A 54,610-nucleotide genomic window follows, 5' to 3' on the forward strand; every position below is an offset into this window, starting at 1 on the left:
ACGAAGCAGGCACAGCAAGGGGGAGCAAGCTCCCCCTTTAGTTTTTACCGGACACTAGTGACGCAGAGCGTGGGAACAATCAGGCAAAAAAAATCCCCGAACCAGTCGGGGATTTTTTATGTGCGATCAATCAGCCCGGGGGCGGATCAATCTTCGCGGTAGCGACGCAGCTTCAACTGCTTACCGGCAACGCGAGTGTCCTTCAGCTTGGTCAGCAGACGCTCCAGACCATCTTCCGGCAGCTCGACGAGGCTGAAGCTGTCACGCACCTGGATGCGACCGATGGCTTCACGCGCCAGACCACCTTCGTTGAGGATAGCGCCCAGCAGGTTCTTGGCAGCGATACCATCACGCGCACCCAGCGCGGTACGGCAACGAGCACGACCTTCGGCCAGCGGGATCGGAGCACGACGCTCGCGGTCACCACGGTCCGGACGATCACCGGAACGCTCTGGACGATCGCCACGCGGTGCATTGTTCGGCACCAGTGGGCGCTCTTTCTCGATGGCGGCCAGGGTCAGCGCTTGACCGTTGGTAGCCTTGCGCAGCAGGGCTGCGGCCAGGGCACGCGGGCTGCAACCGATGTCGGCAGTCAGACGATCCAGCAGATCACCGTGAGTCGATTCGGCATCGCCTACCAGCGGCGACAGGCTGTTGGTCAGTTTCTTGATGCGGGCATCGAGAACAGCTTGAGCGTCCGGCAGGCGAACTTCGGCAACTTTCTGACCGGTAACACGCTCGATCACTTGCAGCATGCGGCGCTCACGAGGAGTGACCAGCAGCAGCGCGCGACCTTCGCGACCGGCACGGCCGGTACGGCCGATACGGTGAACGTAGGATTCCGGGTCGTACGGCATATCAACGTTGAACACGTGAGTGATACGCGGAACGTCCAGGCCCCGAGCGGCAACGTCGGTCGCCACAACGATGTCCAGACGGCCATCCTTGAGGGATTCGATGACGCGCTCACGCTGGTTCTGAGCAATGTCACCGTTCAGCGCAGCGGCTTTGTAGCCTTTGGCTTCCAGGGCACTGGCCAGGTCCAGGGTCGCTTGCTTGGTGCGCACGAACATGATCAGGGCGTCGAAATCTTCCACTTCCAGCAAGCTGAGAACGGCAGAAGTCTTCTGGTCAGCGTGAACCAACAGGTGAGCCTGTTCGATCGCGGTAACGGTCTGAGTCTTGCTCTGGATCTTCACGTGCTTCGGATCGCGCAGGTGGCGTTCGGCGATGGCACGGATCGATTGCGGCAGGGTGGCCGAGAACAATACGGTCTGACGGGTTTCCGGCATGGCCTTGAAGATAACTTCCAGGTCGTCCATGAAGCCCAGTTTGAGCATTTCGTCCGCTTCGTCGAGAACCAGGTGGTTCACGGTAGTCAGGACTTTTTCGTCGCGACGCAGGTGGTCGCACAGACGACCCGGAGTGGCGACAACAATCTGTGCGCCATTACGGATTGCTTTCAATTGTGGGCCCATCGGCGCGCCGCCGTAGACAGCCACAACAGTTACGCCCGGCATTTGCTTGGCGTAGGTTTCGAAAGCGGTTGCAACTTGTAGCGCCAACTCACGAGTTGGGGCCAGGATCAGAGCTTGCGGCTCGCGCTTGGACGGATCAATGCGGTGCAGGATCGGCAGGGCAAAGGCAGCGGTTTTACCGGTACCGGTTTGCGCCTGGCCAATCATATCGTGACCGGCGAGAATGATCGGGATCGACTGCTGCTGAATGGCCGAAGGCTCTTCATAGCCGGTAGCGACTACTGCAGCGACAATATTAGGGTGAAGTTCAAGAGCGGCGAAGCCGCCGATTTCCTGGGTCATGGGTCTGCCTCTAAGTGCATCCGCAAAGACCCATGCTCCAAAGCTGCGCATGCCGTGTTGAGACTCAAGAGTCGCCCTGGCAGCTTTGTCGGCGGGGATTTGCGAAAACGAATGAATGAAAAGAATCGTCAAGGAAGAGTCCGCTGGGGACGTGCAGCCGAAGCTGGCTTCGGGGAATTGCGCTACCTAAACGCGGCCCGGTTAAAGGCCGGCGCGCACTATACCGGAATTCGGCCAAAAAGGGAGCTTTTTTTATCGGAAAAAACCGGCATACGCCGTTGTGTCACGGGCTTTGCGGATAATCGTACAACCGTCTATTTTGCAAAGGCCCGGCCCTGCTGACGATGGCGCTAAAACGGTTCACCCTTGCGACGCAGACCTTTGGTCTGACGCACCCTTCCCGCCCGAGGAAATGCTCCATGAATCAGCCCAGCCCCAGTCGTGTAACCCTTGAAAGACACGGTCATGTCCTGATGATCGGCCTGGATCGGGTGGCCAAGCGCAATGCCTTCGACCTCGACCTGCTCAATGCGCTCAGCCTGGCCTATGGCGAATTCGACGCCGACACTGAGGCGCGGGTCGCGGTGGTGTTCGGCCATGGCGAGCATTTCACTGCCGGGCTCGACCTGGTCAGCGCCGGCGCAGCCCTGGCCGAAGGCTGGCAGGCACCGCACGGCGGCTGCGATCCCTGGGGTGTGTTCGGCGGCCCCCGCGTCAGCAAACCGGTGATTGTCGCGGCGCAAGGCTACTGCCTGACCGTGGGCATCGAATTGATGCTGGCCGCCGACATCAATCTGTGCGCCAGCAATACCCGTTTTGCCCAGAAGGAAGTGCAGCGCGGGATCTTCCCGTTCGGCGGCGCCACCTTGCGCCTGCATCAGGTCGCCGGCTGGGGCAATGCCATGCGCTGGCTGCTCACCGGCGATGAATTCGACGCACATGACGCCTTGCATCTGGGCCTGGTGCAGGAAGTCATGGCCAGCGAGGACTTGCTGCCACGGGCGATCGAGTTGGCTGAGAGGATCGCCCGGCAGGCGCCGCTGGGGGTTCAGGCGACGTTGATGTCTGCGCGCCAGGCGCGCTATGAGGGTGAAACTGCTGCGGCCCAGGCATTGCCGGCGCTGGTGAAGAAATTGCTCAACAGCGAGGACGCCAAGGAGGGTGTGCGGTCGATGATCGAGAAGCGGCCGGGCGTCTTCAAAGGCTGCTGACAGATCGGCTTTTGTGGCGAGGAGCTTGCTCCCGCTGGGCTGCGAAGCGGCCCCAACAATCCTTGTACATCAATACAGATTTTGTGAGTGCTGCGCACTCAAGCGGGAGCAAGCTCCCTCGCCACAGATGACCTCATCGTATTAAGTCGCCGGCCGAATATCCTTGATCAACGATCGCAACGAATACCCCAATCGCGGCGCCAGGCCTTCCGCGCGGGCGATCAGCCCTTCCATGTCCAGCTCCTGATCCAGCTCCGATGGCACGATCAGAATCACGTTGCCCTCCTTCACCGGCAGTTCCCAGTAATGCCGGTGATAGAGACCGCGCAACAACGCTGCGCCCAACGGCTTGCCGTCGTCGGTGGCCCACTGGTTGATCACCAGCCAGCCACCCGGATTCAAGCGTTTCTGACAGTTTTCCAGAAAGCTCCAGGCCAGATGCCCGACACCCGGCCCGACATCGGTATACAGGTCGACGAAAATCAGATCGGCCGGTTCAGCCGTATCGAGCAACTCCAGCGCATCGCCGACGCGGATGTACAGCCGCGGATCGTCATCCAGCCCCAGGTATTCGATGGCCAGGCGCGGTACGTCAGGGCGCAGCTCGATGGCTTCGACATCTTCCAGTGGCAGGAACTTCAAGCAAGCCTGGGTCAGTGTCCCGGCGCCAAGGCCGAGGAACAGCGCGCTTTCCGGCTGCTCGTGGCACAGCGCACCAATCAGCATCGCGCGGGTGTAATCGTACTCGAGCCAGCTCGGGTCGGCGGTGAACACGCAGCTCTGTTCGATGGCGTCACCGAACTCCAGGAAACGGTAATCGGCCACTTCCAGCACGCGAATCACGCCGAACTCATCCTGTACCTCGGCGAGCAGATGCTCGACGCGCTCCTCAGTCATTTCGTCTCCCGATCGTTACCGGCCCCGGCAACGCGATAAACCGCAACATAAAGCGGCAAAGGCGCAATTGTCCGCGAAGCGACGGGAACAGGTCACGCACTAATTGCTGATAACATAACCGTCCGAGCGTAAAACACTAGAGACTGCGATGAGCCAACCCTGGAGCCCTGACAGCTGGCGCGCCCTGCCGATCCAGCAACAACCTCAATACCCCGACGCGGCGCATTTGCTGCACGTCGAGCAAACCCTGGCGAGCTATCCGCCACTGGTGTTTGCCGGTGAAGCGCGGGAGTTGCGCCGTCAGTTTGCCGAAGTCACCCAGGGCCGGGCGTTTCTGTTGCAGGGCGGCGACTGCGCCGAAAGCTTCGCCGAATTCTCCGCCGCGAAAATTCGCGACACCTTTAAAGTGTTGCTGCAAATGGCGATCGTCATGACTTTCGCCGCCGGTTGCCCGGTGGTCAAAGTCGGACGCATGGCCGGTCAGTTCGCCAAACCCCGTTCGGCCAACGATGAAACCATCAACGGCGTGACGCTGCCGGCCTACCGTGGCGACATCGTCAACGGCATCGGTTTCGACGAAAAAAGCCGCGTGCCGGACCCGGACCGCCTGCTGCAGTCCTACCACCAGTCCACCGCGACCCTGAACCTGCTGCGCGCCTTTGCCCAGGGCGGCTTTGCCGACCTGCATCAGGTACACAAATGGAACCTGGACTTCATCGCCAACTCGGCACTGGCCGAGAAATACAGCCACCTGGCCGATCGCATCGATGAAACCCTGGCCTTCATGCGCGCCTGCGGCATGGACAGCTCGCCGCAACTGCGCGAAACCAGCTTCTTCACCGCCCACGAAGCGCTGCTGCTGAACTACGAAGAAGCCTTCGTGCGTCGCGACAGCCTGACCAACGACTACTACGACTGCTCGGCCCACATGCTGTGGATCGGTGACCGTACCCGTCAACTGGACGGCGCTCACGTCGAATTCCTGCGTGGGGTGCATAACCCGATCGGGGTCAAGGTCGGCCCGAGCATGAACCCTGAAGACCTGATTCGCCTGATCGATGTGCTCAACCCGGACAATGACCCGGGTCGCCTGAACCTGATTGCGCGGATGGGCGCGAACAAGGTTGGTGATCACCTGCCGCAGCTGATCCGCGCGGTGCAACGCGAAGGCAAGCAGGTGCTTTGGAGCTCCGACCCGATGCACGGCAACACCATCAAGGCCAGCAGCGGCTACAAGACCCGCGACTTCGCACAGATCCTGGGCGAGGTGAAACAGTTCTTCCAGGTTCACGAAGCGGAAGGCAGTTATGCCGGCGGCATCCACATCGAAATGACCGGGCAGAACGTCACCGAATGCATTGGCGGCGCGCGGCCGATTACCGAAGATGGGTTGTCGGATCGTTACCACACCCATTGCGACCCGCGGATGAATGCCGATCAGTCGCTGGAACTGGCGTTTTTGATTGCCGAGACCCTGAAGCAAGTCCGCCGTTAAATCGCGTTAAGCCCTTCGCGGGCAAGCCTCGCTCCTACAGGTTTTGGGTCGTTCACATTTCCGGTGGACGACATAAAACCTGTAGGAGCGAGGCTTGCCCGCGAAGGCGTCAGCTCAATCACCACCCATTTGAGCCAACGCCCCCCGCAACCGCGCCGCACTCGCCCGCGGGCAATTCAGCTGAACCCGCTCAAGCCCCAACCAATTGGCCATCCGCCGCAGATTGACCGCCAAAGCCCGCATCCCTTCATCATCCAGCCCCGGCTCTTCCTCATGCACGGCATGCACCGCCAACCGGCCCGACGCTCGTTCGGCTCGCAAATCGACCCGCGCAGCAATCCGCTCATTGTGCAAAAACGGCAGGACGTAATAGCCGTAGACCCGCTTGTGCTGCGGCGTATAAATCTCCAACCGATAACGGAAATCGAACAAGCGCTCGGTACGGCTGCGCTCCCAGATCAGCGAATCGAATGGTGAAAGCAGCGCACTGGCCTCGACCTTGCGCGGCACCTTCGACTCAGCCAGGCAATAGGCCGGTTGCCGCCAGCCTTCAACCTCACAGACCAGCAGCTCACCGCCCTCGACCAGTTCCGCCAAACGCGGCCGGCTGTCTGCCGGGTTCAAGCGAAAATAGTCCCGCAAGTCCTTTTCCGTGCCGACGCCCAACGCCGTGGCCGCATGCAGCAACAACCCGCGCTGGGCCTCGGCTTCACTGAGCAAGGGCTGCTGAAGAATCGCCGAAGGAATCACCCGCTCCGGCAAATCATAAAGCCGTTCGAACCCGCGCCGACCGGCCACGGTCACTTCACCGGCGGCGAACAACCATTCCAGTGCATGCTTTTCGGCGCTCCAGTCCCACCACGGCCCTGCCCGTTCCTCACGGGTCGACAGGCTGCCTGCCCCCAGCGCACCGAGTTCCTGGACCGACGCTAAAACGCGGCGAATCGTGTCCTGCTGCTCACGACCGAAACGCGCCAGTTGCTGGTAAATGTCTTCGCCGCGGGCTGCGCGCTGCATGCGCCAGCGCATCAAGGGGTACATCGACAACGGCAATAACGACGCTTCGTGGCCCCAATACTCGAATAACGTGCGCCGACGGCCCTGACTCCAGGCAGCCTGATCGAGCAAGTCGGTTGAGTAATTGCCAAGACGGGAAAACAAGGGAAGGTAGTGCGAACGCACCAACGCATTGACCGAATCGATCTGCAGAATTCCGAGCCGTTCGATCAGCCGATTGAGCTGAACCGGTTTGATCGCCGCCGGCGGCTGGCGCCCATTGAACCCTTGGGCGGCCAGCGCCAGACGCCGAGCCTGTTTGAGGGAAAAGGACAGTGTGGCGGGCATGAGCATCTCCTTGTCTGCTCGCAACCTACCTCACCCGAAAGCGGTTTGTGTAGCGATGGCATCATCATTTATGCATCGGATCATCCCAGAACGGTCTTACTGCCTCATGCTCCACATCTGCGCGGCTCACGCCGATATCCTTCAGTGCTTCGTCGCTCAAGCTCGCCAGTAATTCACGTTCACGGTGAAGTTCGTACCAGCGACTAAACTTGTGCAGCAGATCGGATACCGCGTGGATTGAGAATTTTTCTTCCGTTACATGCTCGTTGTGACCTTTCATCGTGTAGCCCTCCTTTAGGGATGGATCCAGTCTCGCTCCAGCGCTAAGATCAATCCAACGAATGTTTCTGATGGCATACATCTCGGAGATTGATGAATGTCCGCCTACCCCAGTATCGACACCGATGTACTGCGCACCTTCGTCGCGATCGCCGATCAGGGCGGCTTTACCCGCGCCGGGGAAATGGTCAACCGCACCCAGTCGGCGGTGAGCATGCAGATGAAACGCCTGGAAGAGGACGTGTTGCAGCGCCAGCTGTTCGAACGCGACGGGCGCCAGGTCAAGCTGACCGCCGAAGGCCAGGTGTTGTTGGGCTATGCGCGACGCATCCTCAAACTTCACAGCGAAGTCTTCAATACCCTGCGCGAGCCGCACATGGTCGGTACGGTGCGCATCGGCACGCCCGACGATTACGTGATGCGCTTTCTGCCGGGCATTCTGTCGCGCTTCGCGCAGTTCTACCCGCTGATCCAGATCGAGGTTCATTGCGAATCGACCCGGCAACTGTTGCAGCGCCAGGACCTGGACCTGTCCATCGTCACCCGCGAGCCGGGTAACGAGATCGGCCAGTTGTTGCGCAAGGAGCGTTTTGTCTGGGCCGAAGCCCAATGCTTCAACGCCCACGAGCAGACGCCGCTGCCGCTGGCGATGTTCAACAGTGATTGTTTCTGCCGTGTCTGGGCGTGTAATGCGCTGGACGCCATGGGCCGCGATTACCGCATTGCCTATAACAGCTCCAGCCTGTCGGCATTGATGGCGGTGGTCAGCGCGGGGCTTGCGATCACCGCGCAACTGGAAAGCCTGATCACACCAGACATGCGCATCCTCGGCGCCGACCAGGACCTTCCCCTGCTGCCGGAAGCCAGCATCATGCTGATCCGCAACCTGAACAACCCTTCGCCGATCACCGAATGCCTGGCCGAGCACATCGTCGAAGGCTTCAAACTTTAAAGGCGAGCATCACCGCGCAGCACACCAGAAACCCACAGAACAGCCCGCGCAACAGCCGCTCCGGCAGTGCGTGGGCGATTCTCACGCCCCAACTGATGCTCATCAATCCACCGACCGCCAACGGTATACCGATCGCCCAGTGCACCTGATGGTGCACCGCATAAGTCGCCAACGTGACGCCCGTGCTCGGCAATGCCAGCGCCAGCGACAAGCCCTGGGCAACCACTTGGCTGGTGCCAAACAGACTGGTCAACACCGGCGTTGCCACCACCGCCCCACCCACGCCAAACAACCCGCCCATGGTCCCGGAAGCCGCGCCGAGCACCCCCAGCCACGGCCATGAATAATGCATCTGCGAAGACGCCGGCGCGGTGGCGGTGAACATTCGCATCAAGTTGTAGGCCGACAGCGCGACCAGGAACGCAACGAAGCCCACCCGCATGGTTTGCGCATCAACGCCCACCGCCCAGATCGAACCGATCCAGGCGAAGCAAAATCCCATCGAAGCCAATGGCAGCGCATGACGCAATTCGATGCGATTGCGCTGGTGATAGCGCCATAGCGCCAGCATCACGTTCGGCACCACCATCACCAGCGCCGTGCCTTGGGCGACCTGCTGATCGAGACCGCACCACACGCCCAGCAGCGGAATCGCCACCAACCCGCCACCAATGCCGAAGAGTCCGCCGAGGGTGCCCAGGGCGGCGCCAAAAACCAGGTACATCACGAACTCAATCACAGGCGATTTTCCTCTTGTCAGGCCGTTCATCCTACGCAGTCGGCTCTGGCAGGGAAACGCACAGCAACGCACAATGGCTGTGCCAAATTCGCACAAGCGTTGATGAAGCCATGAACCCCAATCAATTGACCGAACAACTCGGGCTGTTTCTGGATGTGCTGGAAACCGGCAGTTTTTCCGCTGCATCCCGCCGTCATCCCCTGACGCCATCGGCCGTGGCGCGACGCATCGACAGCCTGGAAAGTGCCGTCGGCAGCCAGCTGTTCCTTCGCAGCACCCACGCGGTGCGGGCTACTCCGGCAGGCTTGGCCTTTGCCGAGCGCGCGCGGCGGATCGTCGCGGAGCTGCGGCTGGCGCGGGCGGAAGCGGTGTCCCTGAGCAATGCGCCGGAAGGCTTGATTCGGGTCGATGCGCCGGCAGCGTTCGGACGACGCCATCTGGCACCGGTGATTGCCGACTTCCTGACCCTTTACCCCGGCCTCGACGTGCAATTGCACTTGATCGACAGCTTTGTCGACATGCAGGGTTCGAACCTGGGCAAGGTCGACCTGGTACTGCGTGCCGGGCAAATGGCCGATACCCGACTGGTGGCCACGCCGTTGGCGAGCATGGTGCGCATCGCTTGCGCCAGCCCCGATTACCTGCAACGCCGTGGCCTGCCGACCGAGCCGGCGCAATTGGTCGACCACGACGGTCTGGATTGGGATGGCCTGGCTCCGCCGTTCGCCTGGCGCTTCGAGCGGGATGGGCAGATGCATTTGCACCGGCCTGCGCGAATCCGCATGAGCGCCAACAATGCCGAGGCGCTGGTCTGCGGCGCACTGGCCGGGTTGGGCGTCGCGCATTTGCCGACGTGGCTGGCCAGCGAATATCTATTACGCGGCGAGCTGCTGCCGCTGTTCTGCGAAAACGGTCTGCCAAAACCGGAAAGCACCGGCATTTATGCGTTACGCCTGGAGCAGCAGCCCAGCTCGCGCAGCCGCTTGTTGCTGGAATACCTGAAGACCCGTTTCAGCCCCATCCCACCGTGGGATCTGGCGCTGCAAACCAATCTGGACCGCCACTAGTCCATAATTATCTGGCGCATTAAAGATTCGCCCGCTAGATTCATGACGATCACTGATCAAGGCTTTGAAATGAACACCGAGCGCAACACCCCGGACAACTGCGATAACCTGCTGCTGGACAATCAGGTCTGCTTCGCCCTGCATTCCACTTCCTTGCTGATGACCAAGGTCTACAAGCCGCTGCTGCAAGCGCTGGGCCTGACGTATCCGCAGTACCTTGCAATGATGGTGTTGTGGGAAAAGGACGGGGTGACGGTCGGTGAAATCAGCAGCCGACTGCTGACCGATCCCGGCTCCCTCACCCCGCTGCTCAAGCGCCTGGAAGCCGAGGGCCTGCTGAGCCGCACCCGCAGCCGCGAAGATGAACGGGTGGTGATTGTCGAACTCACCGAGCAAGGCCATGCGTTGCGAGACAAAGCGCGCGATATTCCGCAGTGCATCCTCGGCGCCAGCGGGCAGACGCTGGAACATTTGAAAAAGCTGCAAGCGGATCTCCAGGAGCTGCGCAGCCACCTGCAAGACAGCCTTTAGACCGCGTTATCGTTCTTCGCGGGCAAGCCTCGCTCCTACGGGTTTTGTGTCGTTTACAAATTTGTTATCGACTGAAAACCCGTAGGAGCGAGGCTTGCCCGCGAAGTCGCCCTCCCCGTCGCAAAAAATTCACTTCGCATAAATCCCGCACGAAAGCCTCTATCTCCAGCATCTCCCTCCTGATCGAATCTCCAGGTGGTGGGCTGGATCAATTTTTTTCAAAAATTTATCTTGCGTACTAAATATTAGCTAGCTAAATTCATCTCGCACTTACTTAGCGCACAAACATTTAGCGCAAAACACACAATCCAGAACGAGGCTCACACCATGCAAACTCTCTACACCGCAATCGCAACCTCCACCGGCGGCCGTGACGGTCGTTCGATCTCCAGCGACAACGTCCTCGACGTCAAACTCGCGACCCCGAAAGAACTCGGTGGCGCTGGCGGTGCGGCAACCAACCCTGAACAACTGTTCGCCGCCGGTTATTCCGCCTGCTTCATTGGCGCGCTGAAATTCGTCGCCAGCCAGACCAAACGCAAAATCCCGGATGACGCCTCGATCACCGCCCATGTCGGCATCGGTCAGATCCCTGGCGGTTTCGGTCTGGACATCGACCTGCACATCAGCCTGCCTGGCCTTGAACAAGCCGATGCGCAAAGCCTGGTCGACGCCGCCCACCAGGTCTGCCCGTACTCCAACGCCACCCGTGGCAACGTCGATGTACGCCTGCACGTTGCCGTCTGACTCCAAGGACGAAACAGCGCCCACAAAAAAGCCCGACTCAATGGTCGGGCTTTTTCATTCCTCAAGCAGTGCTTATTTAGCACGGCCTTTGTAGGAACCGCCTTCGCGGGTATCGATCTCGATCATGTCGCCGATTTCGATGAAGTCAGCAACCGACAGCTCGGTACCGTTCTTCAGTTTGGCAGGCTTCATCACCTTGCCGGAAGTGTCACCGCGAGCGGAACCTTCGGTGTAGTCAACCTGACGCACGATAGTGGTCGGCAGTTCTACGGAAACCAGACGCTCTTCGAAGAAGATCGCTTCGCAAACATCAGTCATGCCTTCTTCAACGAAAGGCAGAACGGCTTCGATGTCTTCAGCGTTCAGCTCGTACATGGTGTAGTCAGTGGTGTCCATGAACGTGTAGGAGTCGCCGCTGATGAAGGACAGGGTCGCTTCTTTGCGGTCGAGGATTACGTCGTCCAGCTTGTCGTCAGCGCTGTAAACGGTTTCGGTCTTGTAACCGGTCAGCAGGTTTTTCAGCTTGGTCTTCATGATCGCGCTGTTACGACCCGACTTGGTGAATTCAGCTTTCTGAACCAGCCAAGGATCGTTGTCGATACGGATTACCATACCGGGTTTCAGTTCTTTACCAGTTTTCATTGCGAATATCCGAATTTGGATGGGATTTACAAAAATCTAGGCCGCGTATCATATCCAATTTAGGTAAAACTGTACCAGCGCTGCGGCAAGATCTGCCTGCAAGGCTTGTTCCAGACACCACGCCTCGGCATGTTTTTCCAGTTCCGGCCAATGTTTGCGGGTTGATTTCCAGTGCTCGCCCATTGTCTCACCTGCATTCCACGCCCGCCATAGACCGCTGATCGCCTCGCCAGCAGGTTTGGACAGGCCTTGGATGTACAGGGTCAGGAAGGCGTCGAGCTTGTCCAGGTGGATATCTTCGTCCTGCCGATAGATGTGCCAGAGCAGTGGCCGGCCTGCCCATTGCGCGCGAACAAAGGAATCTTCGCCGCGCACGGCGTTGAAATCGCAGCTCCACAGCAGCAGGTCATATTGATCCTGTCGGACGAACGGCAGCACTTGCACGGTCAGGACGCCGCGCACATGCACCGCGCCGGCCGTCAGCCCGCCCACTCTGAGCCAACGTTCGACGTCGCCGAGAATCCGCCCCTCGGGCACCAGCAGGTGAGTGGGCGTCGAGTCGGCAGCCATGGCGTCGAGCCAACTGGCCAGCCCGGTATTTTCGTAGGCGAACAGCGAGATCAGCTGTGCATTCGGGGCGCGTTCAACCCCCAGGCCTTGCAGGAATTCTCGCTGAGCCTCGGGGCTTTGCTGAAACTGCCGACGCCGCTCGAGCAATCCGCTCTCACGCAGCAAGCCACCGGTGCCCTTGCGAAAGCCCGGGAAGAAAAAGAACTTCTGCACGTTCTTGTACTTCACCGACGGCAAGCCGTGACAACCGACGACCCAGTCTTCGGCGCTCAGATAATCGAGGTTCATCCACAGCGGCGGCTTTTCCCGTTCGGCCATGGCCTCCATATAAGCACTCGGCAACTGGCAGGCGAACGCGGCGATAACGACATCTGCAGCGTCGGTGGGTTGCCAGTCCGCTGACCACTGTCGCACCTCGACACCCTGCTGCCACTGCTGCGCGGCGTGGATGTCGATTTCTGGACACAACCGCTCGAAGGCCCGCAGGTCATCGACCCACAAGCGCACCGTCACTGAATGTTCGGCCACCAGTTGGCGGGCCAGACGCCAGGTCACACCGATGTCGCCGAAATTGTCGACCACGGTGCAAAAAATATCCCAGCGGGTTTTCATTTCAGACATTCCAGGTTCCCGTTGGCAAAAGCGCCGATTGTCCGCATAAATTACCCCGCGCAGAAGAGCCGACGACGATTAATCTTCGTGCGACAATCGCCACTCGCCCGCGACCACCCGCCAGGAGGCAGTCATGCCCTACCGTCCCCACCCGCGCCGCTCCATGCCGATCCAGCTCAATGCGCTGCAACTGACCGGCAGCATCGCCCTCGGTTTGTGGCTGGGATTTATCGCGATCGCACTGACCTGTTGGCTCGCCTGGCGCCTGTTGTTCAACGAGCAATTGGCACCCTTGGCCCAAGCGGTGGAACAACTGGCCAAACCGCCGGTGATTGAGCAACCCGCACCACAGAACCCGATGTTCGAACAGTACGAGGAACACCTGCGCAGGAACGACCAGCAACAAATGGTGGAACAGGCCAGAAGCAGTAAACACAATCTGGCCAATCCAAAATGTCAGTTCTGGCTGCAACAAGACCAGACCGCGCCGAGCGAAAAAAGCCGCGCCAACGTCCTGCAATTCTGCGATTGATCATGAAGCTCTCTATGCACAAGCCGACCGTCCACCAACTGATTATCGACAAGCTGCGGATTGATCTCGACATCGCCGAGCGTGCCGCGCAAACCGCTTACGAAACCGCGACCCACGAAGAAAACATAGCCGAAAACAAGTACGACACCCTGGGGCTGGAGGCGTCTTATCTGGCGGCCGGGCAGGCCAGGCGAGTGGAGGAAATCAGGCTGTCATTGACCCTTTGCCAGAACCTGACACTGCGGCCTTATGACGAGCGGCGCGGCATCGAGGTCGGCGCCCTGCTCGGCCTGGAAGACGAAAAGGGTCGCGAACAATGGCTGTTCCTGGCCCCCGACGCAGCCGGGTTGAAGGTTGATCTGGTGGGGCAACTGATTACCGTCATCACCCCTCGCTCGCCGCTGGGCAAAAGCCTGCTGGGCAAGTTCGAAGGGGATGAAGTGGAGATTCTGGTGGCGGGCGCTCGGCAACAGTTTGCTGTCACCGAGGTGGTCTAGCGTCTGTTGACGCTTAATGGACCGGCAGTTCGACGCCGTCGAACAGCTCTTCCAGTTCCTGCTTGTTGTGGCACTGAATGGCCTTGGCCATCACTTCGCGGGTCAGGTGCGGAGCGAACTTTTCGATGAAGTCGCACATGAAGCCACGCAGGAAAGTGCCGCGACGGAAACCGATTTTGGTAATGCTGGATTCAAACAACTCGCTGGCATCGAGCACCACCAGGTCGCTATCGAGCTTGGTATCGACCGCCATTTTCGCCACGATGCCGACGCCCAGCCCCAGACGAACATAAGTCTTGATCACGTCGGCGTCGGCGGCAGTGAACACCACTTTCGGTGTCAGGCCACGATGGCTGAAGGCTTCGTCGAGTTTCGAACGGCCGGTGAAACCGAACACGTACGTCACGATCGGGTATTCGGCCAGGGCTTCGAGGGTCAGCTTCGACAGCTTGGTCAACGGATGGCCTTGAGGCACGACCACGCAGCGGTTCCAGCGATAGCACGGCATCATCACCAGGTCACCGAACAGCTCCAGGGCTTCGGTGGCGATGGCGAAATCGACGGTGCCGTCCGCGGCCATCTCGGCGATCTGCATCGGCGAACCCTGGTGCATGTGCAGGGCAACGTCCGGGTATTGCTTGATGAAATTGCTGATCACCGGCGGCAATGCATAACGCGCCTGGGTGTGGGTGGTGGCGATCGACAGGGTGCCTTTTTTCTCGTTGGAGAATTCCTGGGCGATCTGTTTGATGCTTTCAACTTTGCGCAGGATCTCACCAGCGGTGGTGATGATGCGCTCGCCGGCCGGGGTAACGCGGGTCAGATGCTTGCCGCTGCGGGCGAAAACCTCGACCCCCAATTCGTCTTCCAGCAGACGAATCTGTTTGCTGATGCCCGGTTGCGAGGTGTAGAGGCTTTGGGCTGTAGCAGAAACGTTGAGGTCGTGGTGCGCCACTTCCCAGATGTAGCGCAATTGTTGAAGCTTCATATGAATCCCTCAAAGCAGGTAGACGCCACGGGCATCAGCGACGGTATATAACTATATTAATGGTTCGACCAATAAATCTAGAACTTTTTGTCAAAATGCCATTATTCGTGTTCTAGCGATCCTCTTTGCGGCGACGCTCCACCAGCGGCACCAGATAGACCGGCACCCTGGCCAGTTGCAACACGCGCGCAGCGGTTCGGCCCAACGGCGTTTCCGCGCCAGCACCATGGCTGTGACTTCCTACGATCAGCAAATCGACAGAGAGTTTCTGTGCCTGGTCGAGAATCACCTGCGACGGATCGCCCTGCAGCACTCGCACTGCCTGAATCCGCTGCAAATCCTGCTCTCCTTCATCCCCCAGCTCTTCACGAAAGTTGTCGAGCACCCGTTGCTGAATATTGGCGATCACATTGTTCAGACCCTGACTGTGAAATTCGTTCAAGGCCTTCTCGTCGAGATAGCTCTGCAACACGGATTCGGCAAACAGCCCCATGGGCTCTACCGCGTGTACCACATACAAGTCGGCATTGAATGTTCGAGCCAGTTCCAAGGCATGCTGCATCACCAATGGTGCGTACAGACCCAAGTCAGTGGCATACAGCATCGAACGAATCATATGACCTCCTCGAATGCCAACATGGCGGAGATTGATTCAGCTTAGCAGTGCCGTGGCGAGTGCGGCGCCCGGCGCAACGCATTGAACCGCCGGGCTTTAAACCGACGGCTCGTTACTGATGCCATGGGGCACGTGCCCGGTGGCGACCACTTCACGGGCCAGCTCGCAATGGCCTGCCTGATCGTCGAAAAATACGTCGGCGGCAAAGGCTTCGAGAAAAGCCGATTTGGTCAGGCCGCCAAGAAACAGCGATTCGTCCAGACGAATGTCCCATTCGCGCAAGGTGCGGATCACCCGTTCATGAGCCGGCGCCGATCGCGCGGTCACCAGCGCGGTGCGGATCGGACAGGCATCATCGGGGAACTCGCGCTGCAACAGATTGAGCGCCGCGAGGAAGCCCTTGAACGGCCCGCCACGCAAAGGCTCGCGGGCCGCCTCACGCTCGCTCGCCTGAAACGCCGCCAGGCCTCCCGACTGATAGACCCGCTCCGACTCGTCGGAAAACAGCACCGCGTCACCGTCGAAAGCAATGCGCAATTCGTCGCTGGCGGCGCGACTGGCACCGCCTGACAGAATAGTCGCTGCGGCGAATCCGGCATCCAGCGCATTGCGCACGTCTTCGGCATGGGTCGAAAGAAACAGGTCGCAACCAAAAGCCTTGAGGTACGGATAAGGACTGCGCCCGCCGACGAATGCCGCACGCGAGATCGACAGGCCATAGTGATGAATCGAGTTGAAAACCCGCAGGCCGGTGTCGGCGCTGTTGCGCGACACCAGGATCACCTCGACCCGGGCGCGGCCGAGACGGGTGTTCAGGTTCAGGAGTTTTTCCACCAACGGGAATGCATCGCCGGGCTCGAGAATTTCGTCTTCGTGTTCGATCTGGTACTGCCGATAAGCCTCGACGCCGCTCGACAGATAGACCTTGTGGCTCTCGCTCAAATCGAACAGCGCTCGCGAAGAAATTGCCAGCACCAGTTTGTCGTCTATGACATTTGCCATGCCCTTCCCCCTTCTTTTGACCGACTCAGTGGTTACGTCGGTCGATAAAACTCAAGCTGCGATACAAGGCCTCGATTCGCGGCAACTCACATCCCGCCGCCTTCGCCGCTGCCAGTGGCCGAGTGTAGATGGCGTCCAGTTCCAGCGGCCGCTTGTGCAGAAAATCGTGATGCATGCTCGGCCAGTAGTCGGGCATTTTCTCGGTCATCATGAACAGATAATCGGCGTAACCCGGCGGCATGTCATGACCACAGGCCTTGGCCCCCTGAACAACTTCGGCCATCAAGGCCTGAATCAGCGCGCGGCTGTCGGCATCCGCCATCAACGGCGTGGTGCTGGCCCCAAGCAGCACCGACAGGCCGTTGTAGGGAATATTCCAGACCAGCTTCTGCCAGCGCGCCTGCTGCAGATTCGGCATGGCCTGGGCGTCGATACCGGCAGTGCGGAACAACCCGGCGCCCTCCTCGACGATGTTCATGCGTGCCTGTGCATCGGCGGCAGGGCCACTGTGGTAGCCGACATTCACCGCCCCCAGCGCTTGATGGGTGATGACCCCGGGGCCGACGCGATGGACGCAGATCAGACAAAGCCCGCCCAGCAGGTGCAGTGAATCGGGGAGCAACTCGCGCAGACGGTCTTCGACGTCCAGGCCATTTTGCAGCAACAGCACTTTGGCATCAGGTGCCGCGGCTTGAATAATGGCCGGTGCCAGGTCCTCGTTACTGGTGGTTTTGGCGCCCACCAGCAGCCAGTCACAGGGCGGCATGTCGGCAGCCGACGAATAGGCCTGGACCGGGTTCAAGGTCAGCGGGCCCAACGACGCATGGTCGAGATGCAAGCCGCGTTCGGCCACCGCGGAAAACTCGCTGCGCAACAGAAAATGCACATCGAAACCGGCACGCGCCAGCATCAGCCCGTAGAAACCACCGATCGCGCCGGTCCCGATAATGCCGATTGTCGGCTTGGCGACTGTGCCTGTCATGGCAACTCCTCTGCTGGTCGATTCAGCGCCTGATCCACAGCCTCGTTGAGCGCTGTGCGGGTCAGGCGCGACTGTAGCGCCCCGAAATACTCACCGTCGCGCACCACAAACAGTGCCGGCAAATGAAAGACCCGATAACGCTCGACCACCCCGCCATTGCTCCCGGCATCGATCCAGCACAGCCGATCGACCGCCAGTTCGAGCCTGGGCAACTGCTCACGGGCAAAACGGCAACTGGCGCAGCCGACGCTGGTAAAAATCACCAGTGAAATGCCGCTCATCGCCAGCAACCGTTGGTCGGCGTCGAAATCGGTCAGTTCCGATTCGACCACTATACTGGGAGAAACAGTGTCAAGTGGCCGACACAGGGAGTCCGTGTTCATGAGACGTTATCTTCCTCATCCTGACGATGTGCCCGTCGAATTAACGTTGCTCAAACATGAGTGTATTTCGCGGCAAGAGCTGCACACTATCAGCCTCGGCGGCATGGCTTGCAATTACCACCGCGCGTGGCGCCACGGTACGGCGCTGGAAATACGCATGCCGACGCTGAACCCCGACTTGCGTTTCCTGGGTTATGTGGCGTGGTGTTTGCGACGAAAACGCGGCTATCTGGTGGGGATCGCCTTCGTTGACGAACAGACGCTGTTTTGCGCGCGGATGGGTGAGCAGATCTGCCAGATTGAACGTTACTGTCGCCTGCATGACCCGCACGACGACCTGCAGGATATTCAGGCCCTCGCTCTCGAATGGGTCCAGCATCACGCCGACGAGTTTTCCCACGACACAGTTCGCAAGGCATTTGCACAGCCAGTATCGGGTTAGGGTGCATTCTCCATCAGTTTCCCCGCTGCGGTGGGGAAACTGATGGAGAATGCCCATTAAACCGGTGTCTGCCCATTGTCGAGCCACGGTGTAACGCGCTAAGGTTCTGATCCCCCGACGCGCTTAATTTGCTGTGCTCCGCCGCGCGGGTTCGCTGGCGGCCGGCACCCGTGACCTGACGAGTAAACGATGGCTGATTTACCGATCAACGACCTTAACGTCGCCTCCAACGAGACCCTGATCACTCCCGATCAGCTCAAGCGTGATATTCCTTTGAGCGACGCTGCCCTGCGCACCGTCACCAAGGGCCGCGAAGTCATTCGCAACATTCTTGATGGCACCGACCACCGCCTGTTCGTCGTGATCGGGCCGTGCTCGATCCATGACATCAAGGCTGCCCACGAATACGCCGAGCGCCTGAAAGTGCTCGCGGCCGAAGTGTCCGATACCCTGTATCTGGTCATGCGCGTGTATTTCGAGAAGCCACGCACCACCGTTGGCTGGAAAGGCTTGATCAACGATCCGTACCTGGACGACTCGTTCAAGATTCAGGATGGCCTGCACATCGGTCGTCAGTTGCTGCTGGACCTGGCCGAAATGGGCCTGCCGACCGCGACCGAAGCCCTCGACCCGATCTCCCCGCAATACTTGCAGGACCTGATCAGCTGGTCGGCGATCGGCGCACGCACCACCGAATCCCAAACGCACCGTGAAATGGCTTCCGGCCTGTCCTCGGCCGTCGGCTTCAAGAACGGCACCGATGGCGGCCTGACGGTGGCCATCAACGCCCTGCAATCGGTTTCCAGCCCGCACCGTTTCCTGGGCATCAACCAGGAAGGTGGCGTGTCGATCGTCACCACCAAGGGCAACGCCTACGGTCACGTGGTATTGCGCGGCGGCAACGGCAAGCCGAACTACGATTCGGTCAGCGTCGCGCTCTGCGAGCAAGCGCTGAACAAGGCCAAGATCAAGCTGAACATCATGGTCGATTGCAGCCACGCCAACTCCAACAAGGACCCGGCCCTGCAACCGCTGGTGATGGAGAACGTCGCCAACCAGATTCTCGAGGGCAACCAGTCGATCATCGGCCTGATGGTCGAAAGCCACCTGAACTGGGGCTGCCAGGCAATCCCGAAAGACCTCGCCGACCTGCAATACGGCGTGTCGATCACCGACGCCTGCATCGATTGGACTGCCACTGAAAACACCTTGCGCAGCATGCATGCCAAGCTCAAGGACGTGCTGCCTAAACGCAATCGCAGCTGATCGCCGTTTTGCGCATAAAAAAACGCCAGGTGTGAACCTGGCGTTTTTTTTATGCGTTGGTTTTGCTCATAGCTTGGCGGCATGCCGCTGGTGACGCTCCATGTAGCGCTCCACGTAGGAGCACGATGGAATCACTGTGTAGCCCATTTCATCAGCGTATTGCAGCGCCTGCTCGGTCAAAGCCGCCGCGATGCCGCGACCACGCAACGCGTTGGGCACAAAAGTGCGATAAATATCCAGAGTCTGTTTTCCCAGATCCATATAGGTCAGGTAGGCACGATAACCGTCCACAGTGGTCTCGAACTGATGACCAGCCTGGTCATGGTGGATGGACAACGCCTCGCTCATCACTACTCCTCGCGGGTCTTTAATTCTGACCCCTACCTTACCGATGTTTTTCCGGCGAAGGAACAACTACGCCACCCCGTGCCTGAATGGACACCGAGAGAGCCGCACCAATCTCGCGCAACCGAGCACGTATCAAATAGTAGGCACCATTGGCAAAAATGCTCAAGGGACGCTCGTCATTGTGCATCGGGTGGCGAGTGTTGCCGCGGATTACGCAGGGACGGCTCGACCGAACGGGTCAAAGCCTGAACATTGCCGGATATTGAGACTTAAGACGAGCGCCCTTTGTTTAAGTCACCTCAACATGGATAAAGATATGCGGGCGGCTACGCAAAATTCGAACACAAGTGTAGACAAACACATCTAGACAGACTTTGGCCAAAGCCGAAAAACAGCTGCCGGGCCAGGGAACTTTTTCCCGACGGATCGCTCAGTTCGGGCCTCGTAGCTGGATATTTTTTATACAACGCAGTTAAAAGTTGCTCGAAAAAGAATCAACGCCTACAATTTTTTTTGCTTCTTGCGCTACGTCAGTTTACTTACTACAAGTAATGGGTAGTATGTACGCCGGCTATTTCCTCACTCTGAGGAGACAGCTACTTAATAGAAAGTCCTTGAAGGGGAACACGATGAACAACGTTCTGAAATTCTCTGCTCTGGCTCTGGCCGCAGTTCTGGCTACCGGTTGCAGCAGCGTATCGAAAGAAACTGAAGCACGTCTGACTGCTACTGAAGACGCAGCAGCTCGCTCCCAAGCTCGTGCAGACGAAGCTTACCGTAAAGCTGATGAAGCTCTGGCTGCTGCTCAAAAAGCACAACAGACTGCTGACGAAGCTAACGAGCGTGCTCTGCGCATGCTGGAAAAAGCTAGCCGCAAGTAATAATCCCTCGGGATTGTTATCAAGCCGACCCATTTTTTGGGTCGGCTTTTTTATTGCCTGGGGTTTCTGCAGGCCATAAAAAACCCGCCGATGCGGCCTGCATCGGCGGGTTGCTTTAACGCGTTACTGCTGCAGGTCGATCGGCGCACTCGAGACCATCGGTGCCGACGTATTCGGCACGGCGATTTCCACCGGCAGGCCATCCTCAGCGGCGACCACGTCGCGCACTACATCCCAGTTCATGCGCAAGTTGTTGGTGATGTCCTCACGCTTGAGCATCGCATTGATCACAGCGGTGTGCTTGTCGACCACCGAAGGGTTGCCCTTGTCATCCAGCGGCGTGTGCGCTTCCAGATAGACCTTGCCGCCACTGAGGCCGAACTTGTACGGATCGTTGAGGATGCGCACCGACGTCCCTACTGGCACCATGCCGGCCATTTCCAGCACGTTGTTGTTGAACATGCGGAAGCAACCGTGACTGGTGCGCATGCCAATGCCGAACTTCTTGTTCGAACCGTGGATCAGGTAGCCCGGAGTGCCCAGGGTGAATTTGAACGGCCCCAGCGGGTTATCCGGGCCGGCCGGCACTACGTTCGGCAGTGGGTCGCCATCGGCGGCGTGCTCGGCCTTGATCGACGCTGGAGGGGTCCAGGTCGGGTTCGGCGTCTTGGCGACGATGCTGGTGTGGGCAATCGGCGAGCCCCAGCCTTCACGGCCGATACCCAGCGGGAAGGTGTACACCACGTTCCGGCCTTTCGGGTAGTAGTAGAGGCGGTATTCAGCCAGGTTGATGACGATGCCTTCACGCGGGCCAGGCGGCAGGATGAAGCGCGTCGGCAGGACGATTTCGGTACCGGCACCCGGCAGCCATGGATCGACGCCAGGGTTGGCCGCGACCATCTCCGAATAGCCCAGATCGTAGGTGGTGCCAAGGTCGGCGAAGGTGTCTTCGTACTTGGCCTTGATCACTTGCACCTGGCCGACGATATCTTCACCGGGTGGTGGCAGGGGCAACTCCAATGCTGCAACAGGACCCGCCACGCAGAGGGCGGCAAGAGACAGGCAGCGGGTGACGGCGGGAAAGCGCGGCAACATCCGGAAAATCCTTCGCATGATCGACAAGGGTATAAAAATCCGATTGTACACCGCCGCCCGTTATTTCGGGGAGATGCAAGACCTGCGGCAAGGGGGATTGCCTGTGGTGGGAGCCTTACTGTGGCGAGGGAGCTTGCTCCCGTCGGACTGCGAAGCAGGCCCAAATTCCGATCACCGGGTCCTGCAGTCAAAACGCGTTTACCGGTTTCGCGACGGCTACGCCGCCGAACGGGAGCAAGCTCCCTCGCCACAGGAAAGCCCCCTCACCAAAAGACCACAAGGTCTACAGCTCGAACCGCAACTCAGGCCAGATCGGCGAGGTGCCGCGTTTTTGCGACTCCAGAATGGCTCGGCACAGCGAGCACAGGCGCTGGTCCTGGAACACCGTGCGGTCGACGCTCGACCAGCGCGGTTGCGCCGGCAACAGGCTGCCGCACAGGGTTCGGTCGGCCGAACCGCCCAGCTCCAGCTGACGGGTCACCAGATGCACCCGCACTTCCTGGCAGGCGAACAGATCCAGCTGTTCGTCAGGCTCGATCAGTTGATAGGCAAAAAGGGACCAGGCAGGACGCGGCATCGGGGGCTCCAAATCGGGGGCGCCACCTTAGCCGAAACACCGCCGCTAGAAAAGCGTCAAAGCAGCGGTTTCAGTGTCGGCCAGACATTTTCCAGCAACTTGCCCTGAGCCCCCGCCGCCGGGTGCAGGCCGTCGGATTGCATCAGGTCCGGATGACCGCCCACGCCGTCGAGAAAAAACGGCACCAGCGGGATTTTTTTCTCGTCGGCCACCTTGGTGAAAACCTCGGCGAACGCCTGGGTGTAACGCACACCGTAATTGGGTGGCAATTGCATACCCAGCAACAGCACCTTGGCGCCACTGACGCGGGAGCTGTCGATCATCGACGCAAGATTTTGTTGCAATTGTGTTGGCGGCATTCCGCGCAAGCCGTCATTACCTCCCAACTCAAGGATGACGAGCTCAGGTTTATGCTCTGCAAGCAGCGCCGGCAGGCGTGCCCGGCCTCCGGCACTGGTGTCGCCACTGATAGACGCATTGACCACCTTATCGTCGAAACCCTCGCGCTTGAGCCGTTGCTCGAGCAACGACACCCACCCCACCCGGGTATCCAGGCCGAAACCGGCGCTGATACTATCGCCAACGATCAGGACTGTACCCGCCGCTGCGTTCTGGGCCATGCACATCAAGGCCAGGCCAGCACTCAAAAACCACACACGCATCGGATTCTCCATGGGCGCAAGCATTCTCACCGCGAAGAACCTCAGCAAAGTGGTTCCCAGCGCGGAAGGTGAACTGACTATCCTGCACGAACTCAGCCTGGAACTGAACAAGGGCGACAGCCTGGCCATCGTCGGCGCCTCCGGTTCCGGCAAATCCACCCTCCTCGGCCTGCTGGCCGGCCTCGACCTGCCGAGCAGCGGCGAAGTCACTCTCGCCGGCCAAGGCCTGAGCAATCTCGACGAAGACCAGCGCGCGCGCATTCGCGCCGAGCACGTGGGGTTTGTCTTCCAGTCCTTTCAACTGCTCGACAGCCTCAACGCCCTGGAAAATGTCATGCTGCCGCTGGAACTCGATGGCCGCAAAGACGCCCGTGAGCGTGCCACCGAGCTGTTGCAACGGGTCGGCCTGGGTCAACGCCTCACCCACTCGCCGCGCCAGCTCTCCGGCGGCGAACAGCAGCGCGTGGCGATTGCCCGAGCTTTCGCCGCCGAACCCGATGTGTTGTTCGCCGATGAGCCCACCGGCAACCTCGACAGCCACACCGGCGAGCGCATCAGCGATCTGCTGTTCGAACTCAACAAGGAACGCGGCACCACCCTGGTGCTGGTGACCCACGACGAACGCCTGGCACATCGCTGCCGGCGCCTGATCCGCCTTGAAGCCGGCCTGCTGGTCGCCCCTCTGGAGCCTTGATGGCACGCCTGCCGCTGTTGCGCCTGTTCAGTCTCGCTATCCGTCAACTGCTGCGCGATGCCCGCGCCGGTGAGTTGCGTGTGTTGTTCTTCGCCTTGCTGGTGGCCGTGGCGGCGAGTACCGCCATCGGTTACTTCGGCGCCCGCCTGAACGGCGCCATGATGCTGCGCGCCACCGAGTTTCTCGGCGCCGACCTGTTGCTGGAAGGCAGTTCGCCGGCGCGGCCGGAACAGATCAAAAGTGGCACAGAGCTGGGCCTTGAACACGCTCAGGTGGTGGAATTTTCCAGTGTCATCGCCACCGACAACGGCATTCAGTTGTCCAGCATCAAAGCCGCCGATGACGTCTACCCGTTGCGCGGCGAACTGAAAAGCGCCCCCGCGCCGTTCGCGCAAGAAGAACCCGGTGGCGGTCCGAAACCCGGCGAAGCCTGGGTTGAAGCGCGACTGCTGACTGCACTGGACTTGAAGATCGGCGACAAAATCGACGTCGGCATGAAAACCCTGAAACTGGCGCGGGTGCTGACCTACGAACCGGATCGCGCCGGTAACTTCTACAGCCTGACGCCACGGGTGCTGATCAATCTCAACGACCTAGAGGCGACCGGCGTGGTGCAACCCGGCAGCCGGGTCAGTTACCGCGAACTCTGGCGCGGCAACGCCCAGGCGCTGGAAACCTATCGTCAACTGATCAAGCCAGGCCTGGCCGCCAACCAGCGCATCCAGGATGCCCGCGATGGCAACCGGCAGATCGGCGGTGCCTTGGGCAAGGCCGAACGTTACTTGAACATGGCCAGTTTGGTGGCGGTGTTGCTGTCCGGTGTGGCGGTGGCGCTGTCGGCGACACGCTTCGCCACCCGCCGATTCGATGCCAGTGCCTTGCTGCGCTGCCTGGGTCTGTCCCGTCGGGAAACCATGGTGCTGTTCAGTCTGCAACTGACGGTACTCGGACTGCTCGCCAGCATCAGCGGCGCCCTGCTCGGCTGGCTGGCTCAGCTCGGGCTGTTCGCGCTGCTGCATGATTTACTGCCGACAGACGTTCCACCGGGAGGCCTGTTGCCGGCCATCGCCGGGATCGGCACCGGGCTGGTCGCGCTGGCCGGTTTCGCCCTGCCGCCATTGGCCGCTTTGGGCCGAGTCCCACCGCTACGGGTATTGCGCCGGGACATGCTGCCGATTCCGTCCAGCACCTGGATGGTTTATGGCGCGGCATTGGGCGCCCTCGGCCTGATCATGTGGCGCCTGAGCCTCGACCTGGTGCTGACCTTCGCCCTGCTCGGCGGCGGTGTGATCGCGGCGCTGGTGCTTGGCGGTTTGCTCTTGCTACTGCTCAAGAGCCTGCGCCGGATGCTGGCGCGCGCCTCATTGCCATGGCGCCTGGGGTTGGGCCAACTGTTGCGCCATCCACTGGCGGCAGCGGGTCAATCCCTGGCCTTCGGCTTGATTCTGCTGTCCATGACGCTGATCGCTTTGCTGCGTGGCGAGTTGCTCGACACCTGGCAAAACCAATTGCCGAAAAACGCCCCGAATTATTTCGCCCTGAACATTTTACCGGCGGACAAACAGGCCTTTAGCGATCGGCTGATGGAGCTGTCGGCCCAATCGGCGCCGCTGTACCCGGTGGTGCCGGGACGGCTGATCAGCATCAATGGCCAACCGGTGCAGGAAATCGTCAGCAAGGATTCGGCCGGTGACCGAGCCATTCAACGCGACCTGAGCCTGACCTGGGCGGCAGACCTGCCAGCGGGCAACAAGCTCACCGCCGGCAACTGGTGGGATCAGCAACCGGCGGATGAAGTACCCGGTGTTTCGGTGGAAGGTAAAGTCGCCGAAAGCCTCAAGCTCAAGCTCGGCGATCACATGGTGTTTAGCGTTGGGGGGGTCAATCGGGAGGCGAAAGTCACCAGCCTGCGGGAGATCAACTGGGACAACTTCCAGCCGAACTTTTTCATGATCTTCCAGCCCGGCACCCTGAAGGACTTGCCGGCGACCTACCTGACCAGTTTCTATCTGGCGCCCGGTCACGATCAGCAGATCGTCGACCTGTCCCGCAGCTTTCCGGCAGTGACCATTCTGCAAGTCGAAGCGTTGCTGGAGCAGTTACGCAGCATCCTCGCGCAAGTGACCCTGGCGGTCGAATACGTGCTGTTGTTCGTGCTCGCGGCGGGGATGGCGGTGTTGTTCTCCGGCTTGCAGGCAACCCTCGATGAACGTATTCGCCAAGGCGCGTTGCTGCGAGCGCTGGGCGCCGAGCGGCAGTTGCTGGTCAGGGCCCGGCGGATCGAGTTCGGTTTGCTCGGAGCGGTCAGCGGGCTATTGGCGGCATTGGGTTCGGAACTGGTGAGCCTGGTGCTCTACCGCTACGCCTTCGACCTGCCCTGGCATCCGCATCCATGGCTGTTGGTGTTGCCGCTGATTGGCGCCGTGCTGATCGGCGGTGCCGGTGTGTTCGGCACACGCCGCGCCTTAAATGCCAGCCCGCTGACAGTCTTGCGCGAGGGTTGATAGTTCATCAAGTATCAGTCACCACGAGCCGTTATCGCCCTCCCCCGCAGGGCGATCGCTCGGAAAATGCCGAGTACACCCTATGCCCCTGCCTTTCATACTATTTCGAGTATCTGATCTCGTTTATCCACCACAACATTTCTCCACTCGGAGTCTGCACAACGGCCTCATCCCCCACCTCTTTCTTCAAAAGCGCACGCGCCATCGGTGAATCGATGGAGATGTAATCGTTGCGTCCGTAGATTTCGTCATACCCCACAACCCTGAATTTCTTGATTTCACCTGCCTCGTTTTCGATCTCGACCCAAGCCCCAAAAAAGACCCTGCCCTCCTGCTCAGGTGAGTACGCAACCACCCGGACATCTTCAAGGCGCTTGCGAAGGTACCGAACACGCCGGTCGATTTCCCGGAGCAGCTTCTTGTTGTATTGGTAATCCGCGTTTTCGCTACGGTCGCCGAGCGACGCCGCCCAAGTGACCTTGCGCGTGGTGTCAGGGCGCTTTTCCCGCCAAAGGTAGTCGAGCTCTTGCTTCAGAGCCTCATGACCTTCCTGTGTGATGATGTTCGTACTCAAGATGGATTTCTCATTAACGATTTATCTCCTCGAAGCGCACCCTGGCATCACTGAGAACCCGGTGAATTGCAGCCCCCGCAGACTTAGGAATTTTCAGTGCCCTGAGCACACGATCCCATTCATCAAGCGCCGCGAGGGTTTGGTCGATGTATTCATCAGGCTTGAGGTACTTGTAATCCTTGCACAGATCTCTGATGACCTTTCGTGTCGGTTTACCATGACCTGAAAATGCAGTGGAGTGCTCGCCCATCCCATTGGAAAAAGTAAGGTCGTACGCTGGAGACAGCCTCCAGACTCCCTGCCCATTTTTGTCCTGAGGTTCGTGATACAGGAACGCAAAGTTTTTGGTGTGATCGTCGTAGTTGTGGAACACCGCATTGAAGATCATGAGCCTTGCCATTTTCTCAACCTCGGCAGCGCTTTTCGTCAGCGCGCTTGTCACCTTGAGTATCTGGCTGTAATCCATCGTCGGCGCCCGGAAGTCTGCGTAGACCAACGCAGAGAGGGTAATCATATGAATCCTGCGATCGCCATCACGGTCGAAACGTTGGGCTGCGAAGAATCGCTCAAGTCCGCCCTGACGCATCTGCACCTCCAGCAGTGCCGTATGCGCCATATTCACCCCGGCCTTTCTGGCCATCACCGCATACGCTTGCTCGATCCCGCCAGTCTCCAAAGGCTCATTCAGAGACCTGAACTTCACAATCCAGTGAGCGTATCCAGGTGGAAGCTGGCCAAAAGCTGAAGTCGCAGTCTCAAGATCGTGTGACAGTGCTGCGATTGCTTTGGGGCGAGCACCACCGGGGGAGCCACCCGCCAAGCGTAACCCTTTGAGCACTCCTGGGGTGTCTCCTTGTTGTACCTCGACAGATGCTTCGAATAGGCGAGCAAGATTCACTGACTCGGCGGCGACCTTTTCTGTTTTGGGATGGTACTCAAAGATTCCCATGGCTCGATCCCCCATATAGGCCAGCCGATCCAGCGGACTGAGCGTTAGCGAGGTGCCTGCTCCGAAGGTCGCGTCGAAGAATCTATCCATCAGCAGAAGCCCCCAACCGTCCGGCAAGGAATCTGCAAATGGGCCATGCAGGCCCTTGAACAAACGACTTTCACGAGCGAGCTGTGGCTTGTCATCGAATGTCATCGTCAAGGGAGAAAGGTCGAACCCCTTGGCCAGCCATTCTTTGTCATACACAAAGTAGATGCCTTTCCCCTCGACACGGTTCAATTCGCCAACCATTACGCCATTGGCGGTAACGCTAAGCGATTCGGTGGGCTTGAACCTGGGGATAGGCGAGCTCATTTGGTGCCTCGTTTACGCTTAAGATTTTTTAGCTCGTCGATTGAGCCTGGATGCGAGGGTTTAAAAAGACTCATCACCGGCGTTAGCTCATCGAGCGCCGTGGCCAGGAGAATCATGGACTCAAGGGTGATCGAGCCTGAGCGCTCGAACCGCTTGATGGAGGACTCAGACACTCCAGATTGCTCAGCCAAGGTTTTGCGGGAAAGATTCTTGGACAGGCGCAACGATTCGGCATTTTTCCCCAGTTCGCGTGCGATTTCCGCTGGGCTGTACAAAAAATGCATAAGTGACATAGCTTACTCCGAGCACACAATTGGTCATAACTGACTCATTACGACCAATAATATCCAACAAAGGGTCTATTTTGACCAGCTGAATAAATAACAAGGCATGTAGTTTGTTACAACAATGGTCATATCTGACCAATTGAAGTCAAAAAACACGAAGAAAAGGTCTGATACGACCAATAGTATAGAATATTGGCCAACTGATTCAGACTTGAAAGATAAGCTGGATTTGAAACCGAATCTGATCAGCATCGACTCGCCGCTGGCTCGCGCCTTGATCGGCAAGGCACTGGACGCCGAAGTGCGAGTGCAGACGCCGACCGGTGAACAGTGCGTGTATATCGTGGCGATCGACTATTTTTGAGCCGCGGCCTAAGCCGCAGCGCCCTGAGCCTCAGCAGCGGGCAATCAGCCCTTGGCGCGCGACGCGGGTCAGTTGCCTGATCACTTCAGGCGCGTCCTCGGCGCTGGGCGCCTGAATCACCGCCAGATCGAAACTGTCAGTCGCGAAGCGCTCCAGCGACTCGCCATCTTCGACAAACTGGATCAGGAATGCTGCCGGACCGCCGGTGCGACGTGGCCAGCCATCGAGGTAACGCAACAGCGTCGGCTGATGTTTACCGCCAAGCAGGATTTTTGGATTGCGCTGGGTGAGATGTGCCGTGATTGGCGCGGGGCGTACAACGGGGTTCAATGCATTCATTGTGTCGTGTCTCTGCCTCAAAAGTCTGCATGGCAGGTGAGAGGCAACACCGAACCAGCGCTTTAGCGGTATTTCGAAGCCTGTTTCAAGCTTCTATCGGCAACTGAATGAGTCACCTGGCGCCCCGCAAGTAGCTGTTTAAATCGGCGCATGAGCAGCATCCTAGAGAAGCTGACCGGACAGTGTCAAGAATCACCAGCAACAAAAAAAGGTCCGCACAGTGCATCACACTGTGCGGACCTTTTCGTTGAGCCAGAGCGGTCAGTCGGCGATGGCGCGGTCGACCGAGAGCTTGCCTGCGCCTTCGATCAGCACTGCGAGGCTGCCACCGAGCAAGGCCAGGGCGAATTCATAACCGTTGTTGGCCATGAACAGACCGTTGCTGATGTGCACCGAGAAAATAGCGACCAGCGAGAGGAAGGTCAGCCCCAACGCCGCCGGACGTACCAGCAGGCCGATGATCAGCGCCAGACCACCGAAGAATTCGGTACCACCGGACAGGATCGCCATCAGGTGACCGGGCGCCAATCCAATGCTTTCCATGTACTGCGCAGTGCCGGCAATGCCGTAGCCACCGAATGCTCCGAAGAGTTTCTGTGAGCCGTGGGCCGCGAAGATGATGCCGACGAAAATTCGCAGAATCGTCAGGCCGTAGCCAGCGCGGGTAGACAGTACCTTGTTGATCAGTGTGCTCATGCTGTGTCATCCATTGTGAGAGTGTGTTGGTTGGTCGCCATATTAATCGGTTTATCTCATGTTAAAAGCGCAAAAAACGCACCATAACAATCAGATTAGTCGATCATTTACGTAAGGCAACTTTCTGCCCCTGAGGCTCCAACGACTCCCGCTCCCGATCGAACGCCAGGTAATACTTGTTCACGCTATTAACATAGCTGACAGCCCCCATTCCCACCTGCTCCATGGCGATGCGCTCAACCTGGAAAAACCACTGATTAGGATTCAGGCCGCGCCGCCGAGCCTCGGCCCGCATGCCCTGGACCCGCTCCGGCCCCATGTTGTAGGCCGCCAGCACGAACGCCATGCGCTCGCGTTCGTTGAGTTTGGGGCTGGCAAAAAACTTGCGGCGGATCATCGCCAGGTACTTGGCGCCGGCCTGCACATTGGCATCGAGATTCTGAATGCCACTGACGCCAACCCGTTGGGCGGCGGAGGGTGTTATTTGCATCAGGCCGGTGGGGCCACTGCCATTTCTGGCGCTGGGTTGCAGCGCTGATTCCTTGAAGGCCAGCGCGGCCAGGTTCAGCCAGTCCATGTCCTGGGCTTGAGCGTGTTTTTGCAGCACCGGTCGAAGTTTTTCCAGACGCTGACGATCGGCCTTGGCCAAGGGATAGTGCACTTGATACAGGCGCCGGTAGATCCGCAGGAACGCCGCATCCTGGTCCGACGGTTGCTTGTAGGTGGTCAGGAAACGGTCGATGCTCGCCCGCAGCATCGAGGCGTCGCGACGTACGAACCAGTATTCCTCACCCGGCTCGCTGATGAGGACCTGTCGATCGAAGCGCAACTTGGGCAGGATCTTGCCCCAGCGCTCGGCGATCGGTTGCTCGACGATGGTCAGATGGAAGATCCCGCCCTGGACCATTTCCAACACGTCCTCGACGGCCAGGCTTGGGTCGACCCACTCGATCTTCACCGGGGGCAGTTTATGCAGCGCGAGCTTCTGATTGATCTGGCTGACCGCATCCCCGGCAGCACTGCCGGTGGGCAGCGCGAGGGTTTTACCTGAGAGTTGTTCGAGGTGGGTGTAACGTCGCTCGCCTTTGATCCCCACCAGCAGCAACGGCACGTTGCTGGCAATTGGCTCACTGGTGCTGACCGCGTGCCCCGATTGCGGATCAAGCAATTCCCCCGGCGCGACCAGATCACCCTCCCCGCGCTGCAACGCGCCGAGCAGTTGATCCTTGGCTTTGGGAATGATCTTGAGGGTGATTTCCTGGCCATCACGGGCGTGGCCATTAAGGTATTGCTCGAAAGCCCGCAGGCGGTGGTATTCGACGCCGATGGTCTGGCCCTGGACTTCGCCGGAGCTGTTGCGACTCTGGTTGACCAGCACCCGCAGCACACGACTGCTGCGAATCTCCGCCAGGTCACGGACCTGGGCTGCCGGCACGGCTTGCAACGGCCCGGCCAGACGCGCAACCGCCGGTATCGGCAGCAGCAACGAACAACACAGCAGTAACAAAACCGAGGGACGTGTCATCCACTCTCCGGAAAGAATACTGGCCAACCTCATGAGTGATTTCATGACATCAGGCAACAGAAACAGAGCGCTTGAAGCGCTGATAAAGTGCGAGAGAGTGGCACAGTGATGGCAACTCTACCAACCCCGACCTGCCTCGCGGCCTCAACAGACAGCTTTAACTCGTTGTAGTTCTTGGCTTTTCTTATAAATCTACAGCTCTGATATGCTTTCCGGCCTTTGGTCCGAGGTAGCACCATGCAACTCATCGATATCGGCGTCAACCTGACCAACCCCAGTTTTGCCGACAAACACCAGGCTGTACTCGACCGTGCCTACGCTGCCGGGGTCTGCCAACTGGTGCTTACCGGGACCAGCGTCGAGGGCAGCGAACAGGCCCTGGAACTGTGCCGGCAACTGGACGAAAGCGCTCAACGACTGTTCGCCACGGCCGGCATTCACCCGCACTCGGCCAGCGACTGGAACGCCGACAGCGCCCAGCGTCTGCGCAGTTTGCTCAAGGAGCCGAACGTGGTGGCCGTGGGTGAATGCGGCCTCGATTTCAATCGTGATTTCTCGCCCCGCCCGCAACAGGAAAAAGTCCTCGAAGAACATCTGGCAATGGCAGTCGAACTGCAACTGCCGGTGTTCCTGCACGAGCGCGACGCCAGTCAACGGCTGCTGGAGATCCTGCGTGATTACCGCGACCGGTTGCCGGCTGCCGTGGTGCACTGCTTCACCGGGGAAAAGAAGGCGCTGTTCAGCTATCTCGATCTGGACTTGCACATCGGCATCACTGGCTGGATCTGCGACGAACGCCGGGGCACTCACCTGCATCCGTTGGTCAAGGAGATTAAACGCGGGCGCTTGATGCTGGAGAGCGACGCGCCGTATCTGCTGCCCCGCAGCTTGCGCCCCAAGCCGAAGAACGGTCGCAACGAGCCGGCGTATCTGACTGAAGTGTTGCGTGAAGTGGCGTTGCATCGTGGGGAAAGCATGGAAGATCTCGCTGCCCACAGCACCGCCAGCGCGCGGGCGTTCTTTGGCTTGCCGTCGATCCCCCAGTAACCACAAATCCCCTCTGGGAGCTTGTGTGGCGAGGGGGCTTGCCCCCGTTGGGTCGCGAAGCGGCCCCGAAACCTGCAATCGCGGTGTATCAGGTACACCGCACATAATTATTTACGACTGCTACGCAGCCGAACGGGGGCAAGCCCCCTCGCCACACAGGCTCGTCCACACATTTCGATATGGTGTGCTTGTTGACCTGCATCAACATCTGAATCCCTGCATAGCGGCACAATACTGGCACCTTGCCAAAACTGTTTCCGCTATCAGAGAAGACCTCCATGGGTGCCTGGCTTAGCAATATCTCGCTGAAATACAAATTCTGGGCGGTCAACGCCGTCGCCTTTGTCACCACCCTGTTGCTAGTGCTGTACGCCGTACAACTCGAACAGCAGGCCCGCAGTCACGCCGCGCAAGTATCGGCCCAGGCCCAGGCACGATTGCTCAATGCCTGGCCTGTCGGGCAGCCGCTGCCCAAGGCCGACAACCTGCTGACCTTCAATCGTGGGCAGGCGCCTTTACTGAACGGGCAACCGCTTCTGGAACTGACCGATACCCTCGGTTGGGTCCAGATCAATGCCATGCCGCTGTTCGGGGAAAATCCGTTGATGGGCGCCGAGGTGTTCACTCGTCCCGACGGTCAACAGGTCGCGGTAGTTGCCTACGGCCCGAGCCTGAGCCAGGTGTTCGGCGAGCGCTTCACTCACTACGCGGTTGCGGTGTTCATCCTGATGCTGGCGATGCTCGGCGCGTCGCAACTGTTGATCCGCTTCCTGCTCAGCCAGCTCAACACCTTGAAAGACGTAATGCTCCACGTCGAGAAAAGCGGCGACCTGTCGGCCCGTGTGCCACTGGCCTGCAAGGACGAAGTCGGGCAGATGGCCAACGCCTTCAATGCCATGCAGGCCGGCTACCAGCGGGTGGTCAACACTGTCGCCAGCACCGCCCGGCAACTGGACGTCGGCGCCGCGCGGCTGGCCGCGAGTATGAACGAGGTGCGTCACGGCATGCTCGGCCAGCAAAGCGAAACCGATCAGGCCGCCACGGCGATCAACGAAATGACCGCCACGGTCCATCACATCGCCCAACACGCCGGCGCCACCCGCGACCTCTCGCAAACCGCCGACACCCTGGCCGGCAGCGGTCAGGAAGTGGTGACTCGGGTACAGAAATCGATTGGCGGATTGTCCACCGGCGTGCAGCAAACGGCCGAGATGATTCAGCGCCTGGCCGAGGACAGTCAGAAGATCAACGGCGTGGTCAGCGTGATTCACAGCATCGCTGAACAAACCAACCTGCTGGCCCTGAACGCTGCCATCGAAGCGGCCCGGGCCGGTGAGATGGGACGCGGGTTTGCGGTGGTCGCCGATGAAGTGCGTAACCTGGCCAAACGGGTCCAGACGTCCACCGACGAGATCACCACCATGGTTTCCGCGCTGCAGGCCGGGACTCGGGATGCGGTGGATTTCATGCAGGAAAGTTCATACAAGGCGGACGACTGCATGCAACAGGCCCAGGAAGCCAGTGTGGCCCTGGCTGAAATCACCGGTGCGGTGGCGCAAATGCGTGAAAGCAATACGCAGATCGCGGTGGCGGCCGAGCAGCAGAGTCATGTGGCGGAGGAGATGAATCGGGCGGTGGTGAGCATTCGCGACGTGACCGAGAACACCGTGAAGCAGACCGTGAATTCGGCGATTACCAGCAATGAATTGGCGATGTTGGCCGGGGAATTGAGCAAGGCCATCGGGCAGCTCAAGCTTTGAGATAGCTGCGATCTTTTTTGCCCATCACGCCTATCGTGCCGATAGCCAGCCTTGATTCGCCGACGGCTTTCACCCGACCTATTCTTTGTTCATGAGCCTCAACGAACCAAGGATAAGCATCATGGGCAAACGTCACCCCAACCTTCCCGCCTGGCAATGGCGACTGTACCCGCACAATCACCAGCACCCGACCAATCTGGTGTTGCACCTGATTGCCGTGCCGCTGTTCATCGTGGCGTTTTTGCTGATGGTCTCGGGGGTGTTCAGCCTGGATCTGGCGAGCTTCGCGATTGGCGTTATCGGCCTGATTGCCGCCCTGGGCCTGCAGCGTCACGGCCATCGCCTGGAGGCGCAAGCCTCCGAGCCGTTCAGTGATCGCAAAGATGCGGTATCACGCTTGCTGGTCGAGCAGTTCCTGACCTTCCCACGGTTTTTCTTCAGTGGCGGCTGGTGGCGCGCCTGGCGTGAGCGTCACCGTCGCCATAGCTGATCAGGCGAAAATCGTGACGGTCTGCCGACTCATGGCGATCAACTGACCGTCTTCGCTCCACAGTTTGGCGGCGGCGTGTCCGTAGCCGTCAGCGGCATGCTCGATGTCCACCAGGTACTTGCACCAGTCCAGCGTACTCAACGCCAGCAACGGCTGGACGAATTCGATAGTCCAGGTGAGCGTGCTGCCTGCCGCCGGTTTCTTCAAATGCGACAACAAGGACGGCGGCCAGGCATCGACCAACGCCAGGATATGCGCCTCGCTGACCGACTCGCCCTCCCCGTCCCCACGCAAGCGTACCCAACCACCCATGTCCCGCGATTTGTTACCGGTGAACGGCATGCCACCGACACTCCAGCGCATGGCCAGGTAGCGCATGAATTCCGGGGTCACGCCTTTGATGTACGGCAGTTCCTGACAGTCGTCCCAGTGCTTCATCTCGGGAGCCGGGTTGGCCGTAACCATCACTTCGGAAGGTCGCGAAGCGCCGAAGCTGCCCTGGACCAACGTCACCACTTGCCCCTTCTGCATCGCCCGACCCAACACCTGGCTGACGGCTTTGCCTTCGCGCAATACGTCGACTTCAAAACTGACCGGCACATCGGGTTCGACCGGGCCGACAAAGGTGATTGCCAGCGAGCGTACCGGACGATCCGCCGGGACTTTTGCGCGCATGGCTTCGTATTGCAAGGCAGCTATCAGACCACCAAAACTCGCCCGCCCCTGGCCCCATTCGGGTGGAATAGACACTTCCTGCGGCTGGCTGCGAACAGCGTCGAGCAGATCGGAAAAGCGCATGGGAACCTCAGAGACAGGGAAATGGATGGAGCGATCTTAACCAGCCCGCAAGGCCGGCACAGCGCTTATTCCGGCCAAAGAGCCCGACAGATAGGCCGGATGGGTTCAGGATTTGAAGCAGGCGGCGCTGAGTTTGTCGAGGACGCGGTCGGCGCGCGCTTCGGCCTGGGCCATGGTGGTTTTCCAGACTACGACACATGGCTGCAAATCGGGCTCTTCCTTGGCGCGGGCCAGCCATTGCCAGCTGTCGTGCCAATCCCCCAAGGCAGCCTGAGCCGACTTCAGCCTGGGCATGGCCGCTTCCGGCAAACGATCCAGTTCGGGATAAGCTTCGATGCCATAACGCGCGCGCTTGATCAGCAGGCGCAGACGATGGCGGTCATGGGCGGGATCGTGCAGGGTCTGGTCGAGTTTCTTCCATTGTTTGGCCAGGCGTTTTTCGATGCGCTGGCGCAAGCCCTTGAGCAAACCCTGGCGCTGGGAGGCCCGCAGGAAACGCGGAAAGGCGTCGAGGATCATCAGCAACTGCGTCAGCTCCGGGCTCATCGCAACGGCTGGATAAGCCTCAGCCATCCGCGCCATGCGCCGGTGCGCGGCCTCGGGTTGATTGTGCTGGAGCAAGTACGCCGCCAGCACTTCACGATCACGCAACGGTGTGGTCAGTTGGCCGACCCGGGACGACGCTGCTTCCAGTTGTTCGACCCCGGGCAAACCGCGCAAGGGCCGCAGCAGGCTGCGCAAACGGCGCACGGTGGTACGCAGATCGTGCAGCGCTTCCGGATCGGTGCGGGCACTCAAGCGAGCCTGACAGGCCAGCAAACGGACTTCCAGGCCCAGTACTTGAGCCACCAATCGATCAACCACGGCAGACATCGCGTACTCCCTGAATCGAATTACCCTGAGTACGCTCCGTCATGCCTCAACGGCCGGCGCGGGACTCACGAATGTAGAAACGTGCCTTCTCGGCCTTTCTGGTACAACCCTCGTACGCTTCGAATTGTTGCTGGGTCTTGGCACCGGTCAGCAACGACAGCGCCTTGGAGTAGCTGACAGTCCCGGCTAAACCCTCGGCCTTGGCCAGATCCAGTTCGTGCCAGGCGGCGTCGAGCTGGCTACCGCAGCTGTCACGGTAAGCGGTTTTACCGGCACAACCGGCAAGCGCCAACGCAATCAAAGGCACACAAATCCAAGCTTTCATCACTCACACCTCAAAGATAGTAGACAGTCGTGCAGGTAAGACCGCTCTGGCGCGCGAAAAGTGCCTTGGACCCGCAGTGGAAACTATAGCGCTCGCGAGGATACCCACTCGCCTTCGTTGAGTGTCAAAAAACGACGCCAGCTCCCGTCGAACGACCATAGCGATTGAAGCGTGCCCCTCGATGGGTGCATTGTTGAACCTTGTCAGAGAGGTCGATCCATGAAAAAGCGTGTCGCACTGGTGTTGGGCTCGGGCGGCGCCCGGGGCTACGCCCATATCGGCGTCATTGAAGAGATCGAACGGCGTGGCTACGACATCGCCTGCATCGCCGGTTGCTCCATGGGTGCGGTGGTCGGCGGGATCTATGCCGCCGGCAAACTCGATGATTATCGCGACTGGATCGAGAGCCTGGATTACCTCGACGTGTTGCGCCTGGTGGATGTCAGCTTCCGCCTGGGCGCGATTCGCGGGGAGAAGGTCTTCGGGCAGATCCGCAAGATCGTCGGCGAGATCAATATCGAAGACCTGCGCATCCCCTACACAGCCGTGGCCACGGACCTCACAAACCAGCAGGAAATCTGGTTCCAGGAAGGCTGCCTGCACCAGGCCATGCGTGCCTCGGCGGCCATCCCCAGCCTGTTCACGCCGGTGATGCAGGGCAATCGAATGCTGGTGGACGGCGGCATCCTCAACCCGTTGCCGATCGTGCCGGTGGTGTCGAGCCATTGCGACCTGATCATTGCGGTCAACCTCAACTCCACTAACCAGCGTCACTATCAACTGCCGGTGATCCAGCGCCCGGCAGCGTTCAAAACCCGCTTCGACAGCCTGATCAATTCACTGGGCTCGAAATTGCCTTTCCGCCGCAAACAGGCGGAGCAATTGCTGCTGCTGGAAAAGGAAGCGCTGATGGCAGAGGCGGCCGAAATCAACCCGTGGATCGAATCCCCTGAGCCTCAAGCCCAGCAACCGGCCGCAGCCCCGGAAAGCGACGGCGCACCGAAGTCCGCCACCGGGTCGTTCATCATCGACAACGTCGGGCCGGCGTCTTTGCTGGACCTGATCAACCAGAGTTTCGAGGTGATGCAGACGTCATTGGCGCAGTACAAGATTGCCGGGTATCCACCGGATATCCTGATCAACGTGCCCAAGCGGGTGTGCCGGTTTTTCGAGTTCTACAAGGCGCCGGAGTTGATCGCGCTGGGGCGCGAGATTGCGCGCGATACGCTGGATCGGTATGAGAATGAGCGTAATGAGGATTGGCGGTAAAGCGTACTGACGATCGTTCCCACGCTCCGCGTGGGAATGCATCCGGTGACGCTCCGCGTCACTTTTTAACGGCGGACGCAGAGCGTCCATGGCGGCATTCCCACGCAGAGCGTGGGAACGATCAACCACCTAACTCAACGATTCAATCAACCGATACCCCACCCCCGCCTCGGTGACGATGAATCGCGGCTGAGTCGGATCATCCGCCAGTTTCTGCCGTAAGTGCCCGACTACGATCCGCAGATAGTGGCTGTCCTCGGTGTGGGTCGGGCCCCAGATGTCCTTGAGCAATTGTTGCTGGGTGATGACCCGTCCCGGGTGCCGCGCCAGTTGCGCCAGCACCGCGTACTCCTTGCGAGTCAACGCCACTTCGGCGCCATCCAACAGCACCCGGCGATAAGCCAGGTCGACAGTGAGCGGACCGAAATTGAGCGCTGCTTCCTGGGCCTCACCCGTTGGCGCCTGACGCAGCAAGGCGCGCACCCTGGCGAGAAACTCCTGAATGCCGAACGGCTTGGTCACGTAGTCGTTGGCGCCGCCATCCAGCGCCTGGACTTTCTGCCCTTCGCTGGCGCGCACCGAGAGCACCAGCACCGGCACCGTCGACCACTCGCGAAACTCGCGTAGCACCTGTTGGCCATCCATGTCCGGCAGGCCGAGGTCGAGCACCAGCAGGTCGGGTTTGTTCAATGCAGCCTGGGCCAGGCCTTCCGTGCCGGTGCCGGCCTCCAGCACTTTGTAGCCTTGGGAGGCGAGGCTGATGCGCAGGAATTTGCGGATCTGCGGTTCGTCGTCGATGACCAAAATGGTCGCGGTCTGGCTCATGAATTCACATCAACACAAAGAGGTGGCAAGAGAGTAGCGCAGGCGAGATCAGGCTTCACTGTCCAATCCCGGCTGAGTCTGCAACGGCAAGTGCAGCGTGATGCAGGTGCCGCGCCCTTCGATGCCGTCGGCGACACTGATCCGCCCGCCATGGGCACCGACCATACCCTGACAAATCGCCAGCCCCAGCCCGGTGCCCTGCCCGCCACGATCGCCGCGAGCAGCGGTGTAGAACATGTCGAACACCTTTGCCCGTTCCTCTTCCGGAATGCCCGGACCCTCATCGCTCACCGAAAAAAACAGCTCGCTGTCAGTGGCGCCGGCGCGCAATTCAAGACGTCCGTGGGGCGGTGAGAAACGCGCGGCGTTTTCCAGCACATTGACCAGTGCTTGCTCGATCAACGCGGCATGCACATAGAGCAGCGGCAGTTCGGCCGGCACTTCGGTAACGACGTGCAACGACGCCAGCACCGCGCGTAGACGATTGAGCGAACTGCCGACGATGTCTGCCGGCGATACCCAGTCCCGCGCCAGCTTCAGAGCGCCGTGACCGAGGCGGGTCATGTCCAGCAGGTTTTGGATGTAGCGATCCAGCCGTTCAGCTTCATCGCGGGTGCCTTCGAGCAGTTCGCGGCGGTCCGCAAGCGGAATCGCCTCGCCCAGCGCCAGCAGGCTGTCGATGCTGCCGCGCATGGAGGTCAACGGCGTGCGCAAATCGTGGGACACCGACGCCAGCAGCGCGCTGCGCAACTGTTCGGTTTCGCCATGCAAGCGCGCCGCCTCAAGGTCATCGGCCAGTTGCGCCCGGGCCAACGCCTGGGCCAACGGTTGGCTCAGCGCGGTCAGCAAGCGCCGACGCTGGCCGCTCAGGGTCTGGCCTTCTTTGGCACACACGCCGAGCAATGCCAGCGGCCCGTCGTCCACCGACAACGGCCACCACCACCAGCGCCCGAACGGCAAGGTACCGGTGCCCGCGCCTGCCGGTTGATCGTGTTGCCAGGCCCAATCGGCGGCGGCGCGCTCGGCCTCGGAAAACTCCAGCGGCTCACCGGTTTCGACTTTCCAGCCGCTCTGGCCATCACGATTGAGCAGGCACAGTTTCAGGTCGCTCCAGCCGTTGAGATGCTGGGCCGCGGCGCTGACCACGGCCTGACGGTCGGTGGCGGCGGTGAGTTTGCGCGACAGGTCGAGCAGCTCAGTGGTCTCTTCCTGAGTATCGCGCAAGGCTTCCAATTGCCGCCGTTGCCGCGCTGCAAGGTTACCGGTCAGGGCCGCCATCAACAGGAAGAACAGCAAGGTCAGCACGTCTTCTTCACGCTGGATGGCAAATGAGAAATTCGGTGGAATGAACAGAAAGTCATAGGTCAGAAACGACAGCGCCGCACAGGCCAGCGCCGGGCCGAGACTACTGCGCACCGCCACCAGCAACACTGCGGCAAGGAACACCAACGAAATGTTGGGCAGCGGCAAGACGCTCGACACCGCCCAGGCCAGGGCACTGGCGAGCACCGTCGCCACCAGCGCCAACGCGTAGTCGAACCACACCAGCGACTGCGCCGAACGTTGGCGCGGTTGATGCTGTTCGTGATCGCTGTCGAGCACGTTGATTTCCAGCCCGCGAGCATCGCGCAACAAACGCGACGCCAGACCGCCACCGAACAACCGTCGACGCAAACGCTGGCGTGACTGGCCCACCAGCACCAGACTGGCGCGACGTTCGGTAGCGTGCTGAATCAAGGTTTTCGCCACCTCACCGGCGCGCAGCAACACCACTTCACCACCGAGGCGTTCGGCCAGTTGCTGGGCACTTTGCAGGCGCAGGCGCGACTGCTCGTCGCGCACCCGGCCGTTGTCCACATGCACCAGGCTCCACGGCAGATGCCGCCGCTGGGCGACGCGACTGGCGTGACGCACCAGACGCTCGGCCTGCGCATCGCCATCGACGCCCACCAGCAAGCGACCGCGCACCGCTGGCGCTGCTTGCCCCAACTGGCGATACCCCTGCGCCAGATCGTTATCGACCTGAGCGGCGGCGGTTTGCATCGCCAGTTCGCGCAGGGCGGTGAGGTTGGTCTGGGTGAAAAAGGCATCGATCGCCGCCCGCGCCTGCTCCGGCACGTAGACTTTGCCGTCGCGCAGACGCTCCAGCAGCTCGCGCGGTGGCAGGTCGATCAGCAGCAGTTCGTAGGCTTCTTGCAACACCCAGTCCGGCAGGGTTTCACGGACCTGTACGCCGGTGATGCCGCGCACCTGATCGTTGAGGCTTTCCAGATGCTGGACGTTGACCGTGGTGAACACGTCGATGCCGGCGGCCAGCAATTCCTGGATGTCTTGCCAGCGTTTAGTGTGACGGCTGCCGGGGGCATTGCTGTGAGCCAGTTCGTCGACCAGCACCAGTTTCGGCTTGGCAGCGAGCAAGCCATCGAGGTCCATTTCTTCGAGCATTACGCCACGGTATTCCGAGCGCACCAATGGCTGCTGCGGTAAACCGGCGAGTAGTGCTTCGGTTTCGGCGCGGCCGTGGGTTTCAACCACCCCGGCCAGGACTTTCACGCCCTGGCGCAGTTGAGTGTGGGCGGCTTGCAGCATGGCGTAGGTCTTGCCCACGCCCGGCGCGGCACCGAGGAACACCTTGAGGCGGCCACGGCCATCGCGGGGCAGGTCTGCTAACAGCGCGTCGGCGCGGCCGGAGTCACTCATGCTTGAAGCTCTCTCTCTAATTGATCGTTCCCACGCGCAGCAAAGGAATGCAGCCCGGGACGCTCCGCGTCCAAGCCAAAGCGGACGCAGAGCGTCCATAGATGCATTCCCACGCAGAGCGTGGGAACGATCCTTCCAACCATCTAACCTTTACAGCTTTTCCAGCGCCGCATTCAACTCAAGCACATTCACCACCGGCGGCCCCACCAACGGCTGTTCGATGTGCGCATCCAGCAGTTGCTCAAGCGTAGACACCGGCAGGTTGCGCGCTGCCGCGACACGCGCCAGTTGATAGGCAATCGCCGCTGGTGGCAAGTGCGGATCGAGACCACTGCCGGAGGTGGTCAGCAGCGCCAACGGCACCGGCCCCTGCCCGGCCACCTGCAGTTTATTGGCTTCCTCGATCACCCGAGTGGCGAGCGCCGGATTGCTCGGCGAAAGGTTGCTGGCGCTGCTCGACACGGTGGCAAAGGCACCGGCCGATGGCCGTGGGTGGAACCATGCATCGCCGACAAAATCCTGGGCAATCAGCGACGAGCCACGGACCTTGCCGTCGGCGTCGCGCACCAGGCTGCCATTGGCCTGGTCCGGGAAGGCAACCTGGGCAACGCCAGTCACCACCAAGGGGTAGGCGACGCCAGTGATCAGGGTCATCAGCACCAACAGGCTCAGGGCCGGACGTATCAGTGTGGACATTTCAAAATCCTCGATTCGAAGAATACTCATCACCTAGAAGGCACACACATCACCTGTGGCGAGGGAGCTTGCTCCCGCTCGGCTGCGCAGCAGTCGTAAACCCGGTGAATGCGGTGCCCTGAATAATCACTTGGGCCTGAGGTGGGGCCGCTTCGCAGCCCAGCGGGAGCAAGCTCCCTCGCCACAAAAAGCCCCTGCCTCAAGCAGCAACCGCTAAACCAGATGCAACGCCGTCAACAGCATGTCGATCGCCTTGATGCCCACGAACGGCACCAGAATCCCGCCCAGTCCATAGATCAGCAGATTGCGCCGCAGCAGCGCCGCCGCACTCGCCGCCTGCACCCGCACACCGCGCAGCGCCAGTGGAATCAGCACCACAATGATCAGGGCGTTGAACACGATCGCCGACAGAATCGCGCTCTGCGGACTGCTCAAGTGCATGACGTTGAGCACACCCAATTGCGGGTAGATCGAGGCGAATAGCGCCGGCAGGATCGCAAAGTACTTGGCCACGTCGTTGGCGATGGAAAAGGTGGTCAGTGCACCACGGGTCACCAGCAATTCCTTGCCGATCTGCACCACGTCCAACAGCTTGGTCGGGTCGCTGTCGAGGTCGACCATGTTCGCTGCCTCCCGCGCCGCTTGCGTACCGTCGTTCATCGCCATGCCGACGTCCGCCTGGGCCAGGGCCGGGGCGTCGTTGGCACCGTCTCCGCACATGGCAACCAGCCGACCGTCGTTCTGCTCATGGCGAATGCGCGCCAGTTTCTTCTCCGGCGTGGCTTCGGCCAGCACGTCATCCACGCCCGCTTCGGCAGCAATCGCAGCGGCGGTCAGCGGGTTGTCGCCGGTGACCATGACCGTGCGAATCCCCAGTTTGCGCAGCTCGGCGAAACGCTCGCGAATGCCGGGCTTGACCACGTCCTTGAGGTGGATGACACCGAGCAATTTGCCGTCGGCGCACACCAGTAACGGCGTACCACCGCTCTGGGCGATCTTGTCGATTTCCCGGGACAGGGCGGGAGCCAGATCAGCGCGTTTCAGACCGACGAAGTTCAGCAGCGAATCCACCGCGCCTTTGCGATAGACCCGGCCCTGATAGTCAACACCGGACAAGCGGGTTTCAGCACTGAACGGCACGGCGCTCAGCACCTCAGGGGACGGCTCGGGTTGCGAGTGAAGACCGCGCAGGTAGTCGACGATGGATTTACCTTCGGCCGTGTCATCCGCCAGCGAGGCAAACTGCGCGCCCTCGGCCAGTTCTTTGGCGCTGACGCCTGGTGCGGCATAAACCGCGCTGCAGCGACGGTTGCCGAAGGTGATTGTGCCGGTCTTGTCCAGCAGCAGGACGTGCACGTCCCCCGCCGCTTCCACGGCGCGACCGGATTTGGCGATCACGTTCAGACGCACCAGACGGTCCATCCCAGCGATACCGATGGCCGACAGCAGGCCACCAATGGTGGTCGGAATCAGCGTGACCAACAACGCGACCAGGAACACCAGCGGCAGGTTGCCGTTGGCGAAGTGGGCGAACGGTTGCAGGGTCACCACCACCAACAGAAAGATCAGGGTCAGGCCGATCAGCAGGATATCCAGCGCCACTTCGTTCGGGGTTTTCTGGCGTTTGGCGCCTTCGACCAGCGCGATCATGCGATCCAGGGTCGACTCACCGGGGTTGGCGGTGATGCGCACCAGCAGCCAGTCCGACACCAGTCGAGTGTTGCCGGTGACGGCCGAACGGTCGCCGCCGGATTCGCGAATCACTGGCGCCGATTCACCGGTAATCGCCGCCTCGTTGACCGCCGCGATGCCTTCGATCACCTCGCCGTCGCCGGGAATCATCTCTCCCGCTTCGACGCGCACCACGTCGCCCTTGCGCAGGCTACTGGCGGGCACTACCTGAAAGCTGCCATTGGCGCTTTTGCGCCGGGCGCTCAAGCCAACGCTGCCGGCCTTGAGACTGTCGGCGCGGGCCTTGCCGCGACCTTCGGCCAACGCTTCGGCGAAGTTGGCGAACAGCACGGTGAACCACAGCCACAACGCGATTTGCGCGGCGACGAAGGTCGGCACGGCGCTGTCGGGAATGAAGCACAGTACGGTGGTGAGGATGGCGGTCAGTTCCACCACCAGCATCACCGGCGCACGCTGCAATTGCCGTGGGTCGAGCTTGACGAACGCTTGCACCAGCGCCGGGCGCCAGAGCGCGGCGATGGCGGTTTTCGGTTGTTCCGGCGCCTTGACGACGGCGGCTTTAGTGGCGGGCATATTCATCATCGACTCCTTAGAAGGCCATGCTCAAGTGTTCAGCAATCGGACCCAGCGCCAGGGTTGGCAGGAAGGTCAAACCACCCACCAGCAAGATGGTCACGGTCAACAGGGTTACGAACAGCGGGCCATGGGTCGGGAAGCTGTTCTGGCCGATTGGCGCGGTTTTCTTCATCGCCAGGCTGCCGGCCAGGGCCAGCACCGGCAGGATGTAGCCGAAGCGCCCGATCAACATGCCCAGCCCCAGCATCAGGTTGTGGAACGCAGTGTTGGCACCGAAGCCGCCGAAGGCAGAACCGTTGTTGGCACTGGCCGAGGTGTAGGCATAAAGCAACTGGCTGAAACCGTGAGCACCGGGGTTGCTCACCGCCGCCACCGGGCCTGGCAGGCTGGCGGCAATCGCGCCGAGCACCAGCACGCCCACCGGCATCACCAGCAAGGTCACCACCAGCAGCTGAACTTCCCGGGCTTGCAGTTTCTTGCCGAGGTATTCCGGCGTGCGGCCGATCATCAGCCCGGCGAGGAACACCGCAATCAACACGTTGAGCAACATGCCGTAGAGCCCGGCACCGACACCGCCGAAGATCACTTCGCCGACCATCATGTTGACCATCGCGACCATGCCGCTCAGCGGGTTGAGGCTGTCGTGCATGCCGTTGACCGAACCGTTGGACGCTGCGGTAGTGGTCACCGACCACAGCACGGTGGCGGTGGTGCCGAAGCGTGCTTCCTTGCCTTCCAGCGGCGCGGTCTGTTCGACGGCGACGTTGGCCAGGGTTGGATTGGGTTGGTATTCAGCCCACAGCGACGTCGCGCCGCCGATCAAAAACAGCGCCAGCATGCAGGCGATGATCGCGCGGCTCTGACGCAGGTCTTTGACGTAATGGCCGAAGGTGAACACCAGCGCCACCGGGATCAGAATGATCGAGGCGACTTCGAACAGGTTGCTCCACGCCGTCGGGTTCTCGAACGGATGCGCCGAGTTGACGCCGAAGAAGCCTCCGCCGTTAGTGCCCAGTTGCTTGATCGCAATCTGGCTGGCTGCCGGGCCGAGCGGGATCACCTGATCGACGCCCTGCATCGTCACGGCATTCACATATTGCGCGAAGGTTTGCGGCACGCCCTGCCACACCAGATACAGCGCCAGCAGCAAGCACAGTGGCAGCAGGCCGTAGAGGGTGGCGCGGGTCATGTCGACCCAGAAGTTGCCCAGGGTTTTGGTGGACTTGCGGCCGATGCCACGGCAAAGGGCGACCAGAACCGCCAGACCGGTGGCGGCGCTGACGAAGTTCTGCACGGTGAGGCCAACCATCTGGCTCAAGTAGCTCAGGGATGCTTCGCCACTGTAGGACTGCCAGTTGGTATTGGTCATGAAGCTGACAGCGGTATTGAACGCTTGCGTCCACTCCTGGCCCGGCAGGTTTTGCGGGTTCAACGGCAAGTGATCCTGGAACAACAGAATCGCGAACAACAGCAAAAAGCCCGCGAGGTTAAAGGCGAGCAAGGCCAGGGTGTATTTCTGCCAGCTCTGTTCGGCCTGCGGATCAACGCCGGCCACCCGATAGCAGCCACGTTCCACCGGACCGAGGATCGGTGAAAGCCAGGTACGCTGCCCTTCCATCACCTTGTAGTAGAAACGCCCCAGAAACGGTGCCGGAATCAGCACCACGGCGAAGAAGGCGAGGATCAGCCAATAGTCATAACTGTGCATAGCCGCTCCTAGTTCCGGTCCGCGCGTAACAGCGCAACCAACAGATAAATGAACAGCCCCACTGCCAATAGCAGTGACACTCCGTCCAGAACGCTCATGGAAGTTCTCCGTGTTACGGCGTATTGCCGCGTGTGGAGTGATTGTCGGCAGGGAGGCTGTAAAGGAGCGAGATCGAGGGGTGCGGCGGGGCATAAAGAATGCGTAAAGAGTGGGGTTATGGCGTTGTTACGGTGGTGTCCGGACGGGCCTCTTCGCGGGCAAGCCTCGCTCCTACGTCAGGTTCCCCTGTAGGAGCGAGGCTTGCCCGCGAAGGCGGCAGCACAGACGACGCCGCCCCCAACTGGCGCACAAATAGCGCCCATCCAGCGGCGAACATCCCCGATACGACACCTTTTGGCGCTTTACGACTGCCATCACAACACTGGCACGTCCGCTGCACACGCCCTCCCCCCGAGCTTTCCAAACCGTTCAGGGGGCAACACATGAACACACAACTCAAACCCACGCTGGGCACGCTGCACCTGTGGGGTATCGCGGTCGGGCTGGTGATTTCCGGTGAATACTTCGGCTGGAGTTACGGCTGGGGCGTGGCGGGTACGCTGGGCTTTCTGGTGACCTCATTCATGGTCGCCACGATGTACACCTGCTTCATCTTCAGTTTCACCGAGCTAACCACCGCGATTCCCCATGCCGGCGGTCCCTTTGCCTACAGCCGCCGAGCCTTTGGCGAGAAAGGTGGGTTGATTGCCGGGCTGGCGACGCTGATCGAATTCGTCTTCGCGCCACCAGCGATTGCCCTGGCAATCGGCGCCTATCTGAACGTGCAGTTTCCCGCCCTCGACCCGAAACACGCGGCGGTCGGCGCCTACATCGTATTCATGGGCCTGAACATTCTCGGGGTGAAACTGGCCGCTACCTTCGAACTGGTGGTCTGCGTATTGGCAGTCGCTGAATTACTGGTGTTCATGGGCGTGGTCGCCCCGGCGTTCAGCTTCAGTAACTTCGCGCTCAATGGCTGGGCCGGTTCTGATGTGTTCGGTGCGCCGGCGATTGCCGGGATGTTCGCGGCAATTCCGTTTGCCATCTGGTTCTTCCTGGCCATCGAAGGTGCGGCCATGGCCGCCGAAGAAGCCAAGGATCCGAAGCGCACGATTCCCAAGGCCTACATCAGCGGCATCCTGACGCTGGTGCTGCTGGCGATGGGCGTGATGTTCTTTGCCGGCGGCGTCGGCGACTGGCGCACCCTGTCGAACATCAACGATCCGCTGCCGCAAGCGATGAAAGCGGTGGTCGGCGAAAGCTCCGGCTGGTTGCACATGCTGGTGTGGATTGGCCTGTTCGGCCTGGTGGCGAGTTTCCACGGGATCATCCTCGGCTACTCGCGGCAGTTCTTCGCCCTCGCCCGGGCCGGTTACCTGCCGGCCTCCCTGGCCAAACTGTCGCGTTTCCAGACCCCGCACCGGGCAATCATCGCCGGTGGCGTGATCGGTATCGCGGCGATCTACAGCGACGGCTTGATCAACCTCGGCGGCATGACGCTGACGGCGGCGATGATCACCATGGCGGTGTTCGGCGCGATTGTGATGTACATCATGAGCATGCTCAGCCTGTTCAAACTGCGCAAAACCGAACCGTACCTGGAACGCACTTTCCGCGCGCCTTGCTACCCTTTGGTGCCATTCATTGCGTTGGTGCTGGCGGTGGTTTGCCTGGTGGCGATGGCCTGGTTCAACACCTTGATCGGGTTGATCTTCCTCGGCTTCATGGCGGTGGGTTTCGTGTACTTCATGCTGACGGCGCAACTGCGTGCCGATGCGCCGGCGGATGCGATGTTGACCGGGCTCTAAACAGTCGCTGCTTCAAGGATGTACGGCGTGCAGGGCATATCAGGCATAGAATGGAACCACTGCGAAAATTGATCGCTCAAAAGTGGTATGCACGATCGGTTGGCGAAACCCTCGCCCACCGGCCTGCCCTCAAGGAGAACGCCTATGCCCTGGTATGCCTGGTTGATTCTGATCGTTGCCATCGGCTCGATCGTTGGCGGTTTGCTGTTGCTGCGTGACACCGCCAACAAGGTCGAACTGACCGATGAGCAACGTAAACGCGTCGCCGAACGCAACGCTGAAGCGGATGCCAAGGACGCGCAGGACCGCTGACCGAAACTGTGGTGAGGGGATTGCCCCCGTTGGGGCGCGAAGCGGCCCTAAAACATTTACGACTGCTTCGCAGCCGAACGGGGGCAAGCCCCCTCGCCACAAAAGTCCTTCACTTTTCCCAATCGGCCTTGGCAATGTGCAAGCCGTGTAGTCCTTTGTAAGCCGCACGCTCCGGCGGGCTCCAGCCTTCAAGCAACGAATCCTCCAACCGGTAAATCTCCACTCCCAGCGGGCGGCACACGCTCAACGGATCCTGCGCATCCGGCCCCCACATGGCGAGCGACAGATCGCCGCCCGGGCAGGTCGATAGCGCACACAAAAGATCAATCTCGGCAAAGAACTCCAGGTAATCGCCCTTCTGCGCCGGACAGGCTTTCATGAAGTACAGGTCATCATGGTTCAGGCCGGTGCATTGAAAAATGTTCAGCACGTCATGCATATCGAACTCGGTCAGGCCATGGGGTAATACGGCGCGAGTCAGGTTGGAGTGGCAGTGATGATGGAAGTCTTCGCCGGTAAGCATTTTGTTCACGTAAGGATCGCAGCGCGTTCCCAGCAAATCGTGCAAACGCCCGCCGTGTTCGTCGATGCCATAACCGGCCAGGCTGTCATCGGTAATGGTCACCAGCGGCCGTAAAAAGGGCAGGTTCGACCAGAGCCGGTCATGGGTGCTGACATGGGCGCCCTGCAACTGCCGGGTCCGCGCCGCCCACAAGCGCTCGCGTGGATCGTGGGCATTCCACACATTGAAATCCCCGACTTGCGGGCCGACCGGGGTCGTGACCCTGAACACATGCCCGGCCGGCACATTCCACGCGCGACCGGTGCGGATCGGCACTTCGAACTGCTCGATCAGCGTGCGCCCCGCTTTCTGGTCGCGGATCCTTTCATAAAAGGCTGTGTCCACCTGTCAGGCCGAGCCTTTGCTGACTTGATAGGCCGCCGGATAGTCTTTGTACATGGCACAAAATCCTCGATCAGTGTTGGGGAGAAGGGGTAAGCATCTGCAACAGGAGGTGTTCGGAGTCGTCGAGATAAAGGCTCATGGCGTCGCCGGCCGCGCGCTTGTCGCCGTCGGCCAGCAAGTCATGTATCTGCCGGTCACGCGCCAGCCAGGGCGCCTGAAAACGTGATTCATCGGGAGCGGTGCAAAACACCAGGCGCAGTTGCGCGACGACGTTGGTGAAAAACTCGTCGAACAATGGGCTGCGCAGCAACCCGACGATGTGTTGATGAAAGGCCAGGCTGTGGGTGCCGACGGCGCGCCAGTCCTCGCGCTCCCGAGCCAGTTCGGTGGCCTCCAGGGCTTCGAGCATCCGGTCGGATTGATACTCACGCAATGGCTGGCTGGCGCTGATGACTTGCAGTTCCAGGGTGCGCCGGACCTTGAACAGATCACGCACATCATCGACACCCAGCCTGCGCACCATCACGCCCTTGTTGCGGACATAACGGGTCAGCCCTTCCTGCCCCAGACGGTGCAACGCCTCGCGAATGGTGTTGCGCGAAGCGTTGTAGGCCGACACCAGATCGTTTTCCACCAGCGCCATGCCGGGCAGCAAACGACCGCCGATAATGTCAGCGCGCAATTCCAATGTGATGTGGTCGGCCAGGGACAGTCCGCTGCTCATACTCAACGCCTCGTGATTGTTCAACAATCGTCTGCGAATGAGTAATCACTATTCGTGCCATCACCTGCCTGTCGTGAACTAGTCCTCCCAGTATTTGAACAACACGCTGGCGTTCACCCCGCCAAATCCAAAGCCGTTGGACATCGCGTAGTCGATGGTCATTGGCCGTGCCTGGCCATGGACGATGTCCACCCCTTGCGCCGCCGGATCCGGATTATCGAAGTTGAGCGTGGCCGGCACCACCTGATCGCGGAGTGCCAGCAGCGTAAAGATCGCCTCGATCCCGCCAGCCGCACCGAGCAGATGCCCGGTGGCTGATTTGGTCGACGTTACCGCTATCTTGTTGTCCGAGCCGAACAGCGACTTGATGGCCGCCAACTCCCCAAGATCGCCAACCGGCGTCGAAGTCGCATGAGCATTGAGATGCTGCACCTGCGCCGGAGAAATACCCGCCTGAGCCAACGCCAACGACATCGCCCGTCGTGCACCACTGCCATCTTCAGGCCCTGCGGTCAGGTGATAGGCGTCGGCGCTGGTGCCGTAACCGACCAGCTCGGCCAACGGCTGAGCACCGCGTGCCAGGGCATGTTCCAGGGATTCGATCACCAGCAGGCCCGAACCCTCGCCCATGACAAAGCCATCGCGACCACTGTCGAACGGCCGCGAGGCGCGCTCCGGGGTGTCGTTGTAACCGCTGGACAAGGCCCGCGCCGCGGCGAACCCGGCGAGGCTGACGCGATCGATCGCCGCCTCCGCGCCACCGCACACTGCAATATCCGCCTCGCCACAGCGAATCAGCCGCGCCGCGTCACCAATCGCCTGAACCCCGGCCGCACACGCCGTTACCGGCGCCCCCAGAGGGCCCTTGAAACCGTGCTGAATCGACACATGGCCCGCCGCGAGGTTGACCAGAAACGAAGGTATGGTGAACGGCGACAAACGTCGCGGACCACGGCTGTCGGTGGTGCGCACCGCCTCGGCAATCGCGCCGAAACCACCCACGCCCGAGCCGATAATGGTGGCCGTGCGCTCCTGGGCATTGGCGTCCAGCGCTTGCCAACCGGCCTGTTCCAGTGCCTGACGCGCCGCCTCCATGGCGAACAGAATGAAGCGGTCCATCTTTTTCTGCTCTTTGGGCGGCGTCGCCCGATCCGGGTCAAAACCCGCCTCGGGATCTTCCGCCAAGGTCGGCACCGCGCCACCGACCGTGGTCGACAGACCGGCAACCACCTCATCCGGCAACGTCCGCAACCCGGAGCGCCCGGCCAACAGACGCGCCCAAACCGCTTCGACACCGCTACCCAACGGAGACACCAGGCCCATGCCCGTGACCACCACTCGACGATTACTCATAGCGCAAATACCTCAGTCGACTCATGGGCGCTCACTTGTAACGCGCCGCGGCCGTGCTTCTGGAAAGATTCGGCGCCATCACATAACGCGCCGCCACGAAGGCCTCCCACTCGGAGACATTCGGTAACGAAGGAATGGTGACCAGTTCACTCTGATCCAGACCCGACAACGCCGCGTCGACCATTTCCCCCGCTTCCATAACCATCTCCTCCGGAATCTGGGTCGCATCAATGCCGGAGCGCTCCCAGATCTCGGTGCGTGTTACGCCCGGCAACACCGCTTGCACCTGGACACCGGTGCCCTGCAGCTCAGCGTTCAACGACTGAGTCAGGCTCAACACATAAGCCTTGCTCGCGCTGTACGTCGCGTTGAACCGTTCAGGAAACAACGCCACCACCGACGCAATGTTAATAATCGTCCCGCGACCGGCCTTGGCAAAACTGGCTGCCGCCGCCGAGGCCAGCCGCGTCACCGTGGTGACGTTCAGTTGAATCAAACGCTCCATCTGATCCATGTCGGCGTTGGCCAACAAACCATCCGCCGCGATACCGGCGTTGTTCAACAACAGGCTGATGCTCGAGTCGCTGCGCAGCCGTTGTTCAAGCTTCAGCACATCATCCTTTTACGTCAGATCCGCCTTGAGCACCTCGACCTGAACACCATGCTCCGCGCGCAATTTGCTCGCAGCAGCCTCCAGCCGTTGCTGATCACGGGCTACCAGCAATAAATCAAAACCACGCGCTGCCAACCGTTGCGCGTAAACCGCACCGATGCCGGAAGAAGCGCCGGTGACAAGGGCCGTACCTTGGGTCTGGACAGAATTCATGACAGTGCTCCTGGGAGGATGCTTAAGGGGAGGCGATCGCGTCAGCGTCAGAGCGCTTCAGCGAATGGCGAATTTATTATAGGCATAATTTTACCTATATATGATAGCCATAATTTTTTGCATCCCGATGAAAGGCCCCGGATAGCCCTCTGCAGCAATAAGCAAAAAGGCCGGTCAATGACCGGCCTCCTAGTGTGGATTTACAAGCTTAGTTCACTTCCAGCTTCTCGCGATTCTTGTCCAGAATGGCTTTGCCGATCCCTTTCACTTCCAGCAGTTCGTCTACCGACGAAAATGGCCCATTACTCTCACGATAAGCAACAATCGCCTTGGCCTTCGCCTCACCAATCCCGGACAACTCCCGTTGCAGTGTTGGCGCATCGGCCCCATTCAGATCGACCTTGGCGGTTTGCGCCTTGGCGGCAACGTCCAGCATCAACGGTGCCTTGGCAGCCTCTGGCGCAGCCGTCGGCGCAGCGATGGCCGCAATAGAGGCGCTGGTGAGCAGGGCAAAAACCAGAGAGTAGAAATAGCCAGTACGCATAAATGAAGCTCCATGACATCGATTGGAAGAAGCAGCTTTTCCGAAGCTGCCTCCCAAACTTAGGCGATGTGATGGAGCTGTCAAAAGTGTGTCCGTTACAGGATGTGAAACAATCAGGGTTCGAGACGGCGTTGCTGGTGGATCCAGTCGACGATCTCCCCGTCGGGGGTGTAGCCGCTGACCGTTTCGCGCAGGAGTTGACGGACGCGGGAGTAATCATCCTGTTCGACGGCAAGCAGCAACTCGGTCAAACGCCCCTTGAGCACGTCCCAGGGCAAATGGTCTTCGTTGGCAGTCATGATCATCGGATGTGGCGTCGCGGCAACGTTATCGCCGATCAGCAACTCTTCGTAGAGCTTCTCTCCCGGACGCAGGCCCGTAAACTCGATCGAAATATCGCCCTGGGGATTTCGCTCGGAACGGATGCTCAAGCCGGACAAGTGGATCATCTTCTCCGCCAGTTCGACGATCCTTACCGGCTCGCCCATGTCCAGCACGAACACATCGCCGCCCTGCCCCATGGAGCCGGCCTGGATCACCAATTGCGCGGCTTCGGGGATCGTCATGAAGTAGCGGGTGATTTTCGGATGTGTGACGGTCAGCGGGCCGCCGGATTTGATCTGGCTGTGGAACAGCGGGATCACCGAACCGGAAGACCCCAGTACATTACCGAAACGCACCATGGTGAAACGGGTCTTGTTGACGCGAGATACATTGGCTTTATCGCCGAACAGCACAGGCGCAATCTCACGACTCAGGGCTTGAAGCGTCAGCTCCGCCAAGCGCTTGGTACTGCCCATGATGTTGGTCGGACGTACGGCCTTGTCGGTGGAGATCAGCACGAAGTTGGCGACCCCCGACTGCAACGCAGCCTGAGCCGTATTCAGGGTTCCGATAACGTTATTCAGCACGCCCTCGGCGATGTTGTGCTCGACCATTGGCACATGCTTGTAAGCAGCGGCATGGTAGACGGTGTCCACCCCCCAGGTCCTCATCACATCGAGCAGTTTGTGCGGGTGACGGATGGAACCAAGGATGGGCAGCAATTTAACCGCGACCGACTCACGGCTAGCGCGCTGCTCCAATTCCGACAGGATGCTGTAGAGGTTGAACTCACTGTGCTCAAACAGCAGAAGCGTGGTCGGGCCAAGGGAGAAAATCTGCCGGCAAAGCTCCGCACCGATCGAACCGCCGGCACCAGTGACCATCACTGTCTTGCCTTTGATACAGCGCTCGAGCAAATCGCCTTGGGCTGGCACGGCATCACGGCCCAGCAAGTCTGCGATATCCACTTCCTGGATGTCTTCAACCTTGACCCGACCACTGGCCAGATCGGTGAAGTTCGGGACGCTACGCACATGGAGGGGATAGGCCTCCAGCAGATTGAGAATTTCCCTGCGTCGTGCGCGGGTGGATGACGGCAGCGCCAGGAGAATTTCCTGTGCGCCGGTGACGTCGATCATCTGCTGGATGTGTTTGGGTTTGTAGACCTGGAGGCCGGAAATAGAGCGATCGGCGATGCTGGAGTCGTCGTCGATGAATGCCACCGGGCGCATCACCCGGCCCATGCGTAACGCAGCAACCAACTGATTGCCTGCCACGCCTGCGCCATAAATGGCGACTTTGGTGAGGCCGTCGTCGCGGCTGGCGAACGGTACGTGCTGGGCGGCGGTGAACCAGTCGCCCATGAAGTATTGACGCATGCACAGGCGCAGGCCGCCGATGATGACGAGGCTTAGCCACCAGTAGTTGAAGATGATGGAACGGGGGACGACAGTCTGGTGGTTGCTGTACCAATAGACCACAACCGCCAGAATCAGCGATGACAGGCTGACTGCCTTGACGATAGCGATCAGCGCATCATTGCCGAAATAG

The 54,610-nt window shown here is 60.2% G+C and carries 55 protein-coding genes and 2 pseudogenes (1 of these 57 cut by a window edge); 20 read left to right on the forward strand and 37 right to left on the reverse strand.

Going from position 1 to position 54,610, the window contains the following annotated elements; translation table 11 throughout:
• Positions 1 to 146: 146 nt before the first annotated feature.
• Positions 147 to 1,820, reverse strand: a complete 1,674-nt coding sequence (locus AC1RO5_RS17925) for a DEAD/DEAH box helicase (protein ID WP_007940012.1) — start codon at positions 1,818 to 1,820, stop codon at positions 147 to 149.
• Positions 1,821 to 2,239: 419 nt separating this feature from the next.
• On the opposite strand from AC1RO5_RS17925, the gene AC1RO5_RS17930 reads away from it, so the two are divergent.
• The gene (locus AC1RO5_RS17930; protein ID WP_493176670.1) at positions 2,240 to 3,031 is read left to right on the forward strand and encodes a crotonase/enoyl-CoA hydratase family protein; all 792 of its coding nucleotides are present in this window, start codon (positions 2,240 to 2,242) and stop codon (positions 3,029 to 3,031) included.
• A 141-nt stretch (positions 3,032 to 3,172) separates the two neighbouring features.
• On the opposite strand, the gene AC1RO5_RS17935 is transcribed toward AC1RO5_RS17930, so the two are convergent.
• Positions 3,173 to 3,928 (reverse strand): spermidine synthase, encoded by a 756-nt coding sequence (locus tag AC1RO5_RS17935; protein ID WP_493176672.1) that lies wholly within the window; start codon positions 3,926 to 3,928, stop codon positions 3,173 to 3,175.
• A 148-nt stretch (positions 3,929 to 4,076) separates the two neighbouring features.
• Between AC1RO5_RS17935 and AC1RO5_RS17940 the strand changes: the two genes are divergently transcribed.
• Positions 4,077 to 5,423, forward strand: a complete 1,347-nt coding sequence (locus tag AC1RO5_RS17940; protein ID WP_007899909.1) for a class II 3-deoxy-7-phosphoheptulonate synthase — start codon at positions 4,077 to 4,079, stop codon at positions 5,421 to 5,423.
• A 114-nt stretch (positions 5,424 to 5,537) separates the two neighbouring features.
• On the opposite strand, the gene AC1RO5_RS17945 is transcribed toward AC1RO5_RS17940, so the two are convergent.
• Positions 5,538 to 6,767: a winged helix-turn-helix domain-containing protein gene (locus AC1RO5_RS17945; RefSeq protein ID WP_493176674.1), complete on the reverse strand. Its 1,230-nt coding sequence runs from the start codon at positions 6,765 to 6,767 to the stop codon at positions 5,538 to 5,540.
• Between the two features lie 64 nt (positions 6,768 to 6,831).
• A complete protein-coding gene (locus AC1RO5_RS17950) occupies positions 6,832 to 7,047 on the reverse strand; it encodes a DUF1127 domain-containing protein (RefSeq protein WP_007940008.1) in 216 nt (71 codons plus the stop codon).
• 96 nt (positions 7,048 to 7,143) lie between these two features.
• On the opposite strand from AC1RO5_RS17950, the gene AC1RO5_RS17955 reads away from it, so the two are divergent.
• The gene (locus AC1RO5_RS17955) at positions 7,144 to 7,998 is read left to right on the forward strand and encodes a LysR substrate-binding domain-containing protein (protein WP_007940006.1); all 855 of its coding nucleotides are present in this window, start codon (positions 7,144 to 7,146) and stop codon (positions 7,996 to 7,998) included.
• Here AC1RO5_RS17955 and AC1RO5_RS17960 read toward each other — a convergent pair.
• The gene (locus AC1RO5_RS17960) at positions 7,988 to 8,722 is read right to left on the reverse strand and encodes a sulfite exporter TauE/SafE family protein (protein ID WP_019650549.1); all 735 of its coding nucleotides are present in this window, start codon (positions 8,720 to 8,722) and stop codon (positions 7,988 to 7,990) included. The two genes, AC1RO5_RS17955 and AC1RO5_RS17960, sit on opposite strands and share 11 nt — an antisense overlap.
• 125 nt (positions 8,723 to 8,847) lie before the next feature.
• Here AC1RO5_RS17960 and AC1RO5_RS17965 point away from each other — a divergent pair, with 125 nt between their 5' ends.
• The 3 genes from AC1RO5_RS17965 to AC1RO5_RS17975 all read left to right on the forward strand — a co-directional run bounded on the left by AC1RO5_RS17965 (position 8,848) and on the right by AC1RO5_RS17975 (position 11,082).
• The gene (locus tag AC1RO5_RS17965; protein WP_493176677.1) at positions 8,848 to 9,804 is read left to right on the forward strand and encodes a LysR family transcriptional regulator; all 957 of its coding nucleotides are present in this window, start codon (positions 8,848 to 8,850) and stop codon (positions 9,802 to 9,804) included.
• A gap of 69 nt (positions 9,805 to 9,873) precedes the next feature.
• Positions 9,874 to 10,335, forward strand: a complete 462-nt coding sequence (locus AC1RO5_RS17970; RefSeq protein WP_493176828.1) for a MarR family winged helix-turn-helix transcriptional regulator — start codon at positions 9,874 to 9,876, stop codon at positions 10,333 to 10,335.
• Between the two features lie 327 nt (positions 10,336 to 10,662).
• Positions 10,663 to 11,082, forward strand: coding sequence for an organic hydroperoxide resistance protein (locus AC1RO5_RS17975; RefSeq protein WP_018930027.1), 420 nt, complete (start codon positions 10,663 to 10,665; stop codon positions 11,080 to 11,082).
• Between the two features lie 72 nt (positions 11,083 to 11,154).
• Here the strand turns inward: AC1RO5_RS17975 and AC1RO5_RS17980 are convergent, their stop codons facing one another.
• Positions 11,155 to 11,724 carry an elongation factor P gene (locus tag AC1RO5_RS17980; protein WP_007940000.1) on the reverse strand — a complete coding sequence of 190 codons (570 nt, stop codon included), beginning with the start codon at positions 11,722 to 11,724 and terminating at the stop codon, positions 11,155 to 11,157.
• Positions 11,725 to 11,772: 48 nt separating this feature from the next.
• The gene (gene earP / locus AC1RO5_RS17985) at positions 11,773 to 12,915 is read right to left on the reverse strand and encodes an elongation factor P maturation arginine rhamnosyltransferase EarP (RefSeq protein WP_493176679.1); all 1,143 of its coding nucleotides are present in this window, start codon (positions 12,913 to 12,915) and stop codon (positions 11,773 to 11,775) included.
• Between the two features lie 124 nt (positions 12,916 to 13,039).
• On the opposite strand from earP, the gene AC1RO5_RS17990 reads away from it, so the two are divergent.
• Together AC1RO5_RS17990 and AC1RO5_RS17995 are read left to right on the forward strand one after the other, a co-directional pair.
• A complete protein-coding gene (locus AC1RO5_RS17990; protein ID WP_019650546.1) occupies positions 13,040 to 13,438 on the forward strand; it encodes a hypothetical protein in 399 nt (132 codons plus the stop codon).
• Positions 13,439 to 13,452: 14 nt separating this feature from the next.
• Positions 13,453 to 13,935: a GreA/GreB family elongation factor gene (locus AC1RO5_RS17995; RefSeq protein ID WP_033064117.1), complete on the forward strand. Its 483-nt coding sequence runs from the start codon at positions 13,453 to 13,455 to the stop codon at positions 13,933 to 13,935.
• A 13-nt stretch (positions 13,936 to 13,948) separates the two neighbouring features.
• Here the strand turns inward: AC1RO5_RS17995 and cysB are convergent, their stop codons facing one another.
• The 5 genes from cysB to AC1RO5_RS18020 all read right to left on the reverse strand — a co-directional run bounded on the left by cysB (position 13,949) and on the right by AC1RO5_RS18020 (position 17,906).
• On the reverse strand, positions 13,949 to 14,923 hold the full coding sequence (gene cysB / locus AC1RO5_RS18000) for an HTH-type transcriptional regulator CysB (protein WP_007899921.1): 975 nt from the start codon (positions 14,921 to 14,923) through the stop codon (positions 13,949 to 13,951).
• Between the two features lie 112 nt (positions 14,924 to 15,035).
• The gene (locus tag AC1RO5_RS18005) at positions 15,036 to 15,539 is read right to left on the reverse strand and encodes a universal stress protein (RefSeq protein WP_007939995.1); all 504 of its coding nucleotides are present in this window, start codon (positions 15,537 to 15,539) and stop codon (positions 15,036 to 15,038) included.
• A gap of 96 nt (positions 15,540 to 15,635) precedes the next feature.
• Positions 15,636 to 16,541 (reverse strand): 5'-nucleotidase, encoded by a 906-nt coding sequence (locus AC1RO5_RS18010; RefSeq protein ID WP_493176681.1) that lies wholly within the window; start codon positions 16,539 to 16,541, stop codon positions 15,636 to 15,638.
• Positions 16,542 to 16,566: 25 nt separating this feature from the next.
• The gene (locus tag AC1RO5_RS18015; RefSeq protein ID WP_493176683.1) at positions 16,567 to 17,523 is read right to left on the reverse strand and encodes a putative 2-dehydropantoate 2-reductase; all 957 of its coding nucleotides are present in this window, start codon (positions 17,521 to 17,523) and stop codon (positions 16,567 to 16,569) included.
• Complete coding sequence (locus AC1RO5_RS18020; RefSeq protein WP_007939991.1) at positions 17,520 to 17,906, reverse strand: thioredoxin family protein; 387 nt, start codon at positions 17,904 to 17,906, stop codon at positions 17,520 to 17,522. Before AC1RO5_RS18020 ends, AC1RO5_RS18015 begins: the two co-directional genes overlap by 4 nt.
• On the opposite strand from AC1RO5_RS18020, the gene AC1RO5_RS18025 reads away from it, so the two are divergent.
• Both AC1RO5_RS18025 and AC1RO5_RS18030 read left to right on the forward strand, forming a co-directional pair.
• On the forward strand, positions 17,905 to 18,348 hold the full coding sequence (locus tag AC1RO5_RS18025) for a PilZ domain-containing protein (RefSeq protein WP_493176685.1): 444 nt from the start codon (positions 17,905 to 17,907) through the stop codon (positions 18,346 to 18,348). The two genes, AC1RO5_RS18020 and AC1RO5_RS18025, sit on opposite strands and share 2 nt — an antisense overlap.
• A 189-nt stretch (positions 18,349 to 18,537) precedes the next feature.
• The gene (locus AC1RO5_RS18030; protein ID WP_493176686.1) at positions 18,538 to 19,614 is read left to right on the forward strand and encodes a 3-deoxy-7-phosphoheptulonate synthase; all 1,077 of its coding nucleotides are present in this window, start codon (positions 18,538 to 18,540) and stop codon (positions 19,612 to 19,614) included.
• Positions 19,615 to 19,680: 66 nt separating this feature from the next.
• On the opposite strand, the gene AC1RO5_RS18035 is transcribed toward AC1RO5_RS18030, so the two are convergent.
• Positions 19,681 to 19,962, reverse strand: coding sequence for a GNAT family N-acetyltransferase (locus AC1RO5_RS18035; protein ID WP_007939987.1), 282 nt, complete (start codon positions 19,960 to 19,962; stop codon positions 19,681 to 19,683).
• 629 nt (positions 19,963 to 20,591) lie between these two features.
• On the opposite strand from AC1RO5_RS18035, the gene oprI reads away from it, so the two are divergent.
• On the forward strand, positions 20,592 to 20,843 hold the full coding sequence (oprI, locus tag AC1RO5_RS18040) for an outer membrane lipoprotei OprI (protein ID WP_003172710.1): 252 nt from the start codon (positions 20,592 to 20,594) through the stop codon (positions 20,841 to 20,843).
• A gap of 123 nt (positions 20,844 to 20,966) precedes the next feature.
• Here oprI and AC1RO5_RS18045 read toward each other — a convergent pair whose 3' ends face one another.
• The 3 genes from AC1RO5_RS18045 to AC1RO5_RS18055 all read right to left on the reverse strand — a co-directional run bounded on the left by AC1RO5_RS18045 (position 20,967) and on the right by AC1RO5_RS18055 (position 23,177).
• The gene (locus AC1RO5_RS18045) at positions 20,967 to 21,938 is read right to left on the reverse strand and encodes a L,D-transpeptidase family protein (protein ID WP_493176687.1); all 972 of its coding nucleotides are present in this window, start codon (positions 21,936 to 21,938) and stop codon (positions 20,967 to 20,969) included.
• Between the two features lie 283 nt (positions 21,939 to 22,221).
• Positions 22,222 to 22,515, reverse strand: a complete 294-nt coding sequence (locus AC1RO5_RS18050) for a hypothetical protein (RefSeq protein WP_007899882.1) — start codon at positions 22,513 to 22,515, stop codon at positions 22,222 to 22,224.
• A gap of 56 nt (positions 22,516 to 22,571) precedes the next feature.
• On the reverse strand, positions 22,572 to 23,177 hold the full coding sequence (locus tag AC1RO5_RS18055) for an arylesterase (protein ID WP_172901208.1): 606 nt from the start codon (positions 23,175 to 23,177) through the stop codon (positions 22,572 to 22,574).
• 10 nt (positions 23,178 to 23,187) lie between these two features.
• On the opposite strand from AC1RO5_RS18055, the gene AC1RO5_RS18060 reads away from it, so the two are divergent.
• A complete protein-coding gene (locus AC1RO5_RS18060; RefSeq protein ID WP_007939984.1) occupies positions 23,188 to 23,871 on the forward strand; it encodes an ABC transporter ATP-binding protein in 684 nt (227 codons plus the stop codon).
• Positions 23,871 to 26,375, forward strand: coding sequence for an ABC transporter permease (locus AC1RO5_RS18065; protein ID WP_493176689.1), 2,505 nt, complete (start codon positions 23,871 to 23,873; stop codon positions 26,373 to 26,375). The genes AC1RO5_RS18060 and AC1RO5_RS18065 overlap by 1 nt, the downstream gene beginning before the upstream one ends.
• Before the next feature lie 100 nt (positions 26,376 to 26,475).
• Here the strand turns inward: AC1RO5_RS18065 and greB are convergent, their stop codons facing one another.
• From greB to AC1RO5_RS18080, 3 genes are read right to left on the reverse strand one after another with little or no spacing between them, the layout of a single operon-like run.
• On the reverse strand, positions 26,476 to 26,949 hold the full coding sequence (gene greB, locus AC1RO5_RS18070) for a transcription elongation factor GreB (protein ID WP_493176690.1): 474 nt from the start codon (positions 26,947 to 26,949) through the stop codon (positions 26,476 to 26,478).
• A 13-nt stretch (positions 26,950 to 26,962) separates the two neighbouring features.
• Entirely contained in the window at positions 26,963 to 28,252 is a 1,290-nt protein-coding gene (locus tag AC1RO5_RS18075) for a type II toxin-antitoxin system HipA family toxin (protein WP_493176692.1), read from the reverse strand.
• Positions 28,249 to 28,545: a helix-turn-helix domain-containing protein gene (locus AC1RO5_RS18080; protein ID WP_019650537.1), complete on the reverse strand. Its 297-nt coding sequence runs from the start codon at positions 28,543 to 28,545 to the stop codon at positions 28,249 to 28,251. Before AC1RO5_RS18080 ends, AC1RO5_RS18075 begins: the two co-directional genes overlap by 4 nt.
• Positions 28,546 to 28,756: 211 nt before the next feature.
• On the opposite strand from AC1RO5_RS18080, the pseudogene AC1RO5_RS18085 reads away from it, so the two are divergent.
• Positions 28,757 to 28,903, forward strand: a pseudogene (locus AC1RO5_RS18085) (GreA/GreB family elongation factor); the annotation flags it as partial.
• Between the two features lie 30 nt (positions 28,904 to 28,933).
• Here the strand turns inward: AC1RO5_RS18085 and AC1RO5_RS18090 are convergent.
• The 3 genes from AC1RO5_RS18090 to AC1RO5_RS18100 form a co-directional block, all read right to left on the reverse strand.
• Positions 28,934 to 29,242, reverse strand: coding sequence for a hypothetical protein (locus tag AC1RO5_RS18090; protein ID WP_007939981.1), 309 nt, complete (start codon positions 29,240 to 29,242; stop codon positions 28,934 to 28,936).
• A 261-nt stretch (positions 29,243 to 29,503) separates the two neighbouring features.
• Positions 29,504 to 29,938, reverse strand: a complete 435-nt coding sequence (locus AC1RO5_RS18095) for a DoxX family protein (protein ID WP_493176695.1) — start codon at positions 29,936 to 29,938, stop codon at positions 29,504 to 29,506.
• Positions 29,939 to 30,041: 103 nt separating this feature from the next.
• Positions 30,042 to 31,463 (reverse strand): MltF family protein, encoded by a 1,422-nt coding sequence (locus AC1RO5_RS18100; RefSeq protein ID WP_493176696.1) that lies wholly within the window; start codon positions 31,461 to 31,463, stop codon positions 30,042 to 30,044.
• 237 nt (positions 31,464 to 31,700) lie between these two features.
• On the opposite strand from AC1RO5_RS18100, the gene AC1RO5_RS18105 reads away from it, so the two are divergent.
• The 3 genes from AC1RO5_RS18105 to AC1RO5_RS18115 all read left to right on the forward strand — a co-directional run bounded on the left by AC1RO5_RS18105 (position 31,701) and on the right by AC1RO5_RS18115 (position 34,760).
• The gene (locus AC1RO5_RS18105; RefSeq protein WP_493176698.1) at positions 31,701 to 32,510 is read left to right on the forward strand and encodes a TatD family hydrolase; all 810 of its coding nucleotides are present in this window, start codon (positions 31,701 to 31,703) and stop codon (positions 32,508 to 32,510) included.
• Between the two features lie 278 nt (positions 32,511 to 32,788).
• On the forward strand, positions 32,789 to 34,270 hold the full coding sequence (locus AC1RO5_RS18110) for a methyl-accepting chemotaxis protein (protein WP_493176700.1): 1,482 nt from the start codon (positions 32,789 to 32,791) through the stop codon (positions 34,268 to 34,270).
• Between the two features lie 121 nt (positions 34,271 to 34,391).
• The gene (locus tag AC1RO5_RS18115) at positions 34,392 to 34,760 is read left to right on the forward strand and encodes a terminase (protein WP_493176701.1); all 369 of its coding nucleotides are present in this window, start codon (positions 34,392 to 34,394) and stop codon (positions 34,758 to 34,760) included.
• Here the strand turns inward: AC1RO5_RS18115 and AC1RO5_RS18120 are convergent, their stop codons facing one another.
• From AC1RO5_RS18120 to AC1RO5_RS18130, 3 genes are all read right to left on the reverse strand, one after another.
• Positions 34,761 to 35,558 (reverse strand): acyl-CoA thioesterase, encoded by a 798-nt coding sequence (locus AC1RO5_RS18120; RefSeq protein WP_490134703.1) that lies wholly within the window; start codon positions 35,556 to 35,558, stop codon positions 34,761 to 34,763. It lies immediately after the preceding gene.
• Positions 35,559 to 35,663: 105 nt separating this feature from the next.
• The gene (locus tag AC1RO5_RS18125) at positions 35,664 to 36,431 is read right to left on the reverse strand and encodes a CHAD domain-containing protein (RefSeq protein WP_493176703.1); all 768 of its coding nucleotides are present in this window, start codon (positions 36,429 to 36,431) and stop codon (positions 35,664 to 35,666) included.
• 46 nt (positions 36,432 to 36,477) lie between these two features.
• Positions 36,478 to 36,756, reverse strand: coding sequence for a hypothetical protein (locus AC1RO5_RS18130; RefSeq protein ID WP_018929811.1), 279 nt, complete (start codon positions 36,754 to 36,756; stop codon positions 36,478 to 36,480).
• Between the two features lie 219 nt (positions 36,757 to 36,975).
• On the opposite strand from AC1RO5_RS18130, the gene AC1RO5_RS18135 reads away from it, so the two are divergent.
• Positions 36,976 to 38,025 (forward strand): patatin-like phospholipase family protein, encoded by a 1,050-nt coding sequence (locus AC1RO5_RS18135; protein WP_493176704.1) that lies wholly within the window; start codon positions 36,976 to 36,978, stop codon positions 38,023 to 38,025.
• A gap of 129 nt (positions 38,026 to 38,154) precedes the next feature.
• Here the strand turns inward: AC1RO5_RS18135 and AC1RO5_RS18140 are convergent, their stop codons facing one another.
• From AC1RO5_RS18140 to kdpF, 6 genes are all read right to left on the reverse strand, one after another.
• On the reverse strand, positions 38,155 to 38,850 hold the full coding sequence (locus AC1RO5_RS18140; protein ID WP_019650532.1) for a response regulator: 696 nt from the start codon (positions 38,848 to 38,850) through the stop codon (positions 38,155 to 38,157).
• 48 nt (positions 38,851 to 38,898) lie between these two features.
• Complete coding sequence (locus AC1RO5_RS18145) at positions 38,899 to 41,550, reverse strand: DUF4118 domain-containing protein (protein ID WP_493176706.1); 2,652 nt, start codon at positions 41,548 to 41,550, stop codon at positions 38,899 to 38,901.
• Positions 41,551 to 41,700: 150 nt separating this feature from the next.
• Positions 41,701 to 42,246 carry a potassium-transporting ATPase subunit KdpC gene (gene kdpC, locus AC1RO5_RS18150; protein ID WP_493176707.1) on the reverse strand — a complete coding sequence of 182 codons (546 nt, stop codon included), beginning with the start codon at positions 42,244 to 42,246 and terminating at the stop codon, positions 41,701 to 41,703.
• A 213-nt stretch (positions 42,247 to 42,459) separates the two neighbouring features.
• A complete protein-coding gene (gene kdpB, locus AC1RO5_RS18155; RefSeq protein WP_493176709.1) occupies positions 42,460 to 44,517 on the reverse strand; it encodes a potassium-transporting ATPase subunit KdpB in 2,058 nt (685 codons plus the stop codon).
• Positions 44,518 to 44,527: 10 nt separating this feature from the next.
• The gene (gene kdpA, locus AC1RO5_RS18160) at positions 44,528 to 46,222 is read right to left on the reverse strand and encodes a potassium-transporting ATPase subunit KdpA (RefSeq protein WP_493176711.1); all 1,695 of its coding nucleotides are present in this window, start codon (positions 46,220 to 46,222) and stop codon (positions 44,528 to 44,530) included.
• An 8-nt stretch (positions 46,223 to 46,230) separates the two neighbouring features.
• The gene (gene kdpF / locus AC1RO5_RS18165) at positions 46,231 to 46,320 is read right to left on the reverse strand and encodes a K(+)-transporting ATPase subunit F (RefSeq protein ID WP_007899818.1); all 90 of its coding nucleotides are present in this window, start codon (positions 46,318 to 46,320) and stop codon (positions 46,231 to 46,233) included.
• 384 nt (positions 46,321 to 46,704) lie between these two features.
• On the opposite strand from kdpF, the gene eat reads away from it, so the two are divergent.
• Positions 46,705 to 48,069, forward strand: a complete 1,365-nt coding sequence (eat, locus tag AC1RO5_RS18170) for an ethanolamine permease (RefSeq protein ID WP_493176712.1) — start codon at positions 46,705 to 46,707, stop codon at positions 48,067 to 48,069.
• A 144-nt stretch (positions 48,070 to 48,213) separates the two neighbouring features.
• Entirely contained in the window at positions 48,214 to 48,381 is a 168-nt protein-coding gene (locus tag AC1RO5_RS18175) for a DUF2897 family protein (protein WP_007939963.1), read from the forward strand.
• Between the two features lie 109 nt (positions 48,382 to 48,490).
• Here the strand turns inward: AC1RO5_RS18175 and AC1RO5_RS18180 are convergent, their stop codons facing one another.
• The 6 genes and pseudogenes from AC1RO5_RS18180 to AC1RO5_RS18205 form a co-directional block, all read right to left on the reverse strand.
• On the reverse strand, positions 48,491 to 49,288 hold the full coding sequence (locus AC1RO5_RS18180) for an urea carboxylase-associated family protein (RefSeq protein WP_493176714.1): 798 nt from the start codon (positions 49,286 to 49,288) through the stop codon (positions 48,491 to 48,493).
• 70 nt (positions 49,289 to 49,358) lie between these two features.
• The gene (locus AC1RO5_RS18185; protein WP_493176716.1) at positions 49,359 to 50,012 is read right to left on the reverse strand and encodes a GntR family transcriptional regulator; all 654 of its coding nucleotides are present in this window, start codon (positions 50,010 to 50,012) and stop codon (positions 49,359 to 49,361) included.
• Between the two features lie 78 nt (positions 50,013 to 50,090).
• Positions 50,091 to 51,365 carry a beta-ketoacyl-ACP synthase II gene (fabF, locus tag AC1RO5_RS18190; RefSeq protein WP_493176718.1) on the reverse strand — a complete coding sequence of 425 codons (1,275 nt, stop codon included), beginning with the start codon at positions 51,363 to 51,365 and terminating at the stop codon, positions 50,091 to 50,093.
• A gap of 31 nt (positions 51,366 to 51,396) precedes the next feature.
• Positions 51,397 to 52,191, reverse strand: a pseudogene (locus AC1RO5_RS18195) (SDR family NAD(P)-dependent oxidoreductase).
• Between the two features lie 208 nt (positions 52,192 to 52,399).
• Positions 52,400 to 52,735: a ComEA family DNA-binding protein gene (locus AC1RO5_RS18200; RefSeq protein ID WP_007939956.1), complete on the reverse strand. Its 336-nt coding sequence runs from the start codon at positions 52,733 to 52,735 to the stop codon at positions 52,400 to 52,402.
• Between the two features lie 113 nt (positions 52,736 to 52,848).
• A protein-coding gene (locus AC1RO5_RS18205; RefSeq protein WP_493176720.1) for a polysaccharide biosynthesis protein crosses the window boundary here: on the reverse strand, positions 52,849 to 54,610 show its 3' portion. 233 nt of this gene lie beyond the right edge of the window; only the last 1,762 of its 1,995 coding nucleotides appear in the window; its start codon lies off the right edge, out of view — the gene reads right to left on this strand; the stop codon is at positions 52,849 to 52,851.

The organism is Pseudomonas sp. GW822-FHT02G04 (assembly GCF_058802085.1).

What these genes read in the sequence shown, in the direction of transcription:
- AC1RO5_RS17950 (WP_007940008.1), bottom strand. Translation starts at nt 7,047, where the DNA reads ATGAAAGGTCACAACGAGCATGTAACGGAAGAAAAATTCTCAATCCAC.
- AC1RO5_RS18050 (WP_007899882.1), bottom strand. Translation starts at nt 22,515, where the DNA reads ATGCCGCGTCCTGCCTGGTCCCTTTTTGCCTATCAACTGATCGAGCCT.
- AC1RO5_RS18080 (WP_019650537.1), bottom strand. Translation starts at nt 28,545, where the DNA reads ATGTCACTTATGCATTTTTTGTACAGCCCAGCGGAAATCGCACGCGAA.
- AC1RO5_RS18200 (WP_007939956.1), bottom strand. Translation starts at nt 52,735, where the DNA reads ATGCGTACTGGCTATTTCTACTCTCTGGTTTTTGCCCTGCTCACCAGC.
- AC1RO5_RS18055 (WP_172901208.1), bottom strand. Translation starts at nt 23,177, where the DNA reads ATGCGTGTGTGGTTTTTGAGTGCTGGCCTGGCCTTGATGTGCATGGCC.
- AC1RO5_RS17930 (WP_493176670.1), top strand. Translation starts at nt 2,240, where the DNA reads ATGAATCAGCCCAGCCCCAGTCGTGTAACCCTTGAAAGACACGGTCAT.
- AC1RO5_RS17945 (WP_493176674.1), bottom strand. Translation starts at nt 6,767, where the DNA reads ATGCCCGCCACACTGTCCTTTTCCCTCAAACAGGCTCGGCGTCTGGCG.
- AC1RO5_RS18035 (WP_007939987.1), bottom strand. Translation starts at nt 19,962, where the DNA reads ATGAGCGAGGCGTTGTCCATCCACCATGACCAGGCTGGTCATCAGTTC.
- AC1RO5_RS17980 (WP_007940000.1), bottom strand. Translation starts at nt 11,724, where the DNA reads ATGAAAACTGGTAAAGAACTGAAACCCGGTATGGTAATCCGTATCGAC.
- AC1RO5_RS18135 (WP_493176704.1), top strand. Translation starts at nt 36,976, where the DNA reads ATGAAAAAGCGTGTCGCACTGGTGTTGGGCTCGGGCGGCGCCCGGGGC.
- AC1RO5_RS18015 (WP_493176683.1), bottom strand. Translation starts at nt 17,523, where the DNA reads ATGACAGGCACAGTCGCCAAGCCGACAATCGGCATTATCGGGACCGGC.
- AC1RO5_RS18010 (WP_493176681.1), bottom strand. Translation starts at nt 16,541, where the DNA reads ATGGCAAATGTCATAGACGACAAACTGGTGCTGGCAATTTCTTCGCGA.
- oprI (WP_003172710.1), top strand. Translation starts at nt 20,592, where the DNA reads ATGAACAACGTTCTGAAATTCTCTGCTCTGGCTCTGGCCGCAGTTCTG.
- AC1RO5_RS17955 (WP_007940006.1), top strand. Translation starts at nt 7,144, where the DNA reads ATGTCCGCCTACCCCAGTATCGACACCGATGTACTGCGCACCTTCGTC.
- AC1RO5_RS18065 (WP_493176689.1), top strand. Translation starts at nt 23,871, where the DNA reads ATGGCACGCCTGCCGCTGTTGCGCCTGTTCAGTCTCGCTATCCGTCAA.
- AC1RO5_RS18025 (WP_493176685.1), top strand. Translation starts at nt 17,905, where the DNA reads ATGAGACGTTATCTTCCTCATCCTGACGATGTGCCCGTCGAATTAACG.
- AC1RO5_RS18005 (WP_007939995.1), bottom strand. Translation starts at nt 15,539, where the DNA reads ATGATTCGTTCGATGCTGTATGCCACTGACTTGGGTCTGTACGCACCA.
- AC1RO5_RS18075 (WP_493176692.1), bottom strand. Translation starts at nt 28,252, where the DNA reads ATGAGCTCGCCTATCCCCAGGTTCAAGCCCACCGAATCGCTTAGCGTT.
- kdpC (WP_493176707.1), bottom strand. Translation starts at nt 42,246, where the DNA reads ATGTCCACACTGATACGTCCGGCCCTGAGCCTGTTGGTGCTGATGACC.
- fabF (WP_493176718.1), bottom strand. Translation starts at nt 51,365, where the DNA reads ATGAGTAATCGTCGAGTGGTGGTCACGGGCATGGGCCTGGTGTCTCCG.
- AC1RO5_RS17925 (WP_007940012.1), bottom strand. Translation starts at nt 1,820, where the DNA reads ATGACCCAGGAAATCGGCGGCTTCGCCGCTCTTGAACTTCACCCTAAT.
- AC1RO5_RS17935 (WP_493176672.1), bottom strand. Translation starts at nt 3,928, where the DNA reads ATGACTGAGGAGCGCGTCGAGCATCTGCTCGCCGAGGTACAGGATGAG.
- AC1RO5_RS18105 (WP_493176698.1), top strand. Translation starts at nt 31,701, where the DNA reads ATGCAACTCATCGATATCGGCGTCAACCTGACCAACCCCAGTTTTGCC.
- AC1RO5_RS18120 (WP_490134703.1), bottom strand. Translation starts at nt 35,558, where the DNA reads ATGCGCTTTTCCGATCTGCTCGACGCTGTTCGCAGCCAGCCGCAGGAA.
- AC1RO5_RS17940 (WP_007899909.1), top strand. Translation starts at nt 4,077, where the DNA reads ATGAGCCAACCCTGGAGCCCTGACAGCTGGCGCGCCCTGCCGATCCAG.
- AC1RO5_RS18185 (WP_493176716.1), bottom strand. Translation starts at nt 50,012, where the DNA reads ATGAGCAGCGGACTGTCCCTGGCCGACCACATCACATTGGAATTGCGC.
- AC1RO5_RS18110 (WP_493176700.1), top strand. Translation starts at nt 32,789, where the DNA reads ATGGGTGCCTGGCTTAGCAATATCTCGCTGAAATACAAATTCTGGGCG.
- AC1RO5_RS17990 (WP_019650546.1), top strand. Translation starts at nt 13,040, where the DNA reads ATGCCCTACCGTCCCCACCCGCGCCGCTCCATGCCGATCCAGCTCAAT.
- AC1RO5_RS18090 (WP_007939981.1), bottom strand. Translation starts at nt 29,242, where the DNA reads ATGAATGCATTGAACCCCGTTGTACGCCCCGCGCCAATCACGGCACAT.
- AC1RO5_RS18115 (WP_493176701.1), top strand. Translation starts at nt 34,392, where the DNA reads ATGGGCAAACGTCACCCCAACCTTCCCGCCTGGCAATGGCGACTGTAC.
- AC1RO5_RS18130 (WP_018929811.1), bottom strand. Translation starts at nt 36,756, where the DNA reads ATGAAAGCTTGGATTTGTGTGCCTTTGATTGCGTTGGCGCTTGCCGGT.
- AC1RO5_RS17970 (WP_493176828.1), top strand. Translation starts at nt 9,874, where the DNA reads ATGAACACCGAGCGCAACACCCCGGACAACTGCGATAACCTGCTGCTG.
- AC1RO5_RS17995 (WP_033064117.1), top strand. Translation starts at nt 13,453, where the DNA reads ATGCACAAGCCGACCGTCCACCAACTGATTATCGACAAGCTGCGGATT.
- AC1RO5_RS18125 (WP_493176703.1), bottom strand. Translation starts at nt 36,431, where the DNA reads ATGTCTGCCGTGGTTGATCGATTGGTGGCTCAAGTACTGGGCCTGGAA.
- AC1RO5_RS17960 (WP_019650549.1), bottom strand. Translation starts at nt 8,722, where the DNA reads ATGTACCTGGTTTTTGGCGCCGCCCTGGGCACCCTCGGCGGACTCTTC.
- AC1RO5_RS17975 (WP_018930027.1), top strand. Translation starts at nt 10,663, where the DNA reads ATGCAAACTCTCTACACCGCAATCGCAACCTCCACCGGCGGCCGTGAC.
- AC1RO5_RS18045 (WP_493176687.1), bottom strand. Translation starts at nt 21,938, where the DNA reads ATGTTGCCGCGCTTTCCCGCCGTCACCCGCTGCCTGTCTCTTGCCGCC.
- AC1RO5_RS18095 (WP_493176695.1), bottom strand. Translation starts at nt 29,938, where the DNA reads ATGAGCACACTGATCAACAAGGTACTGTCTACCCGCGCTGGCTACGGC.
- eat (WP_493176712.1), top strand. Translation starts at nt 46,705, where the DNA reads ATGAACACACAACTCAAACCCACGCTGGGCACGCTGCACCTGTGGGGT.
- kdpA (WP_493176711.1), bottom strand. Translation starts at nt 46,222, where the DNA reads ATGCACAGTTATGACTATTGGCTGATCCTCGCCTTCTTCGCCGTGGTG.
- AC1RO5_RS18175 (WP_007939963.1), top strand. Translation starts at nt 48,214, where the DNA reads ATGCCCTGGTATGCCTGGTTGATTCTGATCGTTGCCATCGGCTCGATC.
- AC1RO5_RS18140 (WP_019650532.1), bottom strand. Translation starts at nt 38,850, where the DNA reads ATGAGCCAGACCGCGACCATTTTGGTCATCGACGACGAACCGCAGATC.
- kdpB (WP_493176709.1), bottom strand. Translation starts at nt 44,517, where the DNA reads ATGAATATGCCCGCCACTAAAGCCGCCGTCGTCAAGGCGCCGGAACAA.
- AC1RO5_RS18030 (WP_493176686.1), top strand. Translation starts at nt 18,538, where the DNA reads ATGGCTGATTTACCGATCAACGACCTTAACGTCGCCTCCAACGAGACC.
- AC1RO5_RS17965 (WP_493176677.1), top strand. Translation starts at nt 8,848, where the DNA reads ATGAACCCCAATCAATTGACCGAACAACTCGGGCTGTTTCTGGATGTG.
- kdpF (WP_007899818.1), bottom strand. Translation starts at nt 46,320, where the DNA reads ATGAGCGTTCTGGACGGAGTGTCACTGCTATTGGCAGTGGGGCTGTTC.
- AC1RO5_RS18020 (WP_007939991.1), bottom strand. Translation starts at nt 17,906, where the DNA reads ATGAACACGGACTCCCTGTGTCGGCCACTTGACACTGTTTCTCCCAGT.
- cysB (WP_007899921.1), bottom strand. Translation starts at nt 14,923, where the DNA reads ATGAAGCTTCAACAATTGCGCTACATCTGGGAAGTGGCGCACCACGAC.
- earP (WP_493176679.1), bottom strand. Translation starts at nt 12,915, where the DNA reads ATGTCTGAAATGAAAACCCGCTGGGATATTTTTTGCACCGTGGTCGAC.
- AC1RO5_RS18060 (WP_007939984.1), top strand. Translation starts at nt 23,188, where the DNA reads ATGGGCGCAAGCATTCTCACCGCGAAGAACCTCAGCAAAGTGGTTCCC.
- AC1RO5_RS18100 (WP_493176696.1), bottom strand. Translation starts at nt 31,463, where the DNA reads ATGACACGTCCCTCGGTTTTGTTACTGCTGTGTTGTTCGTTGCTGCTG.
- AC1RO5_RS18145 (WP_493176706.1), bottom strand. Translation starts at nt 41,550, where the DNA reads ATGAGTGACTCCGGCCGCGCCGACGCGCTGTTAGCAGACCTGCCCCGC.